At 59.5% G+C, this 54,650-nt stretch carries 63 protein-coding genes and 3 pseudogenes (2 of these 66 running past the window's edge); 29 read left to right on the top strand and 37 right to left on the bottom strand.

From position 1 onward, the window contains the following. From infC to nadS, 5 genes are all read left to right on the top strand, one after another. Positions 1-444, top strand: the 3' portion of a protein-coding gene (gene infC, locus H7R73_RS12485) for a translation initiation factor IF-3 (protein ID WP_026139078.1). Its footprint begins 105 nt before the window's first position; the window shows 444 of its 549 coding nt (coding positions 106-549); its start codon lies beyond the left edge, outside the window; its stop codon occupies positions 442-444. Positions 445-530: 86 nt separating this feature from the next. Next, positions 531-728 carry a 50S ribosomal protein L35 gene (gene rpmI, locus H7R73_RS12480; protein ID WP_005300673.1) on the top strand — a complete coding sequence of 66 codons (198 nt, stop codon included), beginning with the start codon at positions 531-533 and terminating at the stop codon, positions 726-728. 15 nt (positions 729-743) lie between these two features. After that, positions 744-1,100 (top strand): 50S ribosomal protein L20, encoded by a 357-nt coding sequence (rplT, locus tag H7R73_RS12475; protein ID WP_010674800.1) that lies wholly within the window; start codon positions 744-746, stop codon positions 1,098-1,100. Positions 1,101-1,351: 251 nt separating this feature from the next. Beyond that, a complete protein-coding gene (locus H7R73_RS12470) occupies positions 1,352-1,684 on the top strand; it encodes a type II toxin-antitoxin system RelE/ParE family toxin (protein ID WP_103260189.1) in 333 nt (110 codons plus the stop codon). 1 nt (position 1,685) lies between these two features. Then, on the top strand, positions 1,686-1,970 hold the full coding sequence (gene nadS, locus H7R73_RS12465; protein ID WP_103260188.1) for a NadS family protein: 285 nt from the start codon (positions 1,686-1,688) through the stop codon (positions 1,968-1,970). A 640-nt stretch (positions 1,971-2,610) separates the two neighbouring features. On the opposite strand, the gene H7R73_RS12460 is transcribed toward nadS, so the two are convergent. The 25 genes and pseudogenes from H7R73_RS12460 to H7R73_RS12345 all read right to left on the bottom strand — a co-directional run bounded on the left by H7R73_RS12460 (position 2,611) and on the right by H7R73_RS12345 (position 20,415). Next, positions 2,611-2,820, bottom strand: a complete 210-nt coding sequence (locus H7R73_RS12460; RefSeq protein ID WP_103260187.1) for a hypothetical protein — start codon at positions 2,818-2,820, stop codon at positions 2,611-2,613. A 32-nt stretch (positions 2,821-2,852) separates the two neighbouring features. Continuing rightward, entirely contained in the window at positions 2,853-4,466 is a 1,614-nt protein-coding gene (locus tag H7R73_RS12455; protein ID WP_103260186.1) for a hypothetical protein, read from the bottom strand. Then, positions 4,463-5,011: a baseplate complex protein gene (locus H7R73_RS12450; protein ID WP_103260185.1), complete on the bottom strand. Its 549-nt coding sequence runs from the start codon at positions 5,009-5,011 to the stop codon at positions 4,463-4,465. Before H7R73_RS12450 ends, H7R73_RS12455 begins: the two co-directional genes overlap by 4 nt. Next, positions 5,008-5,889: a hypothetical protein gene (locus H7R73_RS12445; protein WP_103260184.1), complete on the bottom strand. Its 882-nt coding sequence runs from the start codon at positions 5,887-5,889 to the stop codon at positions 5,008-5,010. Before H7R73_RS12445 ends, H7R73_RS12450 begins: the two co-directional genes overlap by 4 nt. Continuing rightward, positions 5,886-6,311, bottom strand: a complete 426-nt coding sequence (locus H7R73_RS12440; RefSeq protein WP_103260183.1) for a tail fiber assembly protein — start codon at positions 6,309-6,311, stop codon at positions 5,886-5,888. The genes H7R73_RS12445 and H7R73_RS12440 overlap by 4 nt, the downstream gene beginning before the upstream one ends. Then, positions 6,311-8,353, bottom strand: coding sequence for a phage tail-collar fiber domain-containing protein (locus H7R73_RS12435; RefSeq protein ID WP_103260182.1), 2,043 nt, complete (start codon positions 8,351-8,353; stop codon positions 6,311-6,313). The genes H7R73_RS12440 and H7R73_RS12435 overlap by 1 nt, the downstream gene beginning before the upstream one ends. Beyond that, positions 8,350-8,952: a phage tail protein gene (locus tag H7R73_RS12430; protein ID WP_103260181.1), complete on the bottom strand. Its 603-nt coding sequence runs from the start codon at positions 8,950-8,952 to the stop codon at positions 8,350-8,352. Before H7R73_RS12430 ends, H7R73_RS12435 begins: the two co-directional genes overlap by 4 nt. Next, positions 8,945-10,132 carry a baseplate J/gp47 family protein gene (locus H7R73_RS12425; protein ID WP_103260180.1) on the bottom strand — a complete coding sequence of 396 codons (1,188 nt, stop codon included), beginning with the start codon at positions 10,130-10,132 and terminating at the stop codon, positions 8,945-8,947. Before H7R73_RS12425 ends, H7R73_RS12430 begins: the two co-directional genes overlap by 8 nt. Next, positions 10,129-10,452, bottom strand: coding sequence for a DUF2590 family protein (locus H7R73_RS12420; protein ID WP_048207756.1), 324 nt, complete (start codon positions 10,450-10,452; stop codon positions 10,129-10,131). The genes H7R73_RS12425 and H7R73_RS12420 overlap by 4 nt, the downstream gene beginning before the upstream one ends. After that, positions 10,452-12,374: a phage tail tape measure protein gene (locus H7R73_RS12415; protein WP_103260179.1), complete on the bottom strand. Its 1,923-nt coding sequence runs from the start codon at positions 12,372-12,374 to the stop codon at positions 10,452-10,454. Before H7R73_RS12415 ends, H7R73_RS12420 begins: the two co-directional genes overlap by 1 nt. A 6-nt stretch (positions 12,375-12,380) precedes the next feature. Next, positions 12,381-12,524: a DUF6890 family protein gene (locus H7R73_RS12410; RefSeq protein ID WP_015985417.1), complete on the bottom strand. Its 144-nt coding sequence runs from the start codon at positions 12,522-12,524 to the stop codon at positions 12,381-12,383. Positions 12,525-12,565: 41 nt separating this feature from the next. Next, positions 12,566-12,826: a putative phage tail assembly chaperone gene (locus tag H7R73_RS12405; RefSeq protein ID WP_041214418.1), complete on the bottom strand. Its 261-nt coding sequence runs from the start codon at positions 12,824-12,826 to the stop codon at positions 12,566-12,568. Further along, the gene (lysC, locus tag H7R73_RS24190) at positions 12,823-13,053 is read right to left on the bottom strand and encodes an Rz1-like lysis system protein LysC (RefSeq protein ID WP_232092785.1); all 231 of its coding nucleotides are present in this window, start codon (positions 13,051-13,053) and stop codon (positions 12,823-12,825) included. Before lysC ends, H7R73_RS12405 begins: the two co-directional genes overlap by 4 nt. Next, positions 12,950-13,384 carry a hypothetical protein gene (locus tag H7R73_RS12400; RefSeq protein ID WP_103260177.1) on the bottom strand — a complete coding sequence of 145 codons (435 nt, stop codon included), beginning with the start codon at positions 13,382-13,384 and terminating at the stop codon, positions 12,950-12,952. The genes lysC and H7R73_RS12400 overlap by 104 nt, the downstream gene beginning before the upstream one ends. Continuing rightward, on the bottom strand, positions 13,381-13,842 hold the full coding sequence (locus H7R73_RS12395; protein ID WP_103260176.1) for a glycoside hydrolase family 24 protein: 462 nt from the start codon (positions 13,840-13,842) through the stop codon (positions 13,381-13,383). Before H7R73_RS12395 ends, H7R73_RS12400 begins: the two co-directional genes overlap by 4 nt. Continuing rightward, positions 13,829-14,155 (bottom strand): phage holin, lambda family, encoded by a 327-nt coding sequence (locus H7R73_RS12390; RefSeq protein ID WP_182951155.1) that lies wholly within the window; start codon positions 14,153-14,155, stop codon positions 13,829-13,831. Before H7R73_RS12390 ends, H7R73_RS12395 begins: the two co-directional genes overlap by 14 nt. A 23-nt stretch (positions 14,156-14,178) precedes the next feature. After that, positions 14,179-14,388 carry a TraR/DksA family transcriptional regulator gene (locus H7R73_RS12385; RefSeq protein ID WP_048207751.1) on the bottom strand — a complete coding sequence of 70 codons (210 nt, stop codon included), beginning with the start codon at positions 14,386-14,388 and terminating at the stop codon, positions 14,179-14,181. Positions 14,389-14,397: 9 nt separating this feature from the next. Continuing rightward, positions 14,398-14,853: a phage protein gene (locus H7R73_RS12380; protein WP_103260175.1), complete on the bottom strand. Its 456-nt coding sequence runs from the start codon at positions 14,851-14,853 to the stop codon at positions 14,398-14,400. Between the two features lie 3 nt (positions 14,854-14,856). Next, on the bottom strand, positions 14,857-15,969 hold the full coding sequence (locus H7R73_RS12375) for a DUF2586 domain-containing protein (RefSeq protein ID WP_103260174.1): 1,113 nt from the start codon (positions 15,967-15,969) through the stop codon (positions 14,857-14,859). A gap of 4 nt (positions 15,970-15,973) precedes the next feature. Next, positions 15,974-16,660, bottom strand: coding sequence for a phage virion morphogenesis protein (locus H7R73_RS12370; RefSeq protein ID WP_182951154.1), 687 nt, complete (start codon positions 16,658-16,660; stop codon positions 15,974-15,976). Next, positions 16,657-17,181 (bottom strand): phage tail protein, encoded by a 525-nt coding sequence (locus H7R73_RS12365; RefSeq protein ID WP_182951152.1) that lies wholly within the window; start codon positions 17,179-17,181, stop codon positions 16,657-16,659. Before H7R73_RS12365 ends, H7R73_RS12370 begins: the two co-directional genes overlap by 4 nt. Further along, a complete protein-coding gene (locus tag H7R73_RS12360; RefSeq protein WP_103260171.1) occupies positions 17,178-17,639 on the bottom strand; it encodes a head completion/stabilization protein in 462 nt (153 codons plus the stop codon). The genes H7R73_RS12365 and H7R73_RS12360 overlap by 4 nt, the downstream gene beginning before the upstream one ends. Before the next feature lie 116 nt (positions 17,640-17,755). After that, the gene (locus H7R73_RS12355; RefSeq protein WP_103260170.1) at positions 17,756-18,481 is read right to left on the bottom strand and encodes a phage terminase small subunit; all 726 of its coding nucleotides are present in this window, start codon (positions 18,479-18,481) and stop codon (positions 17,756-17,758) included. A 3-nt stretch (positions 18,482-18,484) separates the two neighbouring features. Beyond that, positions 18,485-19,533 (bottom strand): annotated as a pseudogene (locus H7R73_RS12350) (phage major capsid protein, P2 family). Between the two features lie 9 nt (positions 19,534-19,542). Then, positions 19,543-20,415, bottom strand: a complete 873-nt coding sequence (locus H7R73_RS12345) for a GPO family capsid scaffolding protein (RefSeq protein WP_103260168.1) — start codon at positions 20,413-20,415, stop codon at positions 19,543-19,545. Positions 20,416-20,590: 175 nt separating this feature from the next. Between H7R73_RS12345 and H7R73_RS12340 the strand changes: the two genes are divergently transcribed. From H7R73_RS12340 to H7R73_RS24185, 7 genes and pseudogenes are all read left to right on the top strand, one after another. Next, a complete protein-coding gene (locus H7R73_RS12340; protein WP_103260167.1) occupies positions 20,591-22,402 on the top strand; it encodes a terminase large subunit domain-containing protein in 1,812 nt (603 codons plus the stop codon). After that, positions 22,399-23,415: a phage portal protein gene (locus tag H7R73_RS12335; protein WP_103260166.1), complete on the top strand. Its 1,017-nt coding sequence runs from the start codon at positions 22,399-22,401 to the stop codon at positions 23,413-23,415. The genes H7R73_RS12340 and H7R73_RS12335 overlap by 4 nt, the downstream gene beginning before the upstream one ends. A gap of 60 nt (positions 23,416-23,475) precedes the next feature. Then, complete coding sequence (locus H7R73_RS12330) at positions 23,476-23,727, top strand: ogr/Delta-like zinc finger family protein (protein ID WP_103260165.1); 252 nt, start codon at positions 23,476-23,478, stop codon at positions 23,725-23,727. A 482-nt stretch (positions 23,728-24,209) separates the two neighbouring features. Next, the gene (locus H7R73_RS12325; protein WP_103260164.1) at positions 24,210-25,019 is read left to right on the top strand and encodes a restriction endonuclease; all 810 of its coding nucleotides are present in this window, start codon (positions 24,210-24,212) and stop codon (positions 25,017-25,019) included. A gap of 136 nt (positions 25,020-25,155) precedes the next feature. Then, the gene (locus tag H7R73_RS12320) at positions 25,156-25,437 is read left to right on the top strand and encodes a hypothetical protein (protein ID WP_158657321.1); all 282 of its coding nucleotides are present in this window, start codon (positions 25,156-25,158) and stop codon (positions 25,435-25,437) included. A 164-nt stretch (positions 25,438-25,601) separates the two neighbouring features. Beyond that, positions 25,602-25,748 (top strand): annotated as a pseudogene (locus H7R73_RS24565) (HNH endonuclease); the annotation flags it as partial. 204 nt (positions 25,749-25,952) lie between these two features. Next, entirely contained in the window at positions 25,953-26,282 is a 330-nt protein-coding gene (locus tag H7R73_RS24185; protein ID WP_232092683.1) for a hypothetical protein, read from the top strand. On the opposite strand, the gene H7R73_RS12310 is transcribed toward H7R73_RS24185, so the two are convergent. Continuing rightward, positions 26,279-27,553: an IS4-like element ISApu2 family transposase gene (locus H7R73_RS12310; protein ID WP_011191341.1), complete on the bottom strand. Its 1,275-nt coding sequence runs from the start codon at positions 27,551-27,553 to the stop codon at positions 26,279-26,281. The genes H7R73_RS24185 and H7R73_RS12310 overlap by 4 nt on opposite strands. Before the next feature lie 98 nt (positions 27,554-27,651). Here H7R73_RS12310 and H7R73_RS12305 point away from each other — a divergent pair, with 98 nt between their 5' ends. Then, positions 27,652-27,810: a hypothetical protein gene (locus tag H7R73_RS12305; RefSeq protein WP_182951764.1), complete on the top strand. Its 159-nt coding sequence runs from the start codon at positions 27,652-27,654 to the stop codon at positions 27,808-27,810. Between the two features lie 101 nt (positions 27,811-27,911). Here H7R73_RS12305 and H7R73_RS12300 read toward each other — a convergent pair whose 3' ends face one another. From H7R73_RS12300 to H7R73_RS12255, 9 genes are all read right to left on the bottom strand, one after another. Then, a complete protein-coding gene (locus tag H7R73_RS12300) occupies positions 27,912-30,179 on the bottom strand; it encodes a replication endonuclease (RefSeq protein WP_103260162.1) in 2,268 nt (755 codons plus the stop codon). Then, entirely contained in the window at positions 30,176-30,433 is a 258-nt protein-coding gene (locus H7R73_RS12295; RefSeq protein WP_103260161.1) for a hypothetical protein, read from the bottom strand. Before H7R73_RS12295 ends, H7R73_RS12300 begins: the two co-directional genes overlap by 4 nt. Next, positions 30,430-30,885 carry a hypothetical protein gene (locus H7R73_RS24560; RefSeq protein ID WP_371175569.1) on the bottom strand — a complete coding sequence of 152 codons (456 nt, stop codon included), beginning with the start codon at positions 30,883-30,885 and terminating at the stop codon, positions 30,430-30,432. The genes H7R73_RS12295 and H7R73_RS24560 overlap by 4 nt, the downstream gene beginning before the upstream one ends. 184 nt (positions 30,886-31,069) lie before the next feature. Further along, positions 31,070-31,330: a helix-turn-helix domain-containing protein gene (locus H7R73_RS12280; RefSeq protein WP_048207737.1), complete on the bottom strand. Its 261-nt coding sequence runs from the start codon at positions 31,328-31,330 to the stop codon at positions 31,070-31,072. A gap of 2 nt (positions 31,331-31,332) precedes the next feature. After that, complete coding sequence (locus H7R73_RS12275; protein WP_048207736.1) at positions 31,333-31,521, bottom strand: hypothetical protein; 189 nt, start codon at positions 31,519-31,521, stop codon at positions 31,333-31,335. Positions 31,522-31,586: 65 nt separating this feature from the next. Continuing rightward, on the bottom strand, positions 31,587-32,039 hold the full coding sequence (locus tag H7R73_RS12270) for a hypothetical protein (RefSeq protein ID WP_048207735.1): 453 nt from the start codon (positions 32,037-32,039) through the stop codon (positions 31,587-31,589). A 13-nt stretch (positions 32,040-32,052) separates the two neighbouring features. Then, positions 32,053-32,562, bottom strand: coding sequence for a phage regulatory CII family protein (locus H7R73_RS12265; RefSeq protein WP_060389451.1), 510 nt, complete (start codon positions 32,560-32,562; stop codon positions 32,053-32,055). A 37-nt stretch (positions 32,563-32,599) separates the two neighbouring features. Next, on the bottom strand, positions 32,600-32,869 hold the full coding sequence (locus tag H7R73_RS12260; RefSeq protein ID WP_103260159.1) for a DNA-binding protein: 270 nt from the start codon (positions 32,867-32,869) through the stop codon (positions 32,600-32,602). A 21-nt stretch (positions 32,870-32,890) separates the two neighbouring features. Then, positions 32,891-33,088 carry a Cro/CI family transcriptional regulator gene (locus H7R73_RS12255; protein WP_048207733.1) on the bottom strand — a complete coding sequence of 66 codons (198 nt, stop codon included), beginning with the start codon at positions 33,086-33,088 and terminating at the stop codon, positions 32,891-32,893. Positions 33,089-33,210: 122 nt separating this feature from the next. Here H7R73_RS12255 and H7R73_RS12250 point away from each other — a divergent pair, with 122 nt between their 5' ends. From H7R73_RS12250 to H7R73_RS12175, 16 genes and pseudogenes are all read left to right on the top strand, one after another. Next, positions 33,211-33,906 (top strand): LexA family protein, encoded by a 696-nt coding sequence (locus H7R73_RS12250; RefSeq protein WP_103260158.1) that lies wholly within the window; start codon positions 33,211-33,213, stop codon positions 33,904-33,906. A 225-nt stretch (positions 33,907-34,131) separates the two neighbouring features. Next, positions 34,132-34,764, top strand: a pseudogene (locus H7R73_RS12245) (IS4-like element ISApu2 family transposase); the annotation flags it as partial. Positions 34,765-34,865: 101 nt separating this feature from the next. Beyond that, positions 34,866-36,140, top strand: a complete 1,275-nt coding sequence (locus tag H7R73_RS12240; RefSeq protein WP_011191341.1) for an IS4-like element ISApu2 family transposase — start codon at positions 34,866-34,868, stop codon at positions 36,138-36,140. 10 nt (positions 36,141-36,150) lie between these two features. After that, entirely contained in the window at positions 36,151-36,903 is a 753-nt protein-coding gene (locus H7R73_RS12235; protein WP_182951141.1) for an RNA helicase, read from the top strand. 14 nt (positions 36,904-36,917) lie between these two features. Continuing rightward, the gene (locus H7R73_RS12230; RefSeq protein ID WP_182951139.1) at positions 36,918-37,970 is read left to right on the top strand and encodes an N-acetyltransferase; all 1,053 of its coding nucleotides are present in this window, start codon (positions 36,918-36,920) and stop codon (positions 37,968-37,970) included. Continuing rightward, positions 37,948-38,319 (top strand): ASCH domain-containing protein, encoded by a 372-nt coding sequence (locus H7R73_RS12225; protein ID WP_103260156.1) that lies wholly within the window; start codon positions 37,948-37,950, stop codon positions 38,317-38,319. The genes H7R73_RS12230 and H7R73_RS12225 overlap by 23 nt, the downstream gene beginning before the upstream one ends. Positions 38,320-38,658: 339 nt before the next feature. After that, on the top strand, positions 38,659-39,645 hold the full coding sequence (locus H7R73_RS12220) for a phage integrase (RefSeq protein WP_103260154.1): 987 nt from the start codon (positions 38,659-38,661) through the stop codon (positions 39,643-39,645). A 398-nt stretch (positions 39,646-40,043) separates the two neighbouring features. Continuing rightward, positions 40,044-41,027, top strand: coding sequence for a phenylalanine--tRNA ligase subunit alpha (pheS, locus tag H7R73_RS12215; protein WP_043155490.1), 984 nt, complete (start codon positions 40,044-40,046; stop codon positions 41,025-41,027). A 12-nt stretch (positions 41,028-41,039) separates the two neighbouring features. Then, entirely contained in the window at positions 41,040-43,427 is a 2,388-nt protein-coding gene (gene pheT, locus H7R73_RS12210; protein WP_103260153.1) for a phenylalanine--tRNA ligase subunit beta, read from the top strand. A 3-nt stretch (positions 43,428-43,430) separates the two neighbouring features. Then, a complete protein-coding gene (ihfA, locus tag H7R73_RS12205; protein WP_005300715.1) occupies positions 43,431-43,727 on the top strand; it encodes an integration host factor subunit alpha in 297 nt (98 codons plus the stop codon). Between the two features lie 54 nt (positions 43,728-43,781). After that, positions 43,782-47,705, top strand: coding sequence for an ATP-binding protein (locus H7R73_RS12200; RefSeq protein WP_103260152.1), 3,924 nt, complete (start codon positions 43,782-43,784; stop codon positions 47,703-47,705). A gap of 1 nt (position 47,706) precedes the next feature. Then, positions 47,707-48,957 (top strand): response regulator, encoded by a 1,251-nt coding sequence (locus H7R73_RS12195; RefSeq protein WP_103260151.1) that lies wholly within the window; start codon positions 47,707-47,709, stop codon positions 48,955-48,957. Further along, on the top strand, positions 48,958-49,572 hold the full coding sequence (locus H7R73_RS12190) for a GNAT family N-acetyltransferase (protein WP_103260150.1): 615 nt from the start codon (positions 48,958-48,960) through the stop codon (positions 49,570-49,572). It abuts the gene before it with no gap. 72 nt (positions 49,573-49,644) lie between these two features. Continuing rightward, on the top strand, positions 49,645-50,418 hold the full coding sequence (gene cobB, locus H7R73_RS12185) for a Sir2 family NAD+-dependent deacetylase (protein WP_010674794.1): 774 nt from the start codon (positions 49,645-49,647) through the stop codon (positions 50,416-50,418). Positions 50,419-50,503: 85 nt separating this feature from the next. Beyond that, on the top strand, positions 50,504-50,983 hold the full coding sequence (locus H7R73_RS12180; protein ID WP_042017169.1) for a hypothetical protein: 480 nt from the start codon (positions 50,504-50,506) through the stop codon (positions 50,981-50,983). Further along, complete coding sequence (locus H7R73_RS12175; RefSeq protein WP_103260149.1) at positions 50,980-52,629, top strand: GGDEF domain-containing protein; 1,650 nt, start codon at positions 50,980-50,982, stop codon at positions 52,627-52,629. The genes H7R73_RS12180 and H7R73_RS12175 overlap by 4 nt, the downstream gene beginning before the upstream one ends. Positions 52,630-52,718: 89 nt before the next feature. Here H7R73_RS12175 and H7R73_RS12170 read toward each other — a convergent pair whose 3' ends face one another. Then, positions 52,719-53,744 carry a substrate-binding domain-containing protein gene (locus H7R73_RS12170; RefSeq protein ID WP_041211440.1) on the bottom strand — a complete coding sequence of 342 codons (1,026 nt, stop codon included), beginning with the start codon at positions 53,742-53,744 and terminating at the stop codon, positions 52,719-52,721. Continuing rightward, a protein-coding gene (gene rbsK, locus H7R73_RS12165; RefSeq protein ID WP_103260148.1) for a ribokinase crosses the window boundary here: on the bottom strand, positions 53,744-54,650 show its 3' portion. Its footprint extends 26 nt past the window's final position; the window shows 907 of its 933 coding nt (coding positions 27-933); its start codon lies beyond the right edge, outside the window; the stop codon is at positions 53,744-53,746. Before rbsK ends, H7R73_RS12170 begins: the two co-directional genes overlap by 1 nt.

The following is a 54,650-nucleotide window of genomic DNA, read 5'->3' as shown; positions in this document are numbered from 1 at the left end:
GCCATTGGCATCACCTCCATTCAGGATGCGCTGAACTTGGCCCTTGAGGCTGGAGTGGATCTGGTCGAGATCAGTCCGAACGCTGAGCCGCCCGTTTGCCGGATCATGGATTACGGCAAATTCCTCTACGAAAAGAGCAAGACCACCAAAGAACAGAAGAAAAAGCAGAAAGTCGTCCAGGTCAAGGAAATCAAATTCCGTCCTGGCACCGACGAAGGCGACTATCAGGTAAAACTACGCAACCTGGTTCGCTTTCTGGAAGACGGGGACAAGGCAAAGGTCACCCTGCGCTTCCGTGGTCGTGAAATGGCCCACCAGGATCTTGGTATCAAGGTTCTCGAGCGCGTCAAGAACGATCTGGAAGAGCTGGCCGTAGTCGAATCGTTCCCGAAAGTCGAAGGCCGTCAAGCTGTGATGGTCCTCGCACCCAAGAAGAAATCTTAAGGCCCACAAGAAATTGACTCATGGGGCTGGCCCCATGAGTCGGTTCGCCTTGCGATTTTGTTGTCACTCACAATGCGGAGTATGAAATGCCGAAGATGAAAACCAACCGGGGCGCCGCAAAGCGCTTCAAGAAGACTGGCTCAGGTCGCTTCAAGTGCAAGCACAACCACCTGCGTCACATCCTGACCAAGAAGAGCAGCAAGCGTAAGCGTCAGCTGGGACCGAAGTTCTTTGTTTCCGCTGCCGACCACAAACGTGTTGTCGCTTGTCTGCCGTACGCATAAGGGGGGATGTGAAAAATGCCAAGAGTTAAACGTGGTGTGACCGCTCGCGCTCGTCACAAGAAAGTAATGAAAGCCGCCAAGGGTTACTACGGCGCCCGTTCCCGTGTCTACCGCGTAGCGGTACAAGCGGTAACCAAAGCTGGTCAGTATGCCTACCGTGACCGTCGCCAGAAGAAGCGTCAGTTCCGTCAACTGTGGATTGCGCGTATCAACGCTGCAGCCCGTCAGAACGGCCTGTCCTACAGCCGTCTGATCGACGGTCTGAAGAAGGCTTCCATCGAGATCGATCGCAAGATCCTGTCCGATATCGCCGTTCACGACAAGCTGGCTTTCACCGCCCTGGTTGAAAAAGCTAAAGCAGCTCTGGTCTAATCCAGCTCTGTTATAAAAATAAAGGAGGCTCAGGCCTCCTTTTTTGCATCTGTAACTAGCTGTTTTATATGGCTTTTTTGTTTTTAATGTCCACATATTGCCCCATTTATTTTGCTCGATGTCATCCTAGCCTGAGAACCTGGTGGGCGTACTAGCTGCAGGGGTAGGGCACAGCCAGAATAGCCATGTTGCCTCGCTGTCGCGTGGTGTGTACTATGTACACCATGATGAATGCTCAGAGTGAGTGATGCGTGAGTCACGCGATTGAATTTATTGAGACGTCTATCTTCACCAGACAGATAAAAGTCTTAGCGACAGATGATGAGCTCAGAGCACTGCAAGTCGAACTGATTGCCCAGCCAGAGAAAGGCGACTTGATCCAAGGTACTGGTGGCTTGCGAAAAGTTCGCATGGCAACAGGCCAGCAAGGGAAAAGCGGCAGTGCCAGGGTGATCTACTTCTTGGCAACTGTAGAGACGATTTACCTGGTACTGGTGTATGCGAAGAGTGAGAAAGAGAGCCTCACTGCGGCAGAAAAGGCAGAGCTGAAGAAATTGACCACGTTACTGAAAGGGGAGGTTTGATATGAACATGTTTGACGAACTGAAGGCTTCCCTGGAAGAGGCTGTCGAGATCAAGCAGGGCCGCGTAGAGCCTGCTGCACGGACCAAATACGAAGTCGCAGACGTCAAGGCCATCCGCCTGGCCCTCAAGGTATCGCAACAGGAGTTTGCCCAAGCTCTGGGGACGAGTGTGGATACGGTCAAAAGCTGGGAAACCCGGCGACGCAACCCGACTGGATTGGCAGCGAAGGTTTTGACGCTTATGCAGGAAAAGCCAGATCTCTACAGAGAGCTTGCTGCTCACTGATATGGAATGAAGAGGCCCATAGGGTGGGCCTTTTCTGATCCTGAGTACGCAGAACGCCAGATAAAGCCCATCTGCTATGACTATCTCGGTTAACCATTATGGCTCTATGCTTTTTCAAAACGTCAGTTTTCGTAGCATGGTCGCAGACACTTAACTAACTGAAAAAAAAGGCCTTCTCGCTATTCTTCCGCAACAAGCGAGATCCCTCTCCATCGTTCGAATCCCCACGGAAAGTACACCTCTCTCAATATATTCAATGGGTTACATTTCCAGCGCAGCTATCCAGAGTCCCACCAAACTGTAAAACCCCGCAAAAAAGATCCTTCTTTGCAGATCCTCAACGCCCTGCGGATCCTTGATGGGGCGCGGCCTGGGCCTGTGGTTTTGCGGTAATCCACTTTTGCAAAAATTTTTCTTGAAGAACCCCGCAGGCGGGAGCGGATGAGCGCGGATTCCGTGGCGCAGACGCCGCCGTGGGCTATTCCGTGGTGTGCCAGGGGGGCTGTGAGCGTGCATAGGCTTCACGTATGATGCAGCGCTGCCCGACGGTGTCTCTTCATGCGGCACACTTCCCTGGCCATGCTCAGGCGCTGTCAGGCAGATAGAAGAAGGCCCCACTATGTGGGGCCTTCTTCACATGCTATTCATCGAAGAGGAATTCAAGCAGTAGCTTTCTTCTGGGTGAACCGCTCCAGGCATCCAGCACACACAAGACTTCGTTGTGATCAGAACCAAAGAGGGTGGAGTCTTCTACCAATTCCTCAAGCACGCCATCATGCTCGAATTCCTCTCGTGGCATTCCACTCAGGGTAATGAGCATCTTCAGACGCTCTCTTGCATTTTCAGTCATAGCCGTCTCCAGACTGTTTTCAGAGAAACTGGCTATTCAATGATAGGGGATAGCTGTCCAGCCAGTTGCTTGGCTTGTTGGCCGTGTTCCATCATGGCCGCGCTGTTCCCTGGTGCGGGTCCGCTGCCGTGGGTGTGGCCAGCCGTGGCGGCGGCCAGCTGCTCCACCACGTTCATCAGTTGCAGCAGTAGCCGGAAGATGTTCACGTTATCTGTCCCCACCCAGGAGCGGGGCGCTTCCAGGTGCTGAAGTTCGCCGGCGACAGCCCGGCGCAGTTGTCCTACCACCTCGACCAGATCCCCGGCCGTGGTCTGGCTTAGATTGCCGAGGCACCCCAGGGTGAGATCGTCGCCGGCCAGCAGCTCGATGGCCCCCAGCGTCTCGATGAGCTTGAACCCGCCCACCTCCTCGACGCTGTGCTGCGTCACCTGCAGCCGATGCTGGCCATGGTCCCCCAGGTAGTCGTCACTCTGGTGGTGCATCTGCAGGGCCTGGTCGTGCAGGCGACGGTCGGTGTGGCGGATGAGGTTCCCCACGGTATCGGTGCGACTGAATACCTCGGCCCGTTGCTGCTGCAGTTGCTCACCCGGGGTGATGTCGGGCAAGGCCCAGCCGCTGCCGAGCACGGTGCGGATAAAGGGCCGGTCTGCGCGACCGAAGGCAAACCCCAGCTCAACCAGGGTCCCCTCGATGGGGAACTGCAGCAGGCCCTGCTCCTGCCCGCCGAACAGCACCGACAACGGCACCGCCCGATACAGCGGGGTCGCCTTGTCGGGCTGGCCATCCTCGCCCAGCAGTTGCACATCCACCGCGTAGCGCGGGCGAAAGGGATCATTGAGCTGGCCAGCAGTGGCCTGATCGCTCACCGCCTCGACCCGCCCGAACTTGGGCAGGTGCATCTTGTCCGCCAGCTCCGGGAACTCGCCCTCTATCTTGCGCCGCTCCGGCGACTTCACCGGTTTGCCGGGTGTCGCCGTGGACAGGGTCATCTCGTCTCCCTTGAGGCGCACCCGCATCACCCGCTTGCCGTTGATGATGGCCCCGGGCCGGATGGCCGGCACCGGCGACAGAGTGAGGGTGTCACCCGCCTGGCGCCCTGACCAGGCGGGATCGAGCGTCACCTCCTTGCCATGCCAGCGGCTATGGGCGTGGCTCCCCACGTAGATGGCGCCATCCGGTTGCTGGTACCAGACAAAGTCCGGTACCTCGAATGCGCGCCCGGCGTTATCGAGCAACTGATAGCCGGTGCCGGCGCTGGTGAAGTTCGGGATCGGTCGGTCGGTATAGCCCGCCCCCTGGGGCAGCAGGAAGGTGAGCCCGCAGCGGTCGGTCAGCCAGGCCAGCAGGCCGCGCAGGGTGGCATGCTGCTGGCTGACGGGGAGGCGGGATCCCAGGGCACCGGCGAGCTCCCGACACAGCAGCTTGCTGGCACCGTTGGCGGCGGGGTGCACATCGTACACGTAGCCCGTGAACCAGCGGCGCAGGTCGCCGTTATAGCCGGTGTCCAGGGTGAAGGTCTGCCCCTTGCTGGCGGTGCCCTCGATGGTGAGGGCGGCGCGGCCGCCGGCGTTGAGATCCAGCACCAGGTCATGGTCGATGAGGTGCACCGGTTGGCCGGCAAGGGTCAGTGAGGTCGTCAGTTTCATGCCAGTATGTCATCCATCGGTTGGAGCACGTAGCGCTCAAAGCTGCTGAGGCTTTGCGACTCGTTCTCAGTTTCTTTGCCGCCGGGCTTGGCGGCGCTGGTGTTGGCGGTACCCTGGCCCACGGTCGGGACTTGCTTGGGCAAGCGCTGTTCGCGCTTCTCCGGCACCGAGTTGAACTCCTTCAAGGTGAACTGCACCTGCCAGGCCAGCAGCCCCTCCTGTTCGCTGGCGGTGATGCGCCCGGCGAACCTCGCCTGGCGCACCTTAACCGACTTGGCCAGGAGAGAGCCGACCCGGTAGATGTGGCGCTTTCCGCCGTTGCCCTTGGCGTCGGCCAACTCAAACAGCCGGCTCAGCATGCGCTCTTCTTTGAACGGGATAAGACCCGAAACATCGAGCTCCTTGCCCTTGGCGCCCTGCTCGGCGCTGCTGGTCGAGCTGGTCTGGCCGCTCTGGTCCTTGTCCTGAAACTGCATCGATGCGGACACCCGCATCGACTTCATGATGATGGGTTCGCCATCCAGGGTCAGCATGGCTTGGCTCATGGGGTCAACTCCTGCCAGAAGGTGAGCGGGGAGGGGGAAAGCAGCAGGGCACCGACCGTCATGCTCATGCTGTGGTCGGGGGGCGTGCTCTGCCCGAGTTGGGTGGCGAGGCTCGCCGCATCCCCTTGGCCTTGCCAGTGCCAGAGCGTGCCGGACAGCTTGCCCAGCTCGGCCAGGGCGGTGGCCAGCGCATCGAGGCGGGCGGCGCGACGGTTCGCCAACGCCTGCAGCCTGTCGATGGGGCTCTGGTTATCCCGGGCGAGGCTCTCCAGTTGGGCCAGCTCAGCGCCAAGGGCTGCCCGGGCAGGGCGCAACGGCGCCCAGCAAAGGGGCTCCCCGGCGCGCCAGCGCGGCACCCTGGCGGCGCTTGGCTGGTGCATGGTGTCGTTGCTGGCCGTGAGGCGGCGCAAGGTGGCGCACCACTCCGGCAATGGCAGCAGGGCGCATAGGAGCGCCAACTGCCGGGCCAGGTCCTCGGCGCTGTTGCCGGTCACCAGCCAGGCGAGGGCATGCTGCTGCCCGCTGGGCAGGCGTGGATCGGCGCCATCCTGCAGCTTGGCGGCCAGGGCCGCCACCGCGTTGGGGGCAGACAGATGGTGCTGGTTGCCCTGCAGTTGACCCACCCCGTGTTGGTAGGGAGTGACGGTGAGGCAGTGGCCATTCACCAGCAACCGGTCGAGCTCGGCCCGCAAAGTGGCCCAGCCCCCTGCCGCCTCGCTAAGTGGGTGGCGCCGATATTGAGCCCGCGCGGCCAGTCCCTGCAGTCGGCCCATGGCGCTCGCCTGGCTCGCCGGAAGCTGCCCCAGTACCTCCCGGGAGCTGGTGTGCAGGGTGTCAGCGCTCGCGGGCCAGCGCAGCGCCCCCTGGGCCCAACTCATTGGGGCATCTCCGGCCAGGTGACCGAAGTTGGCCAACCCTCGCTTTGCGGCAGGCGCATCAGGGCGATGCGATAGCGTTGCAGGGCTTCCAGTTTGTCGAGCTCTTGCGGGGTGGCCAGCTTCAGCTCTTTGGCGTCCTGCAGGGGCGCGAGGTGCAGGGTGGCCTCGGCCTGCAGGGTATCGAGTTTGCGCTGCTGCTCGGCTTCGCTCGGGAGGTATTCGGGCTGGGCCAGCGTGCGGATCTCGCCGAACTCGCCGAACATGGCGCGCACATAGAGCTCGCGCCCATGTTCGGCCGAGTCGTCCTTGCGGGCGGTAAAGGTGACGAATTGGCCGGGCAGGTGAGCAAAGGCCACCTCCATGTCCAGGGCGTCCGGTTGGTTGGTGTAGGCTATGACGTTTTTGGCGGTGATGATTTCCATCAGGCAATCCTTATCCAGAGCGTGATGCGGGTATCGAAGGGGCCACCAGAGCCAACTGAGTAACCGAGGCATTTCCAGGTACCTGCCAGGCTGGCGCCATCCTGGTGCCGTTCCCCTGCCGAGGCGGGGACCAGGCTGGACCCAGACACCGTGGCGCCGATCCCCTTGGTCGCACCGGAGACGTTGGACGCCAACACATAGGTGCCCACCTGCCCGTAGCTGCTCGCGACAATGTCGGCGTTGCCCTGGGCCGCGGGGTGGGTGTGGGCTGATGGCGGCATGGTGCCGGGCTTGCCGGTGACTTCTCCCCAACTGGGCCAGCGCGATGCATAGGCCGGGATCCCGGTCAGTTGTGACCAGGGGTGCGAGTGGCTCGCTGCAGCCGCACCGAGCTCGGCCAGCGTTGGTTTGTTGCCTGTGTTGTAATCCCGGGTCCAGGGTGTCCAGTCTCCGGTACTGTATTGCGCCCTGCGCCAGACCCGGCTGGAGTTGTAGACCAGGTAGGTCTGCTGGGGGCCAGCACCGTAGCTGACGATGAGTGCCCCCGCGCTGTTTTCCGGGTAATGGCGTGCGGGGGAGGTGTTGGCGTTGGCATGCTGGGCATACACCTTGGGTTCTTTCAGGGTGTCGAGGTCTTCGGTTCCCAGGTTGATGGGGTTGAGCCAGGAACCCGGGTGCGAGTGAGAAGTGGGAGATAGACCGTTCAGCGCTTGCTGCAGGCCCTCGACTTCCTGAATGGTCGGCTGATGTCCGGTGTCGAAGATCTCGCGCCACGGGCTCCAGCTTGAGGAGTTTATGCTGTAGTTACGCATGGCCAGCACGCCATCCCCGTCGTAAGGCCAGGCGATCTGGAGCATGGCAATGTGCGCATAGATGCGCTTGGTCTCACAGTAAAAATAGGGTTTTGCAGTCGGCGGTGAATTTGGACAGGTCTTTTTCTCGTAGAGCCCGAAGTCACCGGCCAAGCAGCTATCCAAGTCTTTGTTGGACGTATAGTTAAATGTCGTCCCATTGTTATTCAACATGTCGCGGCGGGCTTTGTAGCCGCTGACATCGAGCTTGCTGGCGAGCGCTTGCGTTAACCCGGACACGTTCTCCATCAGATGGCCGTGGCTGTTGTCCTTGACCTCCACCGCAATGGTGACTCCCTGGGCATCTTCCAGGATACCCTTGCCAGTCACATCCCCGGAGAGCTCGATGGTGCGCTTGCGGCGCAGGTCGGTGACGCTGCCGTCGCTGTTGATGATGGCGACCTTGGCTACATGGTGCTGATTGCCGTTGCCGTCCACATAGTCGGCAAGGGCTGGCACGCTCATGGTGAGGTTGAAGTGATTCACCCAGGCATTGAGCAAGGAGCCCGCCCGGTAGATGTCGAGCCAAAGCCCCACCGGCTTGGCACCTGGGGTGATTTTCCTGACCTCGTCGAGCTGGGCGCGCAGGCCACCCACATAGGCCACCCCGGGCTGCACCTTGTAGACGCCGGATTCGTTCACCAGCTTGAAGCCGTCGCCGTAGAAGGTGGCCGGTCCGAAGAACTGCAGCGCCTGCAGGCGCAGGTCGTCGTCCATCCCGCGCAGGCGGGCGGCATAGTCAATCTGCCAGGTACTGGCGTCCACGTGAGTGGCGGTGGCCTCGCTTGCTCGGTCGTACTCCATCAGCATGGACTTGACCAGGCTGTTGCCGGTCTGGCCGGTGGCCTCATTGGTCTTGAGTTTGGTCTCCAGCCCCTTGTGCACAATCATCCCCACCATGCCGCTGGCCTTGTTGATGAGGTAGAGGGCATTGAAGCTGAAATCGCCGACCGTGGTGTCCATCACGATGGTGTAGGCCACCGCGTCGTTGTTGATGCGCCCGCGCTGGTCCACCGCGTGGCGGTGCACAATCTGGCCCGCCGGTGGCAAGCCAAGATCCGGGCTTATCGGTTTGTTCGGGTCCAGGCCCGGGATGTTGGCCAGCACGAACTCATCGAGCACCACCGGCGTCTGGTTGGCGAGGCTCGCCTGCAGGTAGCTGGCGAAAGCGTTGGTAATGATCTGGCTCATGGGGTCCTCTTGAGTGATGCGCCGAACACCTGCTGGTTCATGTCGATGCGACCGGTGCGCAGGGTGGCGGTGACCGGGTAAACCACCTGGAAGCGGTAGCGGCGGCAGGTGCGGCCATAGTGTTGGATGAGGGTTTCCATCAACTGCTGGTTGCTGGCGATGGCGCCGTCGGTCACCTCGATGGTGATGACGTCCCAGGGCGTGCCGGCCTGGCGTTCGTGGATGTCACACCAGCCGATGCCAAGGCGCTCGAAGATGCGCTTAAAGCCCGCCACTTCGCCGGCGTCCCGGGCGTTCACAAAGGCGAACCTGACCCGCTTGCGAAAGAGCTCAATCGGCTCGCCGTTGAAACGGGTGATGTCCCGCTCCCAGGCGAGCAGGGCCAGCAAGGACTCCGAGCAAGTCAGCGGGTCTTGCTGGGCCAGCGGCAGCAGCAACCAGCCCTTGAGCCGTTGCCAGAAGGCGTTGATGCCCTTGGCCAGGAAACCCGGCTCGGCATGGGCCGGGCTGATGGTGTAGCCATCTTCCCACCAGGGGGCGCTGGCATCGGGTAGCACTGGCGCCTGCCGCTCGTGCTCAAGGGGGGTCGGGTCAGTCATGCAGGGTCACCGTCAGCGTCTTCAATCGTGGGATGGCCAGCCCTGCGACGATGTCACTCTCGCCAAAGCGCAGGCTCTGGAGCTGCGGGAACTGGCTGTGCAGCTCGCGGGCAAGCTGGGAGAGCGAGAAGCGCGAGCGTGGCCAGGTGCGGGTGACGGCCGGGAAGTCTGCCGACTGGCGAAACGCCGCCCTGACCAGGTTCTCGGCGCCGGCTTTGAGCGCGGCCTTTTGCTCGTCGCTGAGGTTGGCTTGCGGCCAGAGCGCCAGGGTGAGGCTGTGCTGGGTTTCAGGGATGCTCATCACGAACAGATCATCCCCATGGCCATGGTTGCCCTGGCGGCCCACGTAGTCGTTGAGCTGGTTGATGAGGCTGGCCGGGGTGGCCCCCACCTCCAGCAGGAGGTAAGCGTTGGCGGTACCGGGTCCCCGCGGGGCGTCGTGCTCGAAGAAGATGTGATCGGCACGGATCCCCGCGACGCTCGCCAGCATGGATCGGTAAATCGCGTCGATGTGGTAGCGCCCCACCGCCGAAAACTGGTTCTGGATGCGCAGGCCGAGCGCGTCGTTGCTCTCGACGTCGCTGCCCTGGGTGGTGATCCACTCCTTGTCATCGTTGCGGGCCGAGAGGATGCCGGTCACCGGTTCGCTCAGCAGGTTGTAATATCCCGGGGCCAGGTTCCAGGCTGCGCCAGCGAGTTCGGCCTCGCACACCACCCGGGCGACGGCTTCCCCGGCGGGGCTCACCACCGCCTGCAGGGGGCGCAGGCGATAGATGGTGCCGTTGATGCGCTCGGTGGTGACCCAGATGTCGGCCGGGATGGTGACGGCGTCGCTTGGATTGGCTTTCACGAAATTGACCAGGCCCCGGGTCTTCTGGGCGGGTTTGCGGGTGAGGTCTACATCCCAGGCCTTGAGGTCGAGATAGGCATCGGTGGCGGTGGCCGCGAAGGTGTTGGGCAGCACGTGGCCCGCCAGCAGGGTGCGGATAAGCCAGAGGGCCGGGGTGATGACCACGCCGCGCACCAGCCTCCAGAACGGGCTCACGTCGCTGTCGTTGGTGATGAGGGATCCAGCGGCCACCACTTCCTTTTTGAGCTCGGCCTCCATGGCCGCCTCGGTGGTCGGCACGCCGGCCTCGGCCAGCAGGGCCATAAAGTCCACGGTCGGGCGCAGGTTCACAGGGTTACCTCCAGTTCGCCGAATTCATAGGTGCGGGCGGTGACCAGCACCCGGTCGGGGGCCTCTTCGCTGATGAAGATGGTGCCGGGCACCAGCCGCTCGTCGTCTTCAACCAGCAGTTCAATCTCGGTCATCACGTCGCTGCGCAGGGTCGGGCTGCGCTCGCCGATGAGCTTGCGGGCGAGCCCGGATTCCATGATGCGGTGCTTGATGTCCTGACCGATGCTGTGCCGGTCCTGGGTAGTGCGGGGCTGGCCGCCGGCATCGAGCTGCCAGGCACCGTTCACCACCAGGATGTCGATGTACTTGGGTTCGCTCATCACTTGGTCTCCAGCCAGGCGTTTTCGGCCAGTTGCTCCGGGGTTATGGGGTTCTGGTTGGTGATGTGCACCTCGCCGATGTGCAGGGACTTGGCGGGTTTCTGGTTGGCAGCGCTCGCGGCCGCGTTGGCCTGGATCAACTGCTGGCCCAACCCGCCGGCCGGCACCTTGCTTTGCTCCGGCTGGCGGTAGCGGGCGAGGGGAGCGGTGATCGAGGCCTGTTGCTGCTCTGCCGCCATGGGGGCGGTGACCGTCCCCGACATGATAGGGAGGGTCAGCGGGGTGAGTGCGGGCAGTTGCAGGTCCGGCATGCCGCCGAGCTCGATATTGACCCCCGGGATCAGGTTGAGCTTCTCGATCAGCCAATCCACCGCCCGACCCAGCAACTGGAAGGGGCTCAGGTTGCCGAGCAGCTGCATGAAGCTGGCCCAGCCGGCGGCGGCCCCGTCGATCATGCTCTGGATGGCGTCGAACACGCCCCAGTCCGCCAGGGTCTTCTTGAGGTCGTCCCAGTAGTAGATCGCCAGCCCAATAGCCCCGACGAGCAGCCCGCCGACCACATAGGCCAGCAGCACGGCCGGGTTCGCAGCCATCATGATGTTGACGGCCAGCAGGATGGCGCGAAAGGCAACCAGCCCGGCCTTGAGCAGGTTGAGCGGGGCGATCAGGAGCGACCAGGCAATGCCGAGCCCCAGGGTGGCCAGCTTGGCCACGCCAGCGACCAGCAGCCAGGCACCGGTCACCATGCCGAGGCCCACGATGGCCAGCAGGGCATAACTCACCGCCCGGGTGAGGTTCGGGAATAGGTGGGTCCAGCGCAGCACGGTGTCGGCGCCATCGGCAAAGACCCCCACCACCTTGTTGATGGCTGGCAGCACCACCCCGAAGGCGGCAGCCCGAATGGCGAACCAGGCCTGGGTTACCCGCTCCCACTGGTCGGTCATAGAGGCGGCCATCTGCTCGGCCTTGCCCATGCCATGGGTGTTGGCCAGGGCGTTGATGTTGGTGGAAAGGGCCTTGGTGTTGGTCATCAGGAGTTTGACCATGGCCACCGCTTCATCCGAGCCAAACGCCTTCTTGAGCTCGTCCCCCTCGGCCACGCTCAGGGTCTCGCCATAGCGCGCCTTGAGTTTGTCGAGGATGGTCAGCACCGGCAGCATGTTGCCCGCGGCGTCGGTGAACTTCATGCCGAGCGCCTTCTGGGCACTGCCCACCCCGGCCAGGAAGGCCTTGAACTTGGTCCCGGCTTCGCCGCCGCCCATGGTGGCCTGCAGTTGGCCCAGCACGGCGAACTGCTCATCCATCGACACCCCGGCCGCCGTGGCGTTGGCACCGATGGCCCCAAAGGCATCGGCCATGCCCTGGCCGGTGGTCTTGAACAGCTGTACCGCCAGCGCCGTCTTACCTGCCACATCCTCCACCCAGTTGGCCTTGCCCATCCTCTTGGCCTGCTGCTCGAAGATGCCGTACATGGTGCCCATGTAGTTGGTGATGGTGGCGGTGTCGGCCTTGGTGGCTTTGGCCAGGACGGTCGAGGCGCGAGTGAAGGCGGGCAGCTCGTTGTCCTCCAACCCGGCGATGGCGGATTGGATGTCGTAGGAGGCGCGGACAATCTCGGTGGCCGAGTTGCCGTACTGCACAGACAGCTTGAGAGCTTCGCGGCCGAGCGCGCCGAGTACGTCCTTTTGCACATCGAGGGAGGCCACCTCGGAGAGGGCCCGGTCCATCTCGATGGCGGGGCCGAGGGCCGCCTGCACCGCCAGCCCGCCGGCGGCCAGGGTAGTGGCCCCCATGGCCATGTTGCTCCAGCCCTGGCGGCCCGCCTTGCTGACCTTGTCCATCTGGGCATTGATGCCGGCAAGGGGCTTGGTGACCTGGTCAACCAGGGCCACCTGCATCATCAATTTTTCCATCCAGGCCATCAGTCGTTACCCGTTCAGTGCTTTGGCAATGCCCTCGGCCACGGCGGCGGCGTTGGACTCTCGGTGCTGTTTGTCTAACCAGATGGCGCGAGCCAGGCTGTCGAGGTCGTCTTCTTCGTGGGGCAGGTAGTAGCGCCGCAGCGCCAGCACCTGCTCCAGGGGATTGCGCTCGATGGCCTCGGCGCGCGCGGTCAGTTTTTTACGGTGATCTCCAGGGTGGGGGCGAACTGCTCGTTAATGGCTCCCGCCAACTGCAGGGCGGCGCCCGGGCGCTTGAGCAGCTCGTCCAGCGCAGCCTTGCTCTCCTGGCAGACGATCTTCTTGAGGTAGTTGTGGGCCGGCGCCACCTTGTCGCTCGGCATCATGTCGTTGATGAAGCCGTTGTAGGCGGTCATGGTCGGCTCAAAGCTGATGTCGGTACCGGCCACAGTCAGGGTCAGGGTCTTGCTCATGGGATTGTCTCCTCTTGGGTAATCCAGTTGTTCAGGGTGGTGATCTGGGTTTGGCAGCGGCGCAGCGCCGTCTGCAGGGTGGGGATAAACCGCACGGCATCGCCGTAGGTGCTCCCCGTGAATTCAGGCTCCGGGCAGTGGGGTACCAGCCCCGGCGGCGGCAGCCGCTTGACCACCCGGGTTTGCACCACGGTTGTGGGCTGGCTGGAGCAGGCGCAGAGCGCCAGCAGGCAAAGGCTCGCGAGCGCAATCCGGGCGGCCTGCCGGTGGCGTGGCCAGGGCTTGTTGCAGGTCATCGGTGGTCTTCCTGTTCTGGTTGTCGAGCTCGGCCAACGCCGCGTTCTGGTGGTCGAGCAGTTGGCGCAGGGCGCTGTCTTCTTGCCGCAGTGTCTTGAGCACACTGCCCATCTGGTCGTTGGCCTCTCGCAGGGTGGCAATGGTCTCGTTGGCGGAGGCAAGCTCCCGGGTGCGTTGGGTGAGTCGCTCCCCCTGGGCAAACAGCAAGCTGCCAATCACCAACCCGATCAGGGTCGGCAACAACCGGATGAGCGTGCTCATGCCAGCACCCCGCCGAACTCGGTGAACTTGGCCAGCAGCTCAGCCAGCTTGTGCTCGCGCTGGCCGTAGCCGGCGCCGGGCAGGCTGGCCCAGATGTTGGCGCACTTGCTGATCGCCTGGGGGATGCGTCCCTTGATCACGTCGTCCAGTGCCTTGCGCTCACGGATAAGCTGGATGGCCCAGGTGTCCTGGGAGACGGGGCCAAAGTCCGGCAGGCCGAGCGCCGCCTGGTAGTGGCGCCAATGGCGGGACAGGAACTGATAGCGCCCGGCGGCGGTGCTGTGCAGGGTCGGGTTGACCCGCACCAACACATCGGGGTGTTCGCGGTAGTCCTGGAAGAACCCGGCCGGGTTGACCAGCTTGTTGTAACCGTCGTCGCCCAGCCCCTTGGTGCCCTCGGCATAAGAGATCAGGTCGAGAAAGGCGGCCATCTGGGGGTGGCAGTCACTGCGCGGCATTGTTGTCCTCCTTCTTGCTAAACATCAGGGCCGCCCGGTCGCGGATGATGTCGATCCCGAGCAGCCCCACCACACCGCCCAGGAAGGGGGTGGCCTCCTGGGGGATCCCGAGCAGGTGGGTCCCGGTGGCGGCCGCCAAGGTAATGAGGCCGTACAGCAGGGATTCGATCAGCCGGCGGCGACCCCGCCCACCGGCGTAGGTGATGCGCAGGAAGGCGATGGCCAGCGCCAGCAGGGCCCCATAGACGGCGGGCCAGTTGTCCATCAGCCAGGCCAGCAGGGCGGTGGCGAGGGTCGGGTCTTTATGAGGCATGTGGTTCATGTCCGTAGCTCTGGTTAGCGGGCCAACCGTTCAAGGCGGGTCTGGCAGGGGACGCACAGGCGCACCCCGGGTACGTGGCGGCGGCGTCCCTCGGGGATGTCGTCGTCGCACTCTTCGCATTGGTGCAGGCTCTCCCCCTGGTAATGCCCCTTGCCCACCTGGTTGGCGAGTTGGACCGCCAGCATGCGGGCGGCGTGATGGTTGGCGCGATCGATGTCGTCCAAGCTTCCCCCTTAACCCAGCAGGTGGCGGGTGTCTTCCTTGGAGAGGTAAGGCACGCCGTTGAGGTGAACGAAGTCGGGGGAGGTCACAAAGCCTTTCACCTTGTGCACGCTCTTGCTGCCCCCCTTGGGATCGATGTCGAGCAGGTCGGAGACCAGCAGCTTCACCCCGAAGGCCTCCACCTTCATGGTCTCGGTGCCGGTGTCGGCGTAGAACAGCACATCGTCCGGCTCCATCCCGCGCCAGCTCCCCGCCCGTTTGGCGGCGTCGGCCAAGTGCGAGAAGTTCTTGGTATCGAGCTCGAACTCCAGCTCGGCGGCGACATCGCCATCGACGAAGCCATCCGGGATCCCCCGGGTTTGCGCCACGGCGCTGTTGTCGGTGATGGAGAGGCTGGCCTTTTCGACGTGGACCATGGCCCCCAGGAGGGTGGTGTCAAAGCTGGCACCGGAGATACGACGGGTCATGGGTTAGCCCTCCCCATTGTTGAGGCTCAAATCGAGCATGATGTTGACGGTGATCCCCTTGGGGCAGTCCACGGTGCGCACCACCACAAACACCGAGACCAGGTTCTTGGCGACCCACTGAATGCGGATATCGCCATCCTGGGGGGAGGCGATGTCGCCCGGGAACGGCTGGCCGTTGATGGTGGCGGCCTTGGCCATCTCCCGCAGATCCTTGCCGAAGTAGGTGATGGCGGCGGCGGTGCTGCCCGGGGTGGAGTTGAACGAGCGATCCCCGATGCGGGCGATGGCGCGTAGGCGCATCCGGCGCGCTACCTTGTAGGCAATGCGCAGGTTCTCGATCACCTGGTAGTCGCCGCCCTCGGCGTCCAGGGTGCGGCCATCGGCCCAGTAGATCCCGTCATAGTCCGGGTACCACATCGGCACCGAGTAACGGTTCTGCTCCAGGGTCTGCAGGGTGGCCAGTGGCAGCGGGATCCCGTCCTTGTCCACCGGCTTGTTGCCAAGGCCCACCAGGGCGCCGGTCTTCACCCGGCAGGGGCTGTCGGCGATGCTCACCGCACGGTTGCACAGGCGGCCCGCATAGGCGCCGGCCAGGGTTGGCCAAAGCTGCGGGATCAGGGAAACCGAGCTTGCCGCGATACCGTCCTGCAGGGTGGCCAGTTCGGCCTCGTAGGTGGACCAGTCCTGTTCGTCAGCGATGGCCGGTACGGCCAGCAGCATGAACTGCCAGCGCCCCCATTTGGCGATCAGCTCCTGATTGAGGGCGTGTGCGGCGTTGATGCCCGCCTGGTCCCACTCTTGCCCCAGCACCACCACCCCTTCAAACGACTGGGTCTGCTGGGCGTCGCGGGCCGCGTCCAGCCAGGGCTTGTCGGTGGGCAGGACATAGGCCGCCGCCGACCAGTTCTGGCCGGCGTTATCACGGGCGGCCAGCAGGTTGGCTTTGAGTTCGCTGTCTGCGGCACCGAGCAACTGATCGAAGTCGGATTGGGCGTTGAGGGAGAGCAGCTTGCCGGTGTTGCTGGCGGCGCTGCCGATGAACAGCAGGTGGCGCTCGACTTCCGTCACGGGCCCCTGCATCTGGTTCAAGTTGTTGATCTGTACGTAAGGCCACATGCCGTTATTTCCCCTTCATGTCTTGCTTGTTGACGTCCCAGCCGTAATCGATGCTCTGCAGGGCGCGGGCGAAGGCCTGTTGCCGCTGTCTGGCATTGGCGCCCAGGAACGGGCGCGCCGGCAGATGGATTTCCCAGCTCTCGGCCACCGGTTCGTCCTTGAGCTTCTTGATAAGCAACCCCGCCTGGGCGTAGTTGAGGTGGCCGGTGATCCAGCCGAGCGATGCCGAGCGGTATGAGCGCTTGCGCTGACCGGGGCGCTTGAACCCGAGCTCGCGCAGTTTGCGGGCCTGGGCCTTGGTGGCCTGCTTCTGCTTGCTGCCTTCACTGGGAGCAATGCGTCGCCGGCTGGCGGCCGTCACCTTGTAGGTGTGCCCCTTCTGATGGGTGTTGGCGATGACCCCGGCGTGGGCGCTCATGGTGCCTTTCTTGAACCCGACCTCGGCCACGTCCTGGCGCGGCTCGTGGATCACCAGCAGCTTGGGCAGGCCGCGCAACATCTTGCGTTTGCCCCGCTTGCGAGGGGCCCAGGCATTGCCGTTGGGGTCTTGCTGCTGGCGCACGTGACGGGCGGCCAGCTTCTTCATCTCGTTGGCGGCGCGCCATACCAGGCGCTTGCGCTGCTTGGGCGGCAAGGCCAGCAGGTTGAGCTGGTCTTTGCCGCGACGGGTGTCCAGGGTGATGGTGATCATGAGAGGCCACCCACTTGGTGATCGCCGGTCTCACCCACGTTCAGGTCAATCTGTTCGGCCACCCAGATGTCATAGGGGGCCACGTTCCAGCGCTTGCCGAGCCAGTTGATGGGCCCTTGCGGGTGCTCGATAAGCCGCAGCGGCTCGGCGAAGGGGAGCTGGATCTCGAGATCGGCGGTCTGCTCGTCGTTCGGGGTCACGGCGTACTCGGGATCGGGCAGGTCGAGCTGCCCGCGTACCTCATCGTGCTCCTGCACCCAGGCGGCGACGGCCGCCAGCAGAATGGCAGGATCCAGCTCACGAAACGGCAGTTGCTCGATGGTGAACACCGCCTGATAGGTGAGCCAGGCCACATCCACCCCGGTGGGCCCCATGTTCCTGGGTTCGAGCTTGATGGTGCCGTTCTCCATCCAGCTATCCAGGCGCTTGTGGCACTTGGCCGGCAGTACCCGCAGCAGCTCGGCGTGGAGTGCCTGCAGGAAGTAGCCCTGGGCCTGCTGCTCGTTCATGGCTGCGCTCATATCAGCGACACTCCCGCCCGGTGCTTTCCCTTGATGCTGCGCACCAGTTGCTGGCTCTCGGCCAGCAACTGGGCGCGCTGGTCCGGGGAGCGCTCCACCTGGTTGTTGGCGGTGGCCCGCTCGGTGACGCTGGCGAACTCCGGCAGCAAAGCCGCCTTGGCCCGGGCAAACACGGCGGCCAGGTACTGCTCGGTCAGGGCGTTGTTGCCACCTTCCAGGCTAGGCCCCGGCACATCGGCGGCGCTGGCGTAGCCCTCGGCCATCAGCGCGGCCTGACGCATAGCCAGTTGCAGGTTGATCTCGGAGACGGCGGCCAGCAAGGCGGCGCCTGTGGTCTGCTGGTTCAGATCGGCAGGCAGGGCACGGCGGCGCTCGAAGTCGGCGACGGCCACATCCGGCCAGAACCCGTCATTGCGGATAGTGGCGGCGCTGTAGTCGATGTCCTTGCCTGCAAACATGGATTGCCTCGCTGGTTGAATGGGTGCACCCCTGAAGCCACGCAATTGCCGCTGAGTTAGCCAGAGGCTGCTCATGGCATTCGCGCCGGGGTGCGACGGCGCGGAGAGTCGATTCGTTATTCGGGATTGAGCGCCCGCAGGCGCATGGCAATCTTCTGGCGCAAGGTGCCGACGCCCACCTTGCCGTGCAGTTTGTCGGCCTGGGCCAGCCAGTGGTCGGCCTGCTCCAGGGTGGCGCTGTCCCCCACGGCGCTGGGGCGGGGCTGGCCGTCGTGGTCGCGCAGCAGCAGGCAACCGGCGGCCTTGAACCACTTGGCGGTCAGCCGCTCGTTGAGGCGCCAGTCATTGCGCACCTTGTCGAACACCCGGGAGAACCAGGGCTCTACGGCATGCCCCTCGGCCGCCTGCTTCTCGGCCCACTCCAGCACGGAGTCAGCCACGAAGTGGGCCCAGTCGCGCTTGATGTTGGTCGGGGTGCGCTGGCCCTGGGCGATGGCGAGATCCGCCCAGGCGATGCCGGCGTCGAAGTCGCCCACATCGAAAGCCCAGATGATGAGGCGCTGGAACAGCTCGTTCTGATAGGGCTGGCCGGACTCAGCGACGGCGGCCAGATAGCGCTCCACATAGGGGCGGTACTTGGGCATCAATTCGTCGCGCTTCATGTTCACCCGATCCCCGATGCGGGCCAGCTTGCGCAGCCGGACCATGTCCTGCTCCAGGGCAATCAGTTGCAGGTGCAGGCTGTCGGCCACCGCGCCGGTGGCGACGCCTGAGCTGGCGGCCTGCTGGGCCCCCTGCACGGCGTGCACGCGCTGCTTGTGACGTTGACCGGGTGAGCTCATGGCTTAGACCTCGGGGGCCGCTGGCGCGGCGCCGATCTCGATGTCGGCCTCTTCAAAGCCGCCATAGGCCAGGTGCTCGCCGAGGGCATAGCCTTCCATGCGCCAGTACTGGTTATCGAAGCACTTCTTGTCCTGGTTATCGTCTGCTTTGCGCTTGCGGGTGCCGCGCTGGGTGTAGATGTGCAGGTTGTCCAGGGTGGTGACCACCATCCGTCTGCCCGGGAAGAAGGGCGGGATGTAGGCGCGGCGCCCGGCGATGGACTCGGCCAGCTTCTGGGCGGCGATCTGCTCGCTCGGCTTGGTGGCTTCGCTGTAGAGCTTGGCCTGGGCGGCAGCGATAAGGTCGGTACCGACCAGCACCACCAGACGCGGGTCCTGGCGGAACAGGGGATCGATGGTGGTGTTGATAAGATCGGAGGCCATCTCGTCCAGGGTCTTGTAATCCCCCTTGCCGTCCGGGTCGAAGTAGATCTTCTTGCCGGCCTCGGCCTTGATGATCTGGCTGCCGTCGTTCCACTCGCGGGCGATCTGGTGCCAGCCCTTGTTGACGTCTTCCCCCAGCGGGTGCTCGACGGGATCGGTATCGGCGGCCGCTTCCACGCCGTTCCAGCCGACCCGCAGCATGTCCAGGGCAAACGCCTTGTTGATGAAATCGCCCACCAGGCGCAGGAACTCGCCCTCGCTACCGGCGTTGGCCCAGACGCACAGGGTCGCCCAGTCCAGCGAAGCGCAGGAATCAGTCTCGGTCAGCTCGTAGGTGTTGCCATCGACGCCGATCTTGCCGTTGAAGCGGCCGTTCTTCTTGCGGCCGGTGAACAGCTTGCCGATGCAACCTGCACCACCTGGCCCTTGATCTGGTCCACGTCCAGGCAGGTGATGAGGCCGAGGAATTCGACGGAGGCGAGCAGGGCCGCGCGCAGGCCGGTTTCCACCGGGCCGGTGACGCTGAACTGCTTGGCCAGGGCGTTGACGGGGATGCCGTAGGCCTTGGCCAGGGCATTGCTGTATTGCTCCAGGCGCTGCATGGCCTGGACGGTAAGAGTCTGGCTCACGGTCGCTCCTTAATAGACTGCAGGGGTATCGTCACCGCCGAGGGCGCCCGGGCGCTGGCCCGGCTTCTCGACAGAGAACTGGTCGATCTTGCCGTTCAGCTCGCCGAACTTGTCGGTCAGGCTGGCGAGGGTCTGTTCCAGCTTGCTGAACTGCTCGGTGGTGATGCCGGGCTTCTCTTCCACCTTGTCGGGTTCGGTGGCCGTCGGAGCCGGTTGCTCGGGGGTGGGCTTGGTCTCCAGCTTGGCGCTGAATCCATCGATCTTGGTGCCAAGGCCATTGAGGGCCCCCAGCATCTGATCGAACTGTTCTTTGGTCATTTCCTCATCCTCGGGTTGGCTGGGGGGAGTCGTGGGCGCTTGCTCGCCATGACTGGCCAGGAAGCTGAAAAACTTGGCGATCAGGCCATCGGCCTTTTCGTGCTTGGGCAGCTTGAACGTGGAGAGGTCCAGCGGCTCGCTGGTGCCAACGGCCTGCCCCTTGTTGCTGTTGCTGAATTTGAGATGGGTGGTTCCGATGCTGGCCGGTTCGTCGGTGACGCCGAGGCCCAGCAGGTAGGTGCGGCCCAGATCGGCGAAGTTCTCGAAGGGCTCGATGGAGCAGAACTGATACTGGCCGCTCTGGTTGTAGTAGATGAGATCCCGATTAGGGCAGAGGATGGCGAACAGCTTGAGCTTACCATCCACCTCTTCGGTCTTGAGCGCCTGCACGGTGCCGTAGCTGGACCAGCGATCGTGATCGGGCCAGATGACGGCGGTGTAATAAGTCGGGTCGTAGGTCTCGGCCATGTCGGTGAGCCAGTCGCGGGTAATGTCCCGCCCGTCCACCGCTTTGCCTTCGGTGGCGATACAGACCCAGCCAGTTCTCAAGGTTGATTCGTTCATGCCTGCTCCCAAGTGATGCGGGCTCAGGCTATCGGGTCGGCAAGGGGGTTTCACGCTATGGCGTTCTGCTGGATTCGGATCCAGCAGGAAATCCGAATTGCTCAGAACATCAGTGGGATAAGTGGGGGGAGGGGGCTGGCTATGATGGCGCCATCATTCACCGGATGGAGGCGCCGTGGCGTACCCCGAAGAGATCCGCAATGCGGCGAAGGGACTCTACCTTAAACGATGGACACCCCAGGAGATCAAGGACGAACTGGGGCTCAACTCCTGTCGCATCATCTACTACTGGGCCGAAAAGCTCGGCTGGCGCGACCTGCTGACCGAGGAAGCGGTCGAGGATGCCATCAATCGCCGGGTGCAGGTGTTGCTGCATCGGGAGAAGAAAACTCCAGGCGAGCAGGAGGAGCTGGACCGGCTCATCGGCCACCATGTCAGCCTCAAAGAGAAGGCGCTCAAGTGGGCCGAGCGCGAGCAGGCCCTCAAGGCCCAGCGTGAGCAAGGGCATGAGCCCGGGCCCAACCGTGGTAAGCACCAGGCTGGCGGCAGCCGCAAGAGCCGCAAGAGCGGCAAGAAGGCCAAGAACGAGATCGGGCACCTGACGGCCGATGACTTTACTGAATGGCTGGGCACCCTGTTTGGCTATCAGTTGCGGATGCGGGAGGCCAAGAACGACCCGGCGCTGCCGCGAACCCGCAACATCTTGAAGTCCCGCCAGGTCGGCATGACCTACTACTTCGCCGGCGAGGCGCTGGAAGATGCGGTGCTGACCGGCGGCAACCAGATCTTTCTGTCCGCCACCCGGGCCCAGGCGGAGGTGTTCCGCTCCTACATCTGCAAGATTGCCCAGACGTTCCTCGGCGTCACCCTGACCGGCAACCCCATCGTGTTGTCGAACGGGGCCGAGCTGCACTTCTGCTCCACCAACTCCAACAGCGCCCAATCCCGCTCCGGTAACGTCTACATCGACGAATACTTCTGGATCCCCAACTTTGAGAAACTCTCGGACGTGGCCAGCGCCATGGCGACCCAGAGCCACTGGCGCAAGACCTACTTCTCGACCCCGTCGAGCAAGGTGCACGAGGCGTACCGCTTCTGGACCGGGGATCGCTGGAAGGGGCAGCGCCCGAGCCGGGTGGCCATCGACTTCCCGGGCGAAGATGACCTACGAGATGGCGGCCGCGTCTGCCCGGACAGGCAGTGGCGCTACGTCATCACCATCGAGGACGCCATTCGCCTTGGCTGCCACCTAATCGACATCGAGGAGCTCAAAGACGAGTACCCGGAGGAGGTGTTCGACCGCCTCTACATGTGCCGCTTTATCGACGATGCCCTGTCGGTGTTCAAGTTCCAGGACATGGAGCGGGCAGGGGTGGACCCGACCCGGTGGGAGGACTACAAGCCCGGCCGGCCCGACCCGTTCGGACGTCGCGAGGTGTGGATGGGTTACGACCCGAGCCGCACCCGCGACAATGCCACCCTGGTGGTGGTCGCCCCGCCCACCGTCGCTGGCGAGCGCTTCCGGGTGCTGGAAAAGCACTACTGGCGCGGGCTCAACTTTCAGTTCCAGGCGCAGGAGATTGAGCGCATCGCCAAGAAATTTCGGGTCACGTATCTCGGGGTCGACGTCTCCGGCATCGGCGCCGGGGTGTTTGACCTCTTGAAGCCGGTGTTCAAAGGGGTATGCCACCCCATCAACTACAGCATCGAGAGCAAGTCGCGGCTGGTGCTCAAGATGATCGACGTGGTGGAGGCGAACCGCATCGAGTGGGACAGCTCGGATCGGGACATCCCGCTCGCCTTTCTCGCCATCAAGCGCAGCACCACCGGCGGTGGCCAGATGACGTTCCGCGCGGCCCGAGACAATGTGACCGGACACGCCGACGTGTTTTTTGCCATCGCCCACGCCGTGGCCAATGAGCCGCTCGATACCCACCGCAAACGTAAATCCACCTGGGCAACCAGCCAGGAGAGAAAGGCAGCATGACCAAGCGACACAAACCCCAATCGGCCCAGACGGTCACCTCACCCAACCGCAGCGCCGTGGCCTTCAGCATGCCGGAGGCCATCGACCCCACGGCCTGGATGACCGATTACACCGGGGTGTTCTACAACCCCTACGGCGAATATTACCAGCCGCCTATCGAGCGCAAGGGGTTGGCCAAGGTGGCCAGGGCCAACGCCCACCATGGGGCCATCCTGATGGCAAGGCGCAACATGGTGGCGGGGCGCTTCACCAACCAGCGCGCCATCATCACGGCGTTCGTGCACAACTACCTGCAGTTCGGGGATGCGGGCCTGCTTAAAATTCGCAATGGGTTTGGCCAGGTGGTGGGGCTGCACCCGTTCTCCAGCGTCTACCTGCGCAGGCGCGAGGATGGCTGTTTTGTCTACCTGCAGCAGGGCAAGCCGAACCTGATCTACCGCCCGGAGGATGTGATCTGGCTGGCCCAGTACGATCCCGAGCAGCAGGTCTATGGCATGCCCGATTACCTGGGCGGCCTGCAGTCGGCCCTGCTCAACCAGGACGCCACCCTGTTTCGGCGCAAATACTTCCTCAACGGTGCCCACATGGGGTTCATCTTCTACGCCACCGATCCCAACATGGACGACGACACCGAGGAGGAGATGAAGGAGATGATCGCGAGCAGCAAGGGGGTGGGGAACTTCCGCTCCATGTTCGTCAACATCCCGGACGGCAAGCCCGATGGCATCAAGCTGATCCCGGTGGGGGACATCGCGACCAAGGATGAGTTCGCGGCCATCAAGGGGATCACCGCCCAGGATGTACTGACATCCCATCGCTTCCCGGCGGCGCTAGCCGGCATTATCCCGACAAATGGCGGGGGAGGGCTCGGGGATCCCGAGAAGTACGACGCCACCTATGCCAGGAACGAGGTGCTGCCGCTCTGCGAGCTGGTGCAGGACGCCATCAACAGTGCAGGACTCCCTCGCTCCCTTTGGGTCGATTTTCGGGAGAATATAGGCTCCACTGTATAAACAAACAGTAATTGCTGTGGCAAAATAGCTCGTTGATTTTTATGGGGAAGGGGGGAGCTGATGCGGGTTTACTGCAAAGTGTGTGGCCAGCGGGGCCGCATTACCAAGACCAACCGACTGAGCGATGATGTCTCGGATCTCTACTGCCAGTGCACCGATGCCGAGTGTGGCCACAGCTGGGTGGCCACCTTGTCGTTCGCCCATACCCTAAGCCCCTCGGCCAAGACCACGAACCAGCTGGTGCTCAGCTTGGTGGGGTCGCTAACGCCAGAGGGGCGACAGATGGTACTCAAAGGGCTTGGGGCGCAATAGCGCCCCCAATAATTGTTTCCCTCTTTCGCATATTGGTTTTCTGTCAGCCATTATCCCGATACCGGTCGCCGCAGTCTCCCCCCTCTTTGCTTGTTGCCATAAAAAATGACCAAAAAACAACCCCATAGATAACTTCTTGCTGACTAGCGCGATTAGCATTTAATATGCTATTCATTCGGCCCCAACTGTCCTAAAGGTAACTGAGCTATATCTGATGGTTGTAGTTTCCTCAATCCAATTAAAAGCAGCATGCTGGGAGCTGAAACCCCGTGCGGTAGCTATGTCGTGTTTGATGAGAGCTACGACAAGAATGTCTTGTAGTTGGGTAGAAAGGCAAGATTCCATATATCCAGTTGAGAGTATTGAAATATTCTTGGTATTTTCAATATCTTAATAGTTGTATTGGATATATCCGAAATAGAAGCTTATTTCTATGTGAAAACTTACGCATAGTAGCTAGTTAGTCGTCTCCTGAGGTAAAAATGAAGCAAGAAGATATGGATTGGTATGAGTTTCAAGAAGTGATCTGCGAGCATTTTCGAGCTTTGGGTGCTGACGCTCAAACGAATGTGACAGTTAAAGGAGTTAGGACTAATCACGATATCGATATTTTGGTTAAAACAAAATTTTTAGGGCAAGATATTACTTGGATTGTTGAAGCGAAATGTTGGAATAGTAAAGTCAGCAAATCTCATGTTCTGGCCTTGAGAACTATCGTAGACGATGTCGGTGTTGATCGTGGATTTATTGTTTCAAAAAAAGGTTTTCAATCCGGGGCTGTTGAAGCTGCAATAAATAGCAATGTAAAGCTTAAAACGTTCGAGGAGCTAAAATCTGAAACTAAGGGGATGGTTGAGACTGAAATAATAAAAATGTATAGCAAACGGCAATCTTTACTTGAAGACCGCTACTGGTCACACTCAAAAAAAATGAGGATAAAATATGGTCTTCGAGAGGGCCTGTTTGATTACTCTATGAACTTTTCTGGTCAGCTCATATTAATCGCAGCGAGAAAGGCGATTATGGCTGCAGAAGACTTTCGCTATCCAATCGTCATTGAAAATTATCTAAAAGAGCAGCAGGGTGACCCTGTTGTTCATAACTTCCAACAGTTACAAAACTGGTTGAACTTGAACCTTAATTACTTCGAAGAAAAGCTAATTGAGGCAGAATGGTCAATGTACCAAAATGGTGACTATAAGCCAGACTTAGTTAGAACTCTCGAAGGAGAAATACCTGTAAGTTTGATGTCGGCGCAAGCTATGTATCGTGCTGAAACAAGAGACGAATAAAAATATTTAAAAGAGATATTAAATGCTTAGTATTTCGACACAAATTGACTAAGATGTTTTTGGTGCAATAGTTTATGTTAGGGTCATTATTTACTTGTTAATGAAACATCGTTCATCTTTGATGAGAGAGATTTTTATGTCTAAAGAAGAAAGAGACCATGTAGAGTTGGAGTTGTCACATTCGAGGGATAAAGGGCTTTCACTTAAGGCTAAAGGTGCTGGTGTTCTAATATTGTTGTGTTTGACAATTGGAGGGATTATTTTTTTATCCTATACGGCTATAACGAGTGAATCAGATAGAAGTATGATTGTGATGGTCCCGATTATTTTCCTCCTTTATTTGTCATATTCGTTACTCGCAATTATGGGTACTATGTTTACTGATCATGTATGGGAGGTGAAATCTCCAGAAGATTAGTAGGTTAATTTGCATAATAAACTCCTCGAAGTTACTGTTAATGTGTGTGCTTTTTGTCCCTTTCTCTTCGTGTGGTTGTAGCTGTTGTGTATGAGTTTTATGGTAATGTATCGTGGGATCCTTAGTTGGGCGTTAGGCATCTTCGAAAAAAGAGGAGTAAACGAGTGAGGTGTATTTTTTGCAAAGGCGATTCATCACTCAGTAAGTCGGTAGAACATATAATTCCTGAGTCACTAGGTAATTCGAAGTTGACTTTGCCTATAGGAACAGTTTGTGATTCTTGCAATAACTATTTTGCTACTCATATTGAGAAGCAAATTCTTGAGTCTGGAGAGTTCACATACCTTAGATTTAATCAGGAACTGAAAAACAAGAGAGGGAGGATCCCTGAGGTCGACATTTTATTTGGGGACAACATTGTAAAGGCCCACCGATTTGGCAAGCTCGACTTCGCATTTAGATCAGAAGATTTCGCTAAGATCGAAAAGTACCTGAGTACGTCGTGTCAGGGAGAGATGAAGATCCCAATCTCTGGAAAACCGCCCAATGAGTTACTGGTCTCACGTTGGCTGGCAAAGATGGCGCTTGAAATGCTGGCCTACAAATGTCTTAAGGTTGATGGTTTGATTAATTACATTATTGAACACCAAGGGCTTGATCCAATTCGGAAGTTCGCCAGAGCACCTAGATCTGGCCAGACCTGGACCTATTCTAAGCGCCGAATATACAATGCAGACAAGGTGTTTATTGTACCTGATGAACAAAAGGGACAAATGATCTACGAATGTGACATATTGGCTACGGGCACAGCTGACAGTAGCGAGTACTCATGTACAGAACCTTAAGCGGCAAGCGAATTAATAATACCGTCTAACGTGTTGTTTTGCTTGGATTTTCTCTGCCTACTCTTTTTGCCGTTTTTGGATAAATACACCATTGCCCACTCCAACTTCTCTGTTATTTCCTGCCACGCACCATGGATGATGCTCGCCAATATCGGCATTAACCAAAGCGCGCTGTTTTTGGCAATCTTCAGCATCGATAACTCCGCGCTGCCAATCAGCGTCAGCGCCAGCCGACGTTTGACCAGCAAGGCCAGCAAACTAGCCCAGATCAAGCCTTCCGCTATCGCTTTTTGTCGTGTCGCGAACGCCTTCAACCGGTTATGTGATTTCAGCTCTTTGAACAACAGTTCGATCTGCCAACGGCAACGATACAATGCCATCACCTTCTCGGCTGGCCATCGCTCACGCGGAAGATTGGTCATCCATATACAGAACCGTTTTTCCTCTGCAAACCAACGTCTTATGAGTCGATATTTATACTTTCCCGAACTCACATCCAGATCCAGAACCTCGGCTCTGCAGCTTCTCCGATCGATATCCTTGAGCTTTTTTCCGAGTAACTTGGGCATTTCCCTGCCGTCCTGTCGGTAAGCTGCCTGTACTTTGGGATTGAGATTTTGACTCCCTCTGACCAGATAGCTTCCTTTGGCTTTGGTCACATCAGCAAAGTACTCGCGGCTGATGTAACCGGCATCCGCCAATAACAGTTTGTTATTTAACGAATTTGCGGCCGGAAGATGCTTGCGCTCCGATTCGGTATCCGCCGTGATACTCATCGATATCGGCGACTGGTCCAGCAAGGACATGGTCATATGACACTCTACCGCAGCGGGGCTGTGCTTATTGAATCGGCCCGGGAAATGTTCTGCCAATTGCGGATGTAACGCGAATGACGACCCGTCCTGCAGCAGTACCTGCTCAAAGCCTGCCAGTCCGTGGGCGTCCGGTAGACACTCCTTGAGGCGTAAGGCGATGGCTCGTTCAACCAGTGCGCGCATGAACAAGGGAAAACCCTGCTTGCGTAACTGGTTGTGAAAGGGTTTATACGCTATTTGGTCAGTATCATGGAGCTGCAACGCATTGAAATGGCGATGCAAACCAGCAATACCATCCACCTTGTCGCAACCAAGCCCTGAGAGCAGAGCCGGGAGTAGTCTCGCAGGCTGGATATCCCGGAGTCGCTGACAAAAACCGGTAAATTTACCGATCCGGTTGAGTTCAGAAGAGCTAAGAAGTTGCTTGAGGTACTGGGTTGCATTGATAATAGTCATGGCTTCGGGCGTGTCGGTTTTTTTTTGCGATTAAATCAGATCACAAACGAAGCCTTTTTTCTATCTATTTCAATTGGTTGTAGCTAAAGATCCTGTACATGAGCGAGTACTATTTTGTAGTGGCAATCTTCGGCATTGAGTACGCGATCAATATTGGAGGCGATAGTATGGATGGTTACCATGAATGGCTAAAACGCCATGATGGTATGTCACCACTTCAGATTGACAAGTGTGCCGTCCAGTCTGCGGATTCCTGACCTCGCATTGCACCAATACCAGCCCTGTACGAAATGGAGGATACAGGCCATCCGATTATCTAGGCGGCAGTACTCTTCGCAGCTGACGGTCTGCTTGCTGTTCATACCCACTCCTCGCTGCAATCGTCCTGTTCCTCCATCCATAGTGGCGCATCCAGCTTCTCCAGTTCTGTCCACATCTCCGACTGATAGGGCTCTGGCAGCATCTCGATCCAGCGGTGGGCCCCGGCGTGGCCTTGTGCTTGGTAGACCTTGCCGCAGAACTCAACCAGCATCGGCCAGTCCTGATCTCCTTCCGGTACCGCGTATTCATCCAGCTGGCTCTGTTCCGCGGGCGGCTGGCCATCGAGCTCCCAATCCTGCTCGCTCGGGAGCGATCTGCACGACTGCACCTGGCCGTTCTCCAGCCAGAGGGTGAAACCGTCAGACCTGACACTGGCGCCAGCCCGTAATCGGTCGATGGAGAAGTGCGATAATCCCCATTGTTCCCTCATGATCTGGTCTGCGAAGGTATAAGGATCTGGCCGCGTACAGTTATTGTCAGAGCTCCAAGGAGCCGGGCTGTCGCCCGACTTAACCCCAATACCCCAAGCCGAACCCTCGGCGGCCTTGGTGGCCTCGAAGGTACCGGCGGGCACTACTTCCCACCCGGTCAAATGGGTGCGTACACCCAGGCGGGCGGTGTGCAGGCCCATCAAGCGCTTGATGTCTTCGCCGTAAGCGTTGGCCTGCTCCTCGATGAGGTGGGCCAACTTGATGGGGTGTTCGGCCCGGGTCGCCAGGGCGCCACCCATGGCCTGCAGATAGCAGCGGAAAATCCCGTTATCCGCGGCAAAGCGGGCGGCCTCAAAGCGCGGGTCTTGCAACACCGGTTTGGGCGGCCCCACCAGATCGCCATACTTCTTGGCGTTGCTGATGCGGCGCAGCTCTCGCCATACACCGACAGGGGCTCCGCCGATCTGCTGAAAGGTGCGGATCCCCCACCAACTGGCCCAGGCACATGCATGCTTGGCGCCTTGATCAGCTGGGGTGTCAGACTCCTGATCACCATCCACATGCTCACCGTCAATGTTCTTGGCAATATAGGCGGCGATGTAGCCGGTGGCATCTCCCTTGGCCGGGTCTATCTCTTTCCAGTCAAAGCGGGGAGTGATGTCGGTGAAGGGCGGGCGCCCCTGGATATCGCGCACCAGCTCTTGATGATCATCGGTGAGGGCATAGCGTTGCAGGGTGCTGATCACTCGCCATTTGTTGGCAGGGCGCATAAAGAGCAGCATGTGCCAGTGCGGGGTGCCATCGTGATGTGGCTCGCACACCCGAAAGCCGTAGACGGGGGTATCTGCTCGCTTGAGAGCGGCCCGAGTCAGGCTCCATAGCTTGGCCAGATAAGCGCAGGTTTCTCGCGGCGTTGCCCCTTCATAGCGTTTGTTCTCTACGGTCTTGCCGTCGTGTTTCTGTGTCCAGGCATGAAAGCGGGAAGGTGCCGTCCAGGTGAAGAAGACCCCCACATGCCCTTGCTCTTCGGCGTAATCTTCAAAGCCGCGCATCCGCACCATCATCTCGTTGCGGCGGTTGACCGGGTTGGCGTTGCTGGCCTCCCAGCAATCCTTCATCGAGATCACCAGGTCATGCTGTTCGTTCATCACCTCCGACTCGGCCAGCCAGCGCATCATGGCGCGCTTGCGCTCGCGCACCACCTTCATGGTGGCATTCGACACATAAGCCGATACCCCCTTGCGCACCTTGCCGAGCACGATGTTGATGTGCTCCTGCAGTCTGTCCCAGGTGCGGTTGATGCGTTTTTCCCACCACTTGGCAGAGAGCAGGCGCACCATCACGCTCAGGATCCAGTTATCACGCACCTCCTCGGTTTTGAATTCGGGCAACTCCCCTATAAAGCCCCACTGGTCGGCAGGCTGGCGGATGGCTTCCCAGGTCAGTAGCAGATCCGGCTCATCGCCGGCTTTGATGCCCTGCTCGATGTTATGCCAGATGGCGGCCGTCTGGTTGGCGAACTGATGCGCCACCCGCTTGCGGCTCTCTTCATCGCGCAGGGCCTGCGGGTCCACTGGCAGGGCCTGGATAAGGCCGCGCACCAGCTTGGTCCGCTCACGAAGCCAGATGTTGCCATTGCGGGCATGGCGGGTGCTGCCATCTTTGCGGCGTCGCACGTATTGCTTGAACAGGGTCTGGCTGAGCTGGGGGGAGAGGCCATCGAGAACTTGCACGGCCCACGCCAGATCAGATTGGCCGGGGACGCCAACGAAAGCGGCGTCAAGATTGACGCCGGGCAGAGCATTGGAAAGGGTATCGATGCGCTGCCGCAGTGTCCTTTTCGACAGCGGCAGCCGGGTGGTTGTTCGACTCATTGGATGGCGGTACCAGATAACAAGCTGATGCGGGATTGGCAGCCTTGGATGCGCTGCTGCGCATGGGCTTTCATGCGGCGGGCTGCCGCACACTGGCGCAGCAGTAGCGTAATACTGGCCCGGGGTCGGGCAGGCAGCTGGCGCGCATTGGCCAGCTCCCGTTGATAAAGACGCAGCCGCGCTGCGTCTTCCCGATAGGTCTCTTGCCAGCGGTGCATCAGGCTGGCCAGCTCCTGCTGCAGCTGATGGGTCACTGGATCACCTCACCTTGTCCGTGCAGCGGGGCGCACTCGCGCCACCACTCGCCAATCTCCCGGGCCAGGGCGGTTTCACCCTGACCCAGCGCCAGCCAATAGACGGATCGCACGGCCCCGAGTGCCAGCAGCTCCCGGGCGATGTCTCTATCCCCCCGGGCTTCACCACCGGCGGCGATAAACTCGGCGCGGGCTGCCAGCCAGTGAGTGACCAGCGGGCCATGAGTCGGGGCCATGGCTGGCCCCTCTTCGTCATCGTCCTCACCGCTGTCGTCATCCAGCAGGGCGGCCGGATTGCAGGTGGCGACCAGTTGGAGCTGGATGTATTGCTGGCCGGAGTAAATCCCGCCCAGGGCGATGCGGTTATCTTCGGCATTGGCTGCGAACATGTCGGCCAGCAGCCCTTCGACGAGCTTGGGGGCCTGACGGGCAATCTTGATGGCGTCGCTCATGGGCAGGCCCTCCGGTTCAAGGTGACAAAGAGCTGGTGCCAGCCTTGGCTGGTTTTGCCCTGGGCACGCAGGTTGCGCCCTTCCGACCCGCGCAAACGCACACGGGTTAATCTGGCGAGGTTAAGGGGCAGCTCTGCAGCCCGGGCCAGTGCCTCCTTTTCCGATATGGGATGAAAGATCCGGCTCATGCCTGCACCTCCGGCGTGGCGATGCCAGTCAGCAGCCAATCGCAGTGGTGTTTCAGATCCGGGTGATTGGCGATCAGCAGGAACAGACCGCCGCCGATCTCGCGGTATCCCAGCTCATAGTTCTTGAGCGTGGTGGCTGGAATACCGAGCTGATCGGCAAACTTGGGGCGGCTTAGCTTCAACTGTTCCCGCAACTGGCGCAGGCGCTTGGCCGCATGGTGGTTGAGCAGGTTGATCTGGGTTGGTTGGGTGTGCATGGTCAGGCTCCTTGTGAAAGAGTGCAGGGATTGATGCGGCTGAACAGAGAAGCCCAAGCCAGTGCGGTGGTGCGTTCCATAAGCGCAATCCCGTCAGGGTGTTGGCTAAGACGGGTGCCATAGCGGCCCGTCAGCTTGCGTTGCTGGATGCGAAGGTTGCGCAGGGCGCAGGGGATCGCTAAAGTTGCCATGTCGACTTCCTCATACGTTGTTGATAAAGGCCCGCTTGGAGTTGCCGCTCCGTTATGCGGGCTTTTTACTGCCCGATAGGGCGCGGGCCTTGCCCGGTCATCTGGCTTGCCGCCAGCACGGCGCGCTTCAAGCGAAGCTTTGCCGCTCTCTCTTTCTTCTCCCTCTCGATATCCCCGATGGATCTGGTGTTCAGTGCCGGATGCCAGACTTTGCTGTCACAACCGCCGTGAAAGGCTTTCTGATACTCCAGCGCGATCACCGCCAGCCTGATCGCCTCACGCTGTGCATGGGGCAGGGCTGACAGGGTGGCGGTCATCAGTTCGCCCCGTGGCTGGCGGGCAATGGCACAGATGGCCGCTTTCTTGGTCTGGCTCAGTGCCAGCCAGTCGTTATCCAGACTTGAGCGTGTCTTGCTGAACAGCTCGCGCAACAGCAGGCAGCCGGCGGTATTCATGGCGAGCTGTTCGGTGGGCGTCAGGCCCGCCAAATTGCGTTGTTCATGTTCAATGCGTTGCATGGTGGTTTCCCCTTCACATGGTCGCGGCCTGCATCAGGATGTCTGATGCGCAGGCCAGGGCGGGCACCGCCTGAAAGCGGGCCTCGATGTCGTGGATCAAGATGGCGAGCGATCCCATTGCCGAGGTGGCCACGCTCACCAGGGTGTTGCGCTCCGAGCGGGTGATCCGGCCGCGGTCGGTCAGCTCCAGCGCGCGTTGGCCAATGCTGGCAATCTTGGCGTTCAGATCGATGGCCTGATGGGGCAGGGAAGGGGCCCGTTCTGCCTGGGGAATGGCAACGGCCGTCAAGCCACAGCCAAACAGGGCGCCATCGAACAGGGTTTCATCGCCCTCACTCGCCTGGGTGATGGCAATCAGCTCGGCCACTGTCAGTTCATGGGGCTGATCGGGGTTTAACTTGTTGCGCAGGAGCTGCGGATTCATGCCAGCCCGCTGGGCTATCTCGGCCATGTTGTGACTGGCGGCAAAGCGTTGGCAGGCGCTGATCCAGTGCGGATGTTTGCTGGCGTATTCGGTAAACATGCGAGCGTCTCCTTGACCCGTTATGGTGTTGGCAGATTCACGCGAGCGTCATGGTGACGTAGCGCTCGGCCTGATAACGGGCCTGCAGGAACAGGGCGTAAAGGTTGACCTCGCGAGGTGCGCCCGGGCCGTCTTGCAAGATGGGCAACTGGCCGCGGTCGGCGCGCTTTTTAACGGCCCCAATCGTTAAGCCCTGACGCTTGGCGTACTCCTCCAGGCTTTCGCTGACGCGATTGCCAAAGGGGTAATCAAGCGGCAACTGGCTCACATCGCTGGGGATACGGATGGGTTTGATTCGAGTAACCATGGTGAATCCTTCTCAGGGGGTTCAAACACAGGGGGTGGGTTGTTGCGGGGTGCTGTGCGCGCCGGCTTTCAATTTGCCGCCGGTCAGCACCTCGATCTGGTAGGCACGGCCTTGTGGAACATGGTCACGCCATTGAGAAATGGCTTGTGGCTTACAGCCCAGCGCTTGGGCCAATTTTGCAGCCCCACCAAAGTGGTCAATTGCATCTTGTTTCTTCATTTTCATCACCTTGTAAGGTTTACTTTCGAAAGCAAATGTAAAGCTAGGTGAATCATGATTGCAAGGAAAAACTTACAAAAAAGACAAGAAATCCTACGAAAGCAACTTGTAAGATTGCTTACATGAAAATAAATGAACGCATCAAACAGACACGGAAGAGACTCGGATATAGCCAAGAAATTCTCGGCTCACGAGTCGGTGTATCACGCGTTTCCATCAGTCAATGGGAGCGGGGAGAGAACACGCCTAATGGTCGCTATCTCAATGAGTTAGCTGCTGCGTTGGGGGTCACTGTTGACTGGCTCTTGACGGGGGAGGGGGATGCTCCTGCGTCATCAGGAGAGCAGCAAGTCGCCGGATATCACAACGTCGAACCGGCCGTGATCCCGCAAGGTACGCGCGTGCCTGTGCTGAGCTATGTTCAAGCCGGCCACTGGCACGAGATGTGTGAACAGGCCACGGCCTTCGATGGCAACGTCGAGTATGTGACGGCGGGGGTGGATGTCGGCCCTTGTGGTTTTGGCCTCTGGTTGCGTGGCCAGTCGATGGAACCCTTCTTTAAAGAAGGCGACCTCATCATCGTTGACCCCGACGAAGCGCCCCAACCAGGGGATTTCGTCGTGGCCAGGAACGGCAGCGAAGAAGCCACCTTCAAGAAGTACCGGCCCCGCGGCATCGACGAGAGCGGGCAAGAGGTGTTTGAACTGGTCCCCCTCAATGACGATTTTCCCACCATGCACTCCGACCGGCAGCACATCCAGATCATCGGCGTGATGGTAGAACATAGATCATATAGAAAAAGACAAACAGGGCGCTAATGCGTCCTGTTATTTTTTAATGCTGAACGATGAGGGAATAACGTGTCAGAGGGAATAAATGAGTGGACACCATCCGAGGCTGGCGAGATAGTTAAGTGTGGATTGGTTATGCCTATCTCGGCTACATGTACAGGATCTTTAGCTACAACCAATTGAAATAGATAGAAAAAAGGCTTCGTTTGTGATCTGATTTAATCGCAAAAAAAAACCGACACGCCCGAAGCCATGACTATTATCAATGCAACCCAGTACCTCAAGCAACTTCTTAGCTCTTCTGAACTCAACCGGATCGGTAAATTTACCGGTTTTTGTCAGCGACTCCGGGATATCCAGCCTGCGAGACTACTCCCGGCTCTGCTCTCAGGGCTTGGTTGCGACAAGGTGGATGGTATTGCTGGTTTGCATCGCCATTTCAATGCGTTGCAGCTCCATGATACTGACCAAATAGCGTATAAACCCTTTCACAACCAGTTACGCAAGCAGGGTTTTCCCTTGTTCATGCGCGCACTGGTTGAACGAGCCATCGCCTTACGCCTCAAGGAGTGTCTACCGGACGCCCACGGACTGGCAGGCTTTGAGCAGGTACTGCTGCAGGACGGGTCGTCATTCGCGTTACATCCGCAATTGGCAGAACATTTCCCGGGCCGATTCAATAAGCACAGCCCCGCTGCGGTAGAGTGTCATATGACCATGTCCTTGCTGGACCAGTCGCCGATATCGATGAGTATCACGGCGGATACCGAATCGGAGCGCAAGCATCTTCCGGCCGCAAATTCGTTAAATAACAAACTGTTATTGGCGGATGCCGGTTACATCAGCCGCGAGTACTTTGCTGATGTGACCAAAGCCAAAGGAAGCTCATGTACAGGATCTTTAGCTACAACCAATTGAAATAGATAGAAAAAGGCTTCGTTTGTGATCTGATTTAATCGCAAAAAAAAACCGACACGCCCGAAGCCATGACTATTATCAATGCAACCCAGTACCTCAAGCAACTTCTTAGCTCTTCTGAACTCAACCGGATCGGTAAATTTACCGGTTTTTGTCAGCGACTCCGGGATATCCAGCCTGCGAGACTACTCCCGGCTCTGCTCTCAGGGCTTGGTTGCGACAAGGTGGATGGTATTGCTGGTTTGCATCGCCATTTCAATGCGTTGCAGCTCCATGATACTGACCAAATAGCGTATAAACCCTTTCACAACCAGTTACGCAAGCAGGGTTTTCCCTTGTTCATGCGCGCACTGGTTGAACGAGCCATCGCCTTACGCCTCAAGGAGTGTCTACCGGACGCCCACGGACTGGCAGGCTTTGAGCAGGTACTGCTGCAGGACGGGTCGTCATTCGCGTTACATCCGCAATTGGCAGAACATTTCCCGGGCCGATTCAATAAGCACAGCCCCGCTGCGGTAGAGTGTCATATGACCATGTCCTTGCTGGACCAGTCGCCGATATCGATGAGTATCACGGCGGATACCGAATCGGAGCGCAAGCATCTTCCGGCCGCAAATTCGTTAAATAACAAACTGTTATTGGCGGATGCCGGTTACATCAGCCGCGAGTACTTTGCTGATGTGACCAAAGCCAAAGGAAGCTATCTGGTCAGAGGGAGTCAAAATCTCAATCCCAAAGTACAGGCAGCTTACCGACAGGACGGCAGGGAAATGCCCAAGTTACTCGGAAAAAAGCTCAAGGATATCGATCGGAGAAGCTGCAGAGCCGAGGTTCTGGATCTGGATGTGAGTTCGGGAAAGTATAAATATCGACTCATAAGACGTTGGTTTGCAGAGGAAAAACGGTTCTGTATATGGATGACCAATCTTCCGCGTGAGCGATGGCCAGCCGAGAAGGTGATGGCATTGTATCGTTGCCGTTGGCAGATCGAACTGTTGTTCAAAGAGCTGAAATCACATAACCGGTTGAAGGCGTTCGCGACACGACAAAAAGCGATAGCGGAAGGCTTGATCTGGGCTAGTTTGCTGGCCTTGCTGGTCAAACGTCGGCTGGCGCTGACGCTGATTGGCAGCGCGGAGTTATCGATGCTGAAGATTGCCAAAAACAGCGCGCTTTGGTTAATGCCGATATTGGCGAGCATCATCCATGGTGCGTGGCAGGAAATAACAGAGAAGTTGGAGTGGGCAATGGTGTATTTATCCAAAAACGGCAAAAAGAGTAGGCAGAGAAAATCCAAGCAAAACAACACGTTAGACGGTATTATTAATTCGCTTGCCGCTTAAGGTTCTGTACATGATCTCGGCTATAGATACATACACTGAAAAGCACTGGGATAACATTAGAGATATTATAAAAGAGTCATTGTCGGGGCTAAATTTTGAAATAAAATTGGTCAGTGACTCGAATGATAGTGGTGTAATTCAAAGCAGGATAGTACAAAATCTATTCGATTCTGATATCGTTATCTGCGACGTTAGCGCGAAAAATCCTAATGTAATGTTCGAGTTGGGGATGCGATTAGCATTTGATAAACCAGTTGTAATTATAAAAGATAGCACGACAACATTTTCTTTTGATATCGCAGTTATCGAGCATTTGGAATATCCTAGAGATTTGCATTATAACTCAATCGTTACATTTAAAGAAAAACTTAGACACAAGGTGCTCGGAACTATTGAAGCATCGGGTAGACCAGAATATACAACTTTCTTGAAACATTTTGCCATCACGGAAATAGCTAGGATTGAAACGAGGGAAGTCGACCCCTATGAGTTTATAATTCAAAGTTTGGCTGATATCAGGGGAGATATTAGTAATCTGAATAAAAGGTTCTCCGGGACAGGTAATGTTTTATCAGAGGATGTAATAGATTTAAGTAAGTTAGCGGCTGCAGCTGCAAATGAATTTATTCAAACATCAGGTGAAATCGGAAATTTAACCAGTTTTTTGAATAGCGATATCGTCGCTAACCTAAGAATGCATTATCCAATAGATGATAAAATACTAACACATGCTTTTAAAAATGAGACTCTAGCATATTTATAATTTGGGGGGTAAATGTGGATAATTTAAAATATATCAGTTTTGCTAACTTTGATCATAATGATGTGTTTTTTGATTCTCTCAAAATGAAATATGCAGAGTTTAGCGATTGGTTAAATAAAAAAGCTGATAACAATGAATTCGCATATGTTCTCTATGGTGACAAGGGCATCGACGGGTTTATGTATTTAAAGATTGAGAATTCGGTTGAGGATGTTTCCCCCCCACTTCCTCTCGGCCGTCATCTCAAGATTGGTACCTTCAAGTTTAATGCAAGAGGTACCTTGCGAGGACAACGTTTCCTAAAGAAAGCATTTGATTTTGCGATAAGGGAAAGCGTTGATGATATCTATGTAACTGTATTCGCTGAGCACGAGAGCTTAATCGGCATGTTTAAAGCGTACGGTTTTCAGTTGCATGGAATGAAAGAGACTGCGAATGGCACCGAGTGTGTATTTGTGCGAAATTTGCATAATATTACTGGCGATGTAATAAAAGATTATCCGTTGGTCATCGCTACAGATAAGCAAAAATACATGTTGGGTATTTATCCTGAATTCCATACACGTCTTTTCCCAGACTCCATACTAAAAAATGAAAATGCCAGCATAGTTGAAGATGTTTCTCATGCAAATAGTATTCACAAGGTATATTTATGTGCCATGCGTGGTGTAATGAATATGCATCGTGGTGATGTGATGGTGATATATCGAACCTCTGATAATATGGGGCCAGCTAGGTTTAGAGCTGTAGCTACTTCAGTTTGTGTTATTGAGGAGGTTAAGAGTATTAGAGAATTTTCTTCATTAGAAGAGTTCATTTATTATTGTTCAAAATTTTCTATTTTTACTCAAGATGAATTGATTTCATTTTATAAAACACAAAGGTATCCATTTATTATCAAATTCACATATAATATAGCTTTTAATAAAAGGCCTAATCGTGCTACTCTAATAGAAGATGTTGGTCTAAATGAAAGTGACTATTGGGGGTTCATGTCATTGAGTGACACCCAGTTCGCTCGAATTGTTCAGTTAGGTGAAGTAGATGAAGGTCTTGTTATCAATTAAGCCTGAATATGTTGAAAAGATTTTTGATGGAACGAAGAAGTTTGAGTTTCGTAAGAATCTATTTAAACGCGATGGGATAAAATCTGTCGTGATTTACTCAACTATGCCAGTAGGCCGTGTAGTCGGTGAGTTTGACGTGTCAGAGCTCATTGCTGATCTTCCCGAAATTGTATGGGAGAAAACTCACTCCTATGCAGGAATTGATAAAAAATTCTTTGACAGCTACTACGACAACCGTCAACGGGCAGTTGCAATTGGAATTGGCAATGTTCGTCGTTATGAACAGCCGATGCCTCTTGTTGAGCTTGGAATCGGCTCTACGCCACCACAATCATATCGTTATCTGTGATGAACCAAGAGGCCGCGTTATCGCGGCCTCTGTTTTTCGGTGATCCACTAATCCAAGTTCCCTTTATAATCACTGCCACTGACTTGATCGACCTAGAGAGATTGTCTTGTAAGTTTCATCTAAAGTGCCCAACCCTTACCTCAATAACAGTACCAATCTCCTCTAGTCCCCACATGTATGCAGTTGTCTCAGGTAAACACTACTAACCATCACTCTATACTGTATAAAATAACAGTATTTTGATGAGGGAGTTATGACTGTGAGAGTTCAGTGGTTGGGAGCTATGTGGATGTGCACGTCGCGGGGATGGGAAAGCGCCTTCCTATATAAGGAGGGGCGATGAGCATCAAGTCCACGCCCGAGGGGTACCTGGTCGATATCCGCCCGCAGGGGAGGGAAGGCAAGCGGATCCGCAAGCGCTTCAAGACCAAGTCCGAGGCCCAGCAGTTCGAGCGTTGGGTGATCGCCACCGAGCACAACAAAGAGTGGGTGGATCGCCAGGCAGACAACAGGCCGCTCTCCGAGCTGATCGAACTCTGGTGGCGCTACCATGGCCAGACCCTGAAAGCAGGGGAGGCGGTGCGCAAGAAACTCCACAATATCGATGCCGCGTTGTGCCACCCGTTGGCAAGACAGGTGACCCGGGCACTGTTCTCCGAGTATCGGGCGCAGCGTCTGCAAGCTGGCCGCCAACCCAAGACGGTGAACCGCGAACAGGAGATGCTGGGCGGGGTGTTCTCGGTGCTCACCGATCTCGGCCATTACCATCATGAGCACCCGCTCAAAGAGATGAAGAAGGTCAAACTGGTTGAGCGGTCGATGGGCTACCTGACCCAGGAAGAGATCGGCGACGTGCTGGCTGTGCTATCTGGGGATAACCTGAAAGTGGTCAAACTCTGCCTGGCCACGGGAGCGCGTTGGAGTGAAGCAGCCAATCTGCGCCGTGAAGATGTGCTGGCCAGCCGGGTGACCTACATCAACACCAAGAATGGCAAAAACCGCACCGTGCCGATCTCGGCCGAGTTGTGCCAGGAGATTACGAACGGGGTGAACAGGGGCCCGCTGTTTCGTGACCTCGACTATCTGCTGGTGCGTGACGTGCTCAAGACCGTGGCGCCGGATCTGCCAGCAGGGCAGGCGGTGCATGTCTTCAGGCACACTTTTGCATCACACTTCATGATGTCCGGAGGCAACATCCTCGCGCTGCAAAAAATTCTGGGCCACCACAATATCCAGCAGACGATGACCTATGCCCACTTCGCACCGGACTATCTGAGCGATGCGGTGCGCTTCAACCCGCTGGAAAATCCGCTCCCTGCCGCATGATGAAGTGTCCACAAATTGCCCCAAACAGGGTCGCCACGGGGCTTTTGATGTACCCTGTGGTCGCTCGTAACCCATTGATATTTATCTATGTTGTTGTTTTCATTAGACATGGAAAGGGGGCTCAGGCCTCCTTTTTTGTTGCTCATTTTTGAGCGTTGGCAGGCAGTATGCCACGTTCATGAATGCTTTATCCTTCCATATGCCAACAAACTAGAGCAAACGATGCTTGTCTCAATCCTGTTGCATCTGGCTTGTGGCTTTCTCCATATAACAAAATGATTTGCAGGGAGAAAAGCCCGTCATAACTATGGTCAGCCAAGGGGCTTTTTTTGTATTATTCCCCTCTTGACCTTATTTAGCCTAAAGGCTCCTGTTCCGGGAGTGGTGACGAGGAAGACATGCAACAGCTTGAAGAAGTAGTCGGCCAGGCCAAGGCCGAAATTGAGGGCGTAAGCGACATCGCCGCCCTCGACGAAATCCGGGTCAAATATCTGGGTAAAAAGGGCTTTTTTACCGAGCAGATGAAGGGCCTGGGCGCCCTGTCCGCTGAAGAGCGTCCCGCCGCGGGCGCCGTGATCAACCAGGCCAAACAGCAGGTTCAGGATGCCCTGAACGCGCGTCGTGAAGCCCTCGAAATCGCCGTGCTGAACCAGAAGCTGGCCGCCGAGACCATCGACGTCAGCTTGCCGGGCCGCCGCATCGAGAATGGCGGTCTGCACCCGGTGACCCGTACCATCGAGCGCATCGAGCGCCTGTTTGGCGAGATGGGCTTCAAGGTTGCCCGTGGTCCCGAGATTGAAGATGGCTTCCACAACTTCGATGCGCTGAATATCCCGGCTCACCACCCGGCGCGTACCGATCACGACACCTTCTACTTCAATCCTGATCTGATGCTGCGTACCCACACCTCCGGTGTGCAGATCCGCACCATGGAACATCAGCAGCCGCCGATCCGCATCATCGCGCCGGGCCGCGTCTATCGTAACGACTACGACATGACCCACACCCCGATGTTCCACCAGGTCGAAGGCCTGCTGGTTGACGAGCATGCCAGCTTCACCGAGCTGAAAGGCATCCTGCACGACTTCCTGCGCAACTACTTCGAGGAAGACTTGACGATTCGCTTCCGTCCTTCCTATTTCCCGTTCACCGAGCCGAGCGCCGAAGTGGACGTGATGGGCAAGAACGGCAAGTGGCTGGAAGTGCTGGGCTGCGGCATGGTGCACCCGAACGTGCTGCGTTCGGTCGGCATCGATCCGGAAAAATACTCCGGTTTTGCCTTCGGCATGGGCGTTGAGCGCCTGACCATGCTGCGTTACGGGGTCAACGACCTGCGTGCCTTCTTCGAAAACGACCTGCGCTTCCTCAAGCAGTTCAAGTAAGGGCGAGAGAACATGAAATTCAGTAAATCCTGGGTGATGGAGTGGGTCCGCACCGAGTTGAGTGACAATGCACTGGTCGAGCAGATCACCATGGCCGGTCTGGAAGTGGACGCCGTGGAAGCGGTGGCCGGCCAGTTCAACAATGTGGTCGTGGGTGAAGTGGTCGAGTGCGCCCAGCACCCGGACGCGGACAAGCTGCGGGTGACCAAGGTCAACGTGGGCGAGGCCGAGCTGCTGGACATCGTCTGCGGTGCGCCGAACTGCCGCGCTGGCCTCAAAGTGTGCGTGGCCAAGGTCGGGGCGACCCTGCCGGGTGATTTCACCATCAAGAAAGCCAAGCTGCGCGGCCAGCCGTCCCACGGCATGCTCTGCTCCTTCAGCGAGCTGGGCATCGACGTCGAGGCCGATGGCATCATCGAGCTGCCGCTGGATGCCCCCATCGGGGCCGATATCCGTGAATACCTCGCGCTCAACGACGTCAGCATCGACGTGGATCTGACCCCGAACCGTGCCGACTGCCTCGGCATCGCGGGTCTGGCCCGTGAAATCGGCGTGCTCAACAGCGTGGACGTGGTCGAGCCGACCTGGGCGCCGGCTGCTGCCACCTGTGATGCCACCTTCCCGATCCGGGTTGAAGCGCCGGCGGATTGCCCCCGTTATCTCGGTCGTGTCATCAAGGGGCTGAACCTGCACGCCCAGAGCCCGCTCTGGATGCAGGAGAAGCTGCGCCGTGGCGGCATCCGTTCCATCGACGCCATCGTCGACATCACCAACTACCTGCTGCTGGAATACGGCCAGCCGATGCACGCCTTCGACCTGGCGACGCTTGAAGGGGAACTGGTGGTGCGCCGCGCCAAGGCCGACGAGCCGATGACCCTGCTCGATGGCAACGAGGTGAAGCTCAAAGAGACCACGCTCGTGATTGCCGACGCCAAAGGTCCTGCCTGCATGGCCGGCATCTTCGGCGGCGATCGCACCGGTGTCTCCGAGACCACCACCGACATCCTGCTGGAGTGCGCCTTCTTCGCGCCGCTCTCCATCACCGGCCGTGCCCGTGCCTACGGTCTGCACACCGACTCCTCCCACCGCTTCGAGCGCGGGGTGGATCCCGAGCTGCAGGCCAAGGTGATGGATCGTGCCACCCGTCTGCTGCTAGATATCTGCGGCGGTGAAGCGGGTCCGGTCATCGAAGTCAAATCCGATGCCCATCTGCCGAAGGCCGCCCCCATCAAGCTGCGCCGCACCAAGCTCGACAAGGTGATCGGCATCAGCGTGGCGGATGCGCAGGTGGTCGAAATTCTGACTCGTCTGGGCATGCAGGTAACCGTGGATGCTGACGGCTGGACCGCGCTGGCTCCCTCCTGGCGTTTCGACATCGCCATCGAGGAAGACCTCATCGAGGAAGTGGCCCGTATCTACGGCTACAACAACATCCCGAACCTCAAACCCGCCGCATCCCTCGCGATGGTAGAGCAGGCAGAAGGGCAGGTAACCTTGAAGCGCGTGCGCGACCTGCTGGTTGACCGCGGTTTCCAGGAAGCGATCACCTACAGCTTCGTTGATCCCAAGGCTCAGCAGACCCTGTTCCCGCAGAGCGATGCCATCGTGCTGCCGAACCCGATCTCCGTCGAGATGTCCGCCATGCGCGTCTCTCTGTTCCCGGGTCTGGTGCAGGCGGTGGTCTACAACCAGAACCGTCAGCAGCCGCGCGTGCGCCTGTTCGAGCAGGGCCTGCGTTTCATCAAGGACGAGAATGCCGAGAACGGCATCCGTCAGGAGCCCATGCTGGCCGGCATCATCACCGGCAACCAGGGGGACGAGCACTGGGATGTCAAGGCCCGTCCCGTCGACTTCTTCGATCTGAAGGGTGACCTGGAAGCGGTACTGGATCTGACTGCAGAAGGGGCTACCTTCACCTTCGAGCGCACCGAGCACAGTGCCCTGCATCCGGGCCAGAGCGCAGCCATTCTGCGCAATGGCGTCGTGATCGGCCACATCGGCGTGATCCACCCGAGCCTCGAGAAGAAGCTGGGGCTCAAGAGCCGCGCTGTCATGTTCGAGCTGGAGCTGGACAAACTGACGCCGGCCAAGGTGCCGGTTGCTGCCGAAGTATCCAAGTTCCCGGCCAACCGTCGCGACATCGCCGTGGTGGTTGACAGACAGATCCTGGCAGGCGACGTTCTGGCAGTAATTAAAAAAGTTGGCGGAAATCAGTTAGTTGGAATAAACTTGTTCGACGTATACCAGGGCGCTGGTATGGCAGAGGACAAGAAGAGCCTGGCCATCAGCCTGGTGTTGCAAGACACCCAGCGCACCCTGGAGGAGAAAGAGATCGCCGAGACCGTGGACAATGTCGTGCGGGCCCTCGGTGAAGAGTTGAATGCATCCTTGAGGGATTGATCTATGGCGCTTACCAAAGCCGACATTGCAGAGCACCTGTTCACCCAGCTCGGGATGAGCAAGCGTGAAGCCAAAGATATGGTGGAAGCCTTCTTTGAGGAGATCAGACAGGCGCTCGAGCGTGGCGAACAGGTCAAGATTTCCGGCTTCGGTAACTTCGATCTTCGCGAGAAGAACCAGCGTCCCGGACGCAACCCCAAGACGGGGGAGGATATTCCCATCAGTGCCCGTCGCGTGGTGACCTTCCGGCCCGGCCAGAAGCTCAAGGCCAGGGTAGAAAATGTTGAACCCAACGAGTGACAAAAAGCCAGGCAATCGCCTGGCTTTTCCATTCCGATGATAAAAATCCTTCTGTTGTCCGGCGCGCTGCTGGCTTTGCCACTGCGTGCCGCCATACTCCCGCTGTCACCGGATGCCCAGGCTTATGCCGATTCGCTCACCGGACTGACCTTCTGTTACCCGGCCCTGCAACGTCCTCCCTATCTGGAGGCGGAGGGGGGCCTGCTTATCGATCGCATGACGCGGCTGGCAGAGCTGTTGCCGGTACCGGTGCATGTCGAGAAGCGGCCGAGCTGGGCAGCAGTGACGCAGGATCTGCTGAACGGGCGCTGCGATCTCATTCCTCACGTCGGGCCTGCCCGGTCGAACTCGAGCGATACCGTCTTGAGCCGCGCCATGCTGGAAGCGGAGTCCGCCATCCTCTATCGGGGTGAGCTCGATCATGCGCAGTTTCTGGTGTCACCCATCTGGCAGGCCCAGGAGACCCTGAAGCGTCTCTATCCTGGTTCATCCCAGCAACTGCTGACCGATGCCGAGAACTGGTATGGTGCCCTGGTGGCCGGCAAGGGCAGCGCCTATCTCGGCGATTATCTGCAACTGCGCTACCTGATGCGGGAATTCCCGGATGAAGGGCTGCGCCTTCGCCGTCTTCGCAGCGACGATCTGGTCATCAGCTACCGGCTGATGATGCGCAACCAGCCCGAGTTGCTGGAGCTGGTGGATACGGCCATCCGCTATTTGCCGCCGGGCAGTCTCTACCGGGATCTGGGCAAGTATCTGCCTCAGGGTGAGCAAGATGTGAATCCCCTGCATTTTACCGACAAGGAGCAGGCCTGGCTGGTCGGCAAGGCCCACACCATCAAGATGGTGGCGGATCCCGGTTTCATGCCATACAGCGGCGTCAACCAGCAGGGAGAGCTCATCGGCTGGAGTGCGGATGTCTTGCGGGAAGTGAGTCGGCAGACGGGACTGCGCTTCGAGCTGGTGCCCGCCGCCAGCCGGGAGGAGGCGCTGGCATTGCTGCGCAGTGGCGATGCCGCCATGATGGTCGGGCTGATGGAGTCCGCCGCCCTGAACAAGGAGTTCGACTTCACCAGGATGGTGGCGACCAGCCGCTATGCCCTGGTCAGTCGCAGCAAGAGGGGGCCAGCCTCCCTCGCGGACGTCAGTGGCAAGGTGGTGGTCCCGAGAATGCTCTATGATCCCGGCCTGCTTGCCCGGTTCGGCCAGCATGAGTGGGAGGTGACCGACAACCTGCTGCAGGGATTGGCGGCGGTGCGGCATGGGGATGCCCAGGCCATGCTGGCGGAGTTGTACCAGCTCCAATATCCCATTCGAAACAACCAGTTGAGCGAGCTGACCATCACCGAATTGCCGGAGCGTTTCGGCCTCGGCTTTGCCATCCGGCCAGAACAGGCCAGCCTGGCAGGGGTGCTGGATCAGAGCCTGATGACCCTCAATGATCGGCAGGTGGACGAGCTGGTGCAACGCTGGCGCCGCCTGGTGGTCAACCAGCAGGAGGGGGTCAGCTATGGTTTCTGGCTTGGCTCCGTGTTGCTGGCACTGCTGATCAGCATGGCGGTGATCTGGTCAGTCTGGCGATCCCGCCAGCAACTGGCCCAGGAGGCCCGCGAGCGTCACAAGGTGGAGCAGGCGCTGGCGCTGGAAAGCAAGTTCAGGGAGTCTCTCTTCCAGGCGCTCCCCGTTCCCGTGTTCTTGCGCAATGACAAAGGGGAGGTGATCAAGCGCAACAAGCGGGCCAAGCGCATGGAGGCGCGCTACGCCGCCGATCTGGTGCTGCCCGCGCCACAGTTGCAGGGCGCCGAAGGGGAGCTGGCGCTGCACGAGCAGGTCTACTCCTATGCCCAGATCCCTTTGCGACTGGGGCCCCAGGCACCGGCAGGGGATCTTATCGCCCTCTCCGACATCAGCGCTCTACGCGAACGTACCCGCCTGCTGCGTCAGGCAGAGCGGCGCCTGCGCGCCCTCACCAATACGGTGCCCGGTGTGGTGCTGCAATTCACCCTGCTGGGGGGAGCCATCACCCGGGTGGAGTTTGTGAGCCGGGGCAGTCACGAGCTGTTGGGGCTGGCGAGCCAGCAGATCCGGGTCAATCCCAACGAGACCCTGACCCGCATCTCCCATCAGGACAGGCGCGAGATGCGAGCCCCCATGCTGGCCATGCTGCAAGCCGGGCGACCTTTCTCCCATCTGCTGCGCTATCAGCACCCCGCCAAGGGAACCCGCTGGCTGCAATTTTCCGGCAGGGGGCGCCGTCAGGGAGAGGGGTGGCGGATCTACGGGGTGGTGCAGGATGTGACGGCCAGGGTGGAGCAGGAGCATTCCCTGCAACTTTCCCACGAGCAGGCCCAGCAGGCCGTGCTTGCCAAAGGGCGCTTCCTGGCCGCCGTGAGCCACGAGATCCGCACCCCCATGAACGCCATGCTCGGCCTGCTGGAGTGGCTCGAGCAGACCGAACTCAATGCAGAGCAGGCCTCGGTTCTGGCCCATGTCAGACAGGCGGGCAATGAACTGCTCGGACTGCTCAACGACGTGCTCGACTTCAGCCGCAACGAGACGCGCCAGTTGCGCCTCTCCGTGCAGCCCACGGATCTGGTGGAGCTGTGCGAGCATGTGGCGGCGGTGCACTGGTCCAAGGCGCGATCCCGCCATCTGCAACTGCGCCTGGCGCTCGACCCGGCGCTGCCCGCCTTGATGGAACTCGATCCCCACCGGGTGCAACAGGTGCTGCACAACCTGCTCTCCAACGCCATCAAGTTCAGCGAGCAGGGAGAGGTGGTGCTCTGGGCCCGGCGGCAAGGGGAGTGGATTTTGTGCGGGGTGGATGACGAGGGGCCCGGGATCAGTGCCGAGCTGTTGCCCCGGTTGTTCCAGCCCTTCGAGCAAGGGGAGGAGCCTGGCCAGCCCAGAGCCCAGGGGACCGGGCTTGGGCTGGCCATCTGCCGCCAGCTGATGGAACAGATGGGGGGCGAGATCCGGGTTGAACCTCTGGCTCGCGGGGGCAGCCGTTTCCTCTGCTCGTTGCCCCTCAGGCATGCGCAGGAGAAGGCGCTCTGGCAACCGCGCGTCAAGACGGTCTCCCTGCAACTGTTGCCCGGGGAGCTCGAATATATGCGGGCCTGGCTCGCAGCGTTTGGCGTGGCCGAGGACCCGGCTGCACCTTGCCTTGGGGCCATGCAGGATGATGGGGGCTTGCGCGCCTGGTACTGGCAGGGGGAACCCTGGATCCCGGGCTCCGTGGTCAGCCTGCTGCAACCCAGACTCGTCCGTGGCGCCGAGGAGATCACGGATCTGCCGGGGGCAGGCAGGCGGGTGCTGCTGGTGGAAGATCACGAAGTGAACAGAATGCTGATCAGCATGCAACTGGGGCAGCTGGGTGCCCGGGTATTGAGTGCGGCCAATGGCCGTCTGGCACTGGAGATCCTGCAATCGGAGTCGGTGGATCTGGTGCTGACGGACCTGCAGATGCCGGTGATGGACGGCGCCGAGCTCTGCAGGCAATTGCACGCCGATGAACGCTGGCAGCATCTGCCCGTCTACGTCATCACCGCCGATCTCAGCGAGCAGGCGGCGCAGCGACTGGCGGAATGCGGCTGTCAGGGCCATCTGGACAAACCCGTCTTGCTCAGGGATCTGGCCGTACTGCTTCGTACCGTCTTTGGCCCCCATGACGGGGGGAAGGCACCGCAGCCAACGGCAGCCCTTTCCCTGCCCGTGTCCCTCAGCCCGGCCCTCGTAGACATCTATCTGGCATCGGTTCACCAGGATCTGGCCGACATTGAGCGGTGTGTCACACAAGGGGACGAGAAGGCCCTCAATACGGCTTTACACAAGATGAAGGGGGCCGCCAAAATGGTGGGGGCTACCCCCCTGGTAGAGGTGATCGACCGTTGGCAGGAGGCCCCCGGACATCCCCTTGCAGCCGCCTTGAGGCAGTGCGTGGAAGAGGTCTGCCGACAACTGGGCGAGAGAGCATGACATGATCATCACAGATGAAGAGTTGATGGCCTTGCTGGAGTCTGATGACAGCCAGGAGCCAACGTTTTACCCGGTCAGCGTCTATGCCCTGGACGCCGTCTCCCATCAGGCGGTCAAGGGGGCGGGCCTGCCGGCCTATGCCAATCTGCACCGCACCCGACCCGATGCCGGTTGGCAATGGGAAGGGCTGTTTGCCGCCGGGGCCATCGCCCTGTTTGATCCTGCCTCTCATCAGGGGGCCGACTATCTGCCTCATCTGCTGGCTCCCGGGGCGGGGATCTATCGCCTCAGCGACCCCTGGCTCGAGGGGTTGCAGGCACGGGAACAGGGGTGGCGTGCCTGGCTCGCCCAGTGCCAGATCCTGCTGCTCGAAGATCACCCCTTCCAGGGAGCCTGCATTCAGCAGGAGATCCAGGGACTGGGGTTGCCCTGCCACTGGGTTCAGGATGGAGAAGGGTGCCTCAAGGCGCTGGAAGAGGGGGGCGTGAGATTGCTTATCTGTGATCTCAGTCTGGCGGAGCAGGATGCCATCAGCCTGCTGATGAGCCATCTCCAGTATCGCCACAGCGGTCTGCCCATCATCCTGCTTTCCGCTCATGATCAGACCCTGATAGACGGCGCCCGGCGTCTCCTGCACGATGCGGGTTTCAACGTGCTGGCCGCCCTGGCCAAGCCGCTGCAAAGCGACGATCTGCTGCGTCTGCTCAAGATGCTCTATCTTGGCCCCCAGCGTCAGCGCAGGTTGGGCGGGCTCAAGCGCACCGTGCTTAGCTGGCAGGGAGAGGCGAGAGGACAGCTTGGGCTGCTGGCAGATGCGGCCTCCTGCACGCTGCCGATCTGGCTGAGCCTGAGCGGCCTTTCCCCTCACTGGGAGCCGCTCAAGCTCTGGCTCGAGCAGCATGGGCGAGAAGCAAGCGAGCTGACCCTGGTCATCCACCGACGGGATCACCTGCTGAGCCAGGCGGACCGTTTCGCCCTGGTGCTGCAGGCGAGCCTCGCGGGGGCCAGACTCGCGCTGCTGCTCGATCATGCCCAGCACCTGCCGTTTGATCTCATCGAGCGTCTGCCGTTGCAATCCCTGCTGCTCGGGCAACACCTGCTGCCCGAGCTGGAGGCGATGGCTGCCGACTCCTTGCTGGCCCGCTTCATCCAGCGCTCCCGGGAGCTTGGCATCGCGCTCTACCTCGACGACCCCTTCAACCTGCAGGATGCCACCCAGTGGCAGGATCGCGGCGTGGCAGGGCGCTGGTGAATGGCTCGCTATCTTTGCTGGCCGCTCGATGAGCCGCGCTTGTGGCAGGGAATGTCGGGTTGGACGGCTCCCGCCTCACGGGCCGCCCTGCCGATGACGATGGTGGTGGGGGGGTTGACTTGCCGCTTGCAGGAGCTGGCGGGCAGCGACCCGAAGCGAATAAGCGCGGCTTATGACGCCCTGAGCGAGCAGAGCGTCTATTTGCGCTTCATGCGGGCCAAGCAGCCTGCGACGGCCGAGCAGCTCGCCTTCTTTCTCGACTACCCCAGAGAACCCCAGATAGGATTGCTGCTGACCGACGAGCAGGGGGCGCCGCTTGCCATGGCCCAGTCCGTTCGCCGGCGCCTGCACCCGGACAGGGCCGAGTTCTCCTGCATCGTCGCGGATCATTTTCAGCATCGCGGCGCCGGGCGTCGCATTCTGCTGGCGCTTGCGCAACTGGCATACGGGGAGGGGATCCGGGAGTGGACGGCGGAAGTGCTCGGCCAGAATCGCCCCATGCTGGCTCTGCTCAAGGGGCTCGGGTTGCCGCTTACCCTGGTGACGGGACGGGAGATGGTCTTTGCCAGGCTGGATCTCGCGCCCATGGCGAGCTTTGTGCTCCCATCGGCCTAAGACCAAGGGCGAATGGGCCGCTTCTTGCTCCTGTGCTAAGGTCAGCCTGTTACCCGTTGGAGGAGAACAACCATGGTGCAGTCAGCCAAACATATCGTGATCCTCACCGGTGCCGGCATCTCGGCCGAATCCGGTATCAAGACCTTCCGGGCCTGTGATGGCCTGTGGGAAGAGCACAGAGTGGAGGACGTGGCCACCCCTGAAGGCTATGCGCGGGATCCCGAACTGGTACAACGTTTCTACAATGCGCGGCGCCATCAGTTGCAGCGCGCCGAGATCCACCCCAATCCGGCCCACTATGCATTGGCCCGTCTGGAGCGCCTGCTGCCGGGGCGCGTCACCCTGGTCACCCAGAACATCGACAACCTGCACGAGAGTGCCGGCAGCAAGAACCTCATCCACATGCACGGCGAGTTGCTCAAGGCCCGCTGCCCGGGCTCGGGTCAGGTGATCGAGTGGCGCGGGGATCTCCATCAGGAAGAGCTGTGTTCCTGCTGCCAGTTTCCCCACCCGCTGCGCCCCCATGTGGTCTGGTTCGGGGAGATGCCCCTCGGGCTTGACCGCATTTACTCGGCCCTGGCCCAGTGCGATCTCTTCATCTCCATCGGGACCTCCGGGGCGGTCTACCCTGCCGCCGGATTCGTCCATGAGGCCGGCCTGAACGGTGCCCATACGGTGGAGCTGAATCTGGAGCCGAGCGAAGTGGGCAGCCAGTTCGATGAAAAACGTTATGGTCCGGCTTCCTTGCTGGTGCCCGCTTTTGTGGATGAACTCCTGCAAAGTTGCGGTGTGCATCAGCCTCTCTCCGTCGAGGGCCATAACTGGATGGAGATGCGCGGCCCATAATTATTGATTTTTCACACAGTTGCATTGACCCACTGAAATCGCCACACTGACACCTAACTTCAAGATGCAGCTGGCACAACATGTCATGAACTTTCCAATGCGCGGGATGGCCTCTCTCCTGCTGGTGCTTTTCTCGTTCGGTACCCAGGCTTCCTCCTCTTCGCTATTGCAACTGATCCTGCCGGATAAGCGGGAAATCACCCTGGATGAGGCGGCGTTGGCCGCCTTGCCACAAGTGGAGTTCGAGACGGCGACGCCCTGGACCCTCGGCACTCACCGCTATCGTGGCCCGACCCTGAAGAGCGTGCTGGCGGCGCAGCAGGTGGATAGTGCCAGCGCCATCGATGTCGCCGCACTCAATGGCTACCAGCAGCGGGTTGATCTCTCCCTGTTTGCCAAGGTGCCGCTGACCCTGGTGCGTTACCAGGATGACAAACCGCTCACCCGTCGCAATAAAGGGCCGCTCTGGCTGCTGGTCCCCCTCTCGGCCCATCCCGACATGGATGTGTCCGCCATCCACAACAACATGGTCTGGCAGGTGATCCGCATCGAGGTTGTCCCGTGACGCGGCGACAGCGAGATAACCTGCTGCTTGCAGCCATTTCCCTGCTGTTTCTCTTCTCGTCCCTCTGGGGGCTGCTGCTGCAGAGTCGGCACGAGCAGCTCGTTGACATGTTCTACCGCAACACCCACTGGAACATCAGCCAGGTAATGCAGGAGTCCCAGCGATTTCTCTATGATGTGCGCCTCTACCGTGCCGGGGCGCTCGACATGGCGGCCCTGAGCCTGGATTACGATCTGCTGTGGAACCGGCTGGATGTGTTCCTGATCAGTACCGAGACCGCCGATGCGCGGGCGAGGCATGGGTTGGGGGAGGTGCTTGAACGGCTCTTTGACGAACTCAAGGGGCTGGATCCCCAGATGCAGTCCGGGGAGCTGAAGAGGGGGAAAGCCCTCGATCTTGCCCTCGTCCGGCTGACCGGCTTGACCCATCAGGTGGAGCAGATTGGGGATCAGATCCTTTCCGGCCAGGAGCGGGAAGCCTCCCTCAACCAGTTGCGCCAGAGCCTGTTCTGGATCCAGATCTGGCAGTTGATCCTGCTGGTGATGGGCTGTGTGCTGGTCTTTGCCCTCATTCGAACCAATCTGCAGAATCGTCGCCTCTCCCTGCTCGATCCCATGACCCGGCTTGGCAATCGTCGGGCCTTGCAGGGGCAGCTCAGGCAATCCCTGCTGCAAGATCGGGTCCAGGCGCTGGCGGTGCTGGATCTGAAGCGGTTCAAGCAGGTCAATGATCTGCTCGGATACCAGGTTGGTGATCGCCTGCTGCAGGCCGTTGCGGCCCGGTTGCGTCAGGCATGCCCCGGCCGTGCGTACCGGTTGGGGGGCGATGAGTTCGCCGTGGTGCTGGACGACGAAGAGGGAGATCTCGATGCCCGCATGGCCGCCATGGTGAGCCTGTTGCAGTTTGAGTTCGTGACCCGGGAAAGCAGCTTTGATCTGGCGTGTCGCTTCGGAGTGGCCAGGCGCGAGGGTGGTGAGGATGCCGATGAGCTATTGGAGCAGGCCATATTGGCATTGAACGAGGCCAAGCGTGAGGGGACCACCCTGGTGTGGTATCAGAGTGCGATGAAGGCTGACCTCCACATGGCCCAGCGGCAGCTGCACCAACTGCGGGAATGGCTGGCGGGGGCCGCCCCTTCCCCCCTGGAGACCCTCTGCGAGCCGATGAGAGACGAGCAGGGCGTGCCGGTGACGGCGGTCAGCCTGCGCTGGCGGGTGAGCCAGCAGCCCTGTGACGTGGGCTGGATGCAGGAGCGTGGTGTCCTTGGGCCCATGATGGCGCGATGGCTGGCAGAAGAGCCATGCAGTGGCACCTTGCTGGTAAGGCTTCATCAGCCTGCCCAGCTGGCCCCTCTGCTGGCGAGCCTGCCCCCCTTGCCACAGGGGAGGCTGATCCTGGCATTGCCTGCGCTGATACAGGATGCCACCCTGCTTGAGAAGGTGCGCGAGTGTGGTTGCATGCTGGCGCTGAGCGAGCTTGGCAGCAGCGCCCCCGAACTGCTGCAGGCGGGCTGGCCAATTCGCTACTGGCTGCCAGCACCCTCCGGGTACGAGGTGCTGCTCCAGCCGTTGGCAACGGCGCTGGGGCTGCTGCGCCTGGCTCCCCGGGGAGAGGCGCAGCAAGAGGATGATCTCAAGCTGAGTTGAGTGGTGGCTTATGCAGTCTCGGGGCCGATGCCAAGGAGACAATACACAGAAGGGCGGCTCATGGCCGCCCTTCTGCTGCTTGCTGGCACTTAAACTGGTTTGCTGTCCGGTGAGGAAAAGGGAGCGCAGGAGTGTCTGATCACCAGGTCCGGGTCCACGGTGATCATGCGGTTCGCGATGGGCTCGCCGTTGATGCGCGCCAACAGCCGGGTGACGGCGAGGCGGCCCAGCTCCTCTTTCGGTTGATTGACCGTGGTGAGCGGGGGAGACATGAACTGGGCCAGCGCCACGTTGTCATAGCCGACGATGGAGAGATCGCGGGGGATCACCAGCCCCGCCTGATGGGCGGCACTGATGACCCCCATGGCCATCATGTCGTTGCAGACAAACAGCGCGGTGGGACGCTCTGGCAGTGCCAGCAGGCGGGTCATGGCGGCGGCGCCGCTGGCGCAGTCAAAGTCTCCCTCCTGGATCCAGCCCGGATTGACGGTGAGCCCGGCCTCCTGCATCGCCTGCTCGAAACCCGCCTGGCGCTGGTTGGCCGGGGCGCGGCTGTGGGGGCCCGTGATGCAACCGATGGCAGTGTGACCCAGCCCCAGCAGGTGGCGGGTTGCCAGGTAGCCGCCGCGATGAGAGTTGTCGGCGATGAGATCCACCTCGCCGTTCTCCATGCCCCAGTCCATCACCACGACCGGCAGGCTCTTGAGCCAGTCGAGCTGGTTGAACACCTCCTGCTGCCCTTCACTGCACATGATGAGCAGGCCGTCGACCCGTTTCCTGAGCATCATCTTGAGGTAGGAGAGCGCCGTCTCGGCCTGTCCTTCGGTGTTGCCCAGCATCAGGTTGTAACCCTGCTCGAAGCAGTAGCGCTCCACCCCGCGCACCACCTCGGCGAAGAAGGGGTTGCTGGAGGTGGTGACCAGCATGCCGATGCTGTTGGTCTCCTTTACCTTGAGGCTGCGGGCCACCAGGCTCGGGGCATAGTTGAGATCGCGCATGGCGGCGAAGACCCGCTCCCGGGTCTCTTCGGCCACGAAGCGGGTCTCGTTGATGACGTGGGAGACGGTGGTGGTCGACACCCCTGCCAGCGCGGCCACCTCCTTGATATTGGCCATCAGTGCCCCTGTGCAGTTTGTTCAAGGAGGAAGGCATCGACCTCCTGCTTGCTCGGAATGGAGCTCTGGGCACCAAACCGGGTGACGGAGAGTGCCGCCGCGCCGTGGGCAAAGCGTACGGCCGCGTCAAAGTCGGCGCCGGCGAGCTCGGCCGCCAGGAAGGCGCCGTTGAAGGTATCCCCGGCCGCCGTGGTATCCACCGCCTTGACCCGAAAACCCGGCATGAGCGCCTGTTGCTGCCCCTTGCTGCAATAAACCCCTTGAGACCCCAGGGTGATCATCACCTCACCGATGCCCATCTGGTGGAAGCGGGCGGCAGCCTCACGGGCGCTCGCTTCGTCCGTCACCTTGATGCCGGTCAGCAGCTCGGCCTCGGTCTGGTTGGGGGTGATGAGGTCCACCAGCGCCAGCAGATCCCTTGAGAGCGGGCGCGCGGGGGCGGGGTTGAGCACCACCCGGGTGCCGTGGGCACGGGCCAGACGGGCAGCTTCCTGCACGCTCTCGAGCGGCACTTCCAGTTGCAGCAGCAGGGTGTGGGCGGCGGCGATCATCGCCTCGTGACCTTGCACCACGGCCGGGGTGAGGGCGCCGTTGGCTTCGGCGGAGATGCCGATGCTGTTCTCCCCCTCGTCGCTCACATAGATGATGGCGATGCCGGTGGGGAGCCTGGGGTCGAGTTCGACGGCGCTGACATCGATGCCGTCGTTGGCAAACCCGGTTTTCATCTGGTGGCCGATGGCATCATCACCGATGCGGGCGATGAAGGAGACTGGGGCACCGAGGCGGGCGGCGGCCACCGCCTGGTTGGCGCCCTTGCCGCCGGGCACCACTTGATAGCTGTGGCCGGTCAGAGTTTCACCGGGGCGGGGAAAGTGGGGGACGCGCAGCACATGATCCGCATTCACG

The sequence above is a fragment of the Aeromonas sp. WP2-W18-CRE-05 genome, assembly GCF_014168615.1.
Classification (GTDB): Bacteria; Pseudomonadota; Gammaproteobacteria; order Enterobacterales; family Aeromonadaceae; genus Aeromonas; species Aeromonas caviae.
The sequence above is the reverse complement of the archived record's forward strand: the minus strand, read 5'-3'. Positions and strand labels throughout refer to the sequence as shown.

What these genes read in the sequence shown, in the direction of transcription:
- rpmI (WP_005300673.1), top strand. Translation starts at nt 531, where the DNA reads ATGCCGAAGATGAAAACCAACCGGGGCGCCGCAAAGCGCTTCAAGAAG.
- rplT (WP_010674800.1), top strand. Translation starts at nt 744, where the DNA reads ATGCCAAGAGTTAAACGTGGTGTGACCGCTCGCGCTCGTCACAAGAAA.
- nadS (WP_103260188.1), top strand. Translation starts at nt 1,686, where the DNA reads ATGAACATGTTTGACGAACTGAAGGCTTCCCTGGAAGAGGCTGTCGAG.
- H7R73_RS12460 (WP_103260187.1), bottom strand. Translation starts at nt 2,820, where the DNA reads ATGACTGAAAATGCAAGAGAGCGTCTGAAGATGCTCATTACCCTGAGT.
- H7R73_RS12455 (WP_103260186.1), bottom strand. Translation starts at nt 4,466, where the DNA reads ATGAAACTGACGACCTCACTGACCCTTGCCGGCCAACCGGTGCACCTC.
- H7R73_RS12450 (WP_103260185.1), bottom strand. Translation starts at nt 5,011, where the DNA reads ATGAGCCAAGCCATGCTGACCCTGGATGGCGAACCCATCATCATGAAG.
- H7R73_RS12445 (WP_103260184.1), bottom strand. Translation starts at nt 5,889, where the DNA reads ATGAGTTGGGCCCAGGGGGCGCTGCGCTGGCCCGCGAGCGCTGACACC.
- H7R73_RS12440 (WP_103260183.1), bottom strand. Translation starts at nt 6,311, where the DNA reads ATGGAAATCATCACCGCCAAAAACGTCATAGCCTACACCAACCAACCG.
- H7R73_RS12435 (WP_103260182.1), bottom strand. Translation starts at nt 8,353, where the DNA reads ATGAGCCAGATCATTACCAACGCTTTCGCCAGCTACCTGCAGGCGAGC.
- H7R73_RS12430 (WP_103260181.1), bottom strand. Translation starts at nt 8,952, where the DNA reads ATGACTGACCCGACCCCCCTTGAGCACGAGCGGCAGGCGCCAGTGCTA.
- H7R73_RS12420 (WP_048207756.1), bottom strand. Translation starts at nt 10,452, where the DNA reads ATGAGCGAACCCAAGTACATCGACATCCTGGTGGTGAACGGTGCCTGG.
- H7R73_RS12415 (WP_103260179.1), bottom strand. Translation starts at nt 12,374, where the DNA reads ATGGCCTGGATGGAAAAATTGATGATGCAGGTGGCCCTGGTTGACCAG.
- H7R73_RS12405 (WP_041214418.1), bottom strand. Translation starts at nt 12,826, where the DNA reads ATGAGCAAGACCCTGACCCTGACTGTGGCCGGTACCGACATCAGCTTT.
- H7R73_RS12400 (WP_103260177.1), bottom strand. Translation starts at nt 13,384, where the DNA reads ATGAGCACGCTCATCCGGTTGTTGCCGACCCTGATCGGGTTGGTGATT.
- H7R73_RS12395 (WP_103260176.1), bottom strand. Translation starts at nt 13,842, where the DNA reads ATGCCGCGCAGTGACTGCCACCCCCAGATGGCCGCCTTTCTCGACCTG.
- H7R73_RS12390 (WP_182951155.1), bottom strand. Translation starts at nt 14,155, where the DNA reads ATGCCTCATAAAGACCCGACCCTCGCCACCGCCCTGCTGGCCTGGCTG.
- H7R73_RS12380 (WP_103260175.1), bottom strand. Translation starts at nt 14,853, where the DNA reads ATGACCCGTCGTATCTCCGGTGCCAGCTTTGACACCACCCTCCTGGGG.
- H7R73_RS12375 (WP_103260174.1), bottom strand. Translation starts at nt 15,969, where the DNA reads ATGTGGCCTTACGTACAGATCAACAACTTGAACCAGATGCAGGGGCCC.
- H7R73_RS12370 (WP_182951154.1), bottom strand. Translation starts at nt 16,660, where the DNA reads ATGATCACCATCACCCTGGACACCCGTCGCGGCAAAGACCAGCTCAAC.
- H7R73_RS12365 (WP_182951152.1), bottom strand. Translation starts at nt 17,181, where the DNA reads ATGAGCGCAGCCATGAACGAGCAGCAGGCCCAGGGCTACTTCCTGCAG.
- H7R73_RS12360 (WP_103260171.1), bottom strand. Translation starts at nt 17,639, where the DNA reads ATGTTTGCAGGCAAGGACATCGACTACAGCGCCGCCACTATCCGCAAT.
- H7R73_RS12355 (WP_103260170.1), bottom strand. Translation starts at nt 18,481, where the DNA reads ATGAGCTCACCCGGTCAACGTCACAAGCAGCGCGTGCACGCCGTGCAG.
- H7R73_RS12345 (WP_103260168.1), bottom strand. Translation starts at nt 20,415, where the DNA reads ATGAACGAATCAACCTTGAGAACTGGCTGGGTCTGTATCGCCACCGAA.
- H7R73_RS12335 (WP_103260166.1), top strand. Translation starts at nt 22,399, where the DNA reads ATGACCAAGCGACACAAACCCCAATCGGCCCAGACGGTCACCTCACCC.
- H7R73_RS12330 (WP_103260165.1), top strand. Translation starts at nt 23,476, where the DNA reads ATGCGGGTTTACTGCAAAGTGTGTGGCCAGCGGGGCCGCATTACCAAG.
- H7R73_RS12325 (WP_103260164.1), top strand. Translation starts at nt 24,210, where the DNA reads ATGAAGCAAGAAGATATGGATTGGTATGAGTTTCAAGAAGTGATCTGC.
- H7R73_RS12320 (WP_158657321.1), top strand. Translation starts at nt 25,156, where the DNA reads ATGTCTAAAGAAGAAAGAGACCATGTAGAGTTGGAGTTGTCACATTCG.
- H7R73_RS24185 (WP_232092683.1), top strand. Translation starts at nt 25,953, where the DNA reads ATGAAGATCCCAATCTCTGGAAAACCGCCCAATGAGTTACTGGTCTCA.
- H7R73_RS12310 (WP_011191341.1), bottom strand. Translation starts at nt 27,553, where the DNA reads ATGACTATTATCAATGCAACCCAGTACCTCAAGCAACTTCTTAGCTCT.
- H7R73_RS12305 (WP_182951764.1), top strand. Translation starts at nt 27,652, where the DNA reads ATGAGCGAGTACTATTTTGTAGTGGCAATCTTCGGCATTGAGTACGCG.
- H7R73_RS12300 (WP_103260162.1), bottom strand. Translation starts at nt 30,179, where the DNA reads ATGAGTCGAACAACCACCCGGCTGCCGCTGTCGAAAAGGACACTGCGG.
- H7R73_RS24560 (WP_371175569.1), bottom strand. Translation starts at nt 30,885, where the DNA reads ATGAGCGACGCCATCAAGATTGCCCGTCAGGCCCCCAAGCTCGTCGAA.
- H7R73_RS12280 (WP_048207737.1), bottom strand. Translation starts at nt 31,330, where the DNA reads ATGCACACCCAACCAACCCAGATCAACCTGCTCAACCACCATGCGGCC.
- H7R73_RS12275 (WP_048207736.1), bottom strand. Translation starts at nt 31,521, where the DNA reads ATGGCAACTTTAGCGATCCCCTGCGCCCTGCGCAACCTTCGCATCCAG.
- H7R73_RS12270 (WP_048207735.1), bottom strand. Translation starts at nt 32,039, where the DNA reads ATGCAACGCATTGAACATGAACAACGCAATTTGGCGGGCCTGACGCCC.
- H7R73_RS12265 (WP_060389451.1), bottom strand. Translation starts at nt 32,562, where the DNA reads ATGTTTACCGAATACGCCAGCAAACATCCGCACTGGATCAGCGCCTGC.
- H7R73_RS12260 (WP_103260159.1), bottom strand. Translation starts at nt 32,869, where the DNA reads ATGGTTACTCGAATCAAACCCATCCGTATCCCCAGCGATGTGAGCCAG.
- H7R73_RS12255 (WP_048207733.1), bottom strand. Translation starts at nt 33,088, where the DNA reads ATGAAGAAACAAGATGCAATTGACCACTTTGGTGGGGCTGCAAAATTG.
- H7R73_RS12250 (WP_103260158.1), top strand. Translation starts at nt 33,211, where the DNA reads ATGAAAATAAATGAACGCATCAAACAGACACGGAAGAGACTCGGATAT.
- H7R73_RS12240 (WP_011191341.1), top strand. Translation starts at nt 34,866, where the DNA reads ATGACTATTATCAATGCAACCCAGTACCTCAAGCAACTTCTTAGCTCT.
- H7R73_RS12235 (WP_182951141.1), top strand. Translation starts at nt 36,151, where the DNA reads ATGATCTCGGCTATAGATACATACACTGAAAAGCACTGGGATAACATT.
- H7R73_RS12225 (WP_103260156.1), top strand. Translation starts at nt 37,948, where the DNA reads ATGAAGGTCTTGTTATCAATTAAGCCTGAATATGTTGAAAAGATTTTT.
- H7R73_RS12220 (WP_103260154.1), top strand. Translation starts at nt 38,659, where the DNA reads ATGAGCATCAAGTCCACGCCCGAGGGGTACCTGGTCGATATCCGCCCG.
- pheS (WP_043155490.1), top strand. Translation starts at nt 40,044, where the DNA reads ATGCAACAGCTTGAAGAAGTAGTCGGCCAGGCCAAGGCCGAAATTGAG.
- pheT (WP_103260153.1), top strand. Translation starts at nt 41,040, where the DNA reads ATGAAATTCAGTAAATCCTGGGTGATGGAGTGGGTCCGCACCGAGTTG.
- ihfA (WP_005300715.1), top strand. Translation starts at nt 43,431, where the DNA reads ATGGCGCTTACCAAAGCCGACATTGCAGAGCACCTGTTCACCCAGCTC.
- H7R73_RS12195 (WP_103260151.1), top strand. Translation starts at nt 47,707, where the DNA reads ATGATCATCACAGATGAAGAGTTGATGGCCTTGCTGGAGTCTGATGAC.
- H7R73_RS12190 (WP_103260150.1), top strand. Translation starts at nt 48,958, where the DNA reads ATGGCTCGCTATCTTTGCTGGCCGCTCGATGAGCCGCGCTTGTGGCAG.
- cobB (WP_010674794.1), top strand. Translation starts at nt 49,645, where the DNA reads ATGGTGCAGTCAGCCAAACATATCGTGATCCTCACCGGTGCCGGCATC.
- H7R73_RS12180 (WP_042017169.1), top strand. Translation starts at nt 50,504, where the DNA reads ATGAACTTTCCAATGCGCGGGATGGCCTCTCTCCTGCTGGTGCTTTTC.
- H7R73_RS12170 (WP_041211440.1), bottom strand. Translation starts at nt 53,744, where the DNA reads ATGGCCAATATCAAGGAGGTGGCCGCGCTGGCAGGGGTGTCGACCACC.